39 protein-coding genes, 5 tRNA genes and 1 other RNA gene are annotated in these 43020 nt (G+C 72.9%); 26 read left to right on the forward strand and 19 right to left on the reverse strand.

Annotated elements, in window-relative coordinates; genetic code table 11:
- Positions 1–68: 68 nt before the first annotated feature.
- From AVL61_RS09715 to aceE, 6 genes are all read right to left on the reverse strand, one after another.
- Complete coding sequence (locus AVL61_RS09715; RefSeq protein ID WP_058874150.1) at positions 69–1328, reverse strand: beta-ketoacyl-[acyl-carrier-protein] synthase family protein; 1260 nt, start codon at positions 1326–1328, stop codon at positions 69–71.
- Between the two features lie 110 nt (positions 1329–1438).
- Positions 1439–1684 (reverse strand): acyl carrier protein, encoded by a 246-nt coding sequence (locus AVL61_RS09720; protein ID WP_017833742.1) that lies wholly within the window; start codon positions 1682–1684, stop codon positions 1439–1441.
- Between the two features lie 209 nt (positions 1685–1893).
- Positions 1894–2961, reverse strand: a complete 1068-nt coding sequence (locus AVL61_RS09725; protein WP_058874151.1) for a beta-ketoacyl-ACP synthase III — start codon at positions 2959–2961, stop codon at positions 1894–1896.
- Positions 2962–3072: 111 nt separating this feature from the next.
- Positions 3073–3987, reverse strand: coding sequence for an ACP S-malonyltransferase (locus tag AVL61_RS09730; protein ID WP_058874152.1), 915 nt, complete (start codon positions 3985–3987; stop codon positions 3073–3075).
- Between the two features lie 78 nt (positions 3988–4065).
- Positions 4066–5340, reverse strand: coding sequence for a PucR family transcriptional regulator (locus AVL61_RS09735; protein ID WP_058874153.1), 1275 nt, complete (start codon positions 5338–5340; stop codon positions 4066–4068).
- A gap of 110 nt (positions 5341–5450) precedes the next feature.
- A complete protein-coding gene (aceE, locus tag AVL61_RS09740; protein ID WP_058874181.1) occupies positions 5451–8189 on the reverse strand; it encodes a pyruvate dehydrogenase (acetyl-transferring), homodimeric type in 2739 nt (912 codons plus the stop codon).
- Between the two features lie 445 nt (positions 8190–8634).
- Between aceE and AVL61_RS09745 the strand changes: the two genes are divergently transcribed.
- The 4 genes from AVL61_RS09745 (at position 8635) to AVL61_RS09760 (ending at position 10686) form a co-directional block, all read left to right on the forward strand.
- Positions 8635–9051, forward strand: coding sequence for a DUF3052 domain-containing protein (locus tag AVL61_RS09745; protein ID WP_058874154.1), 417 nt, complete (start codon positions 8635–8637; stop codon positions 9049–9051).
- Between the two features lie 35 nt (positions 9052–9086).
- On the forward strand, positions 9087–9545 hold the full coding sequence (locus tag AVL61_RS09750; protein WP_058874155.1) for a peroxiredoxin: 459 nt from the start codon (positions 9087–9089) through the stop codon (positions 9543–9545).
- Positions 9546–9577: 32 nt separating this feature from the next.
- A complete protein-coding gene (locus AVL61_RS09755) occupies positions 9578–10480 on the forward strand; it encodes an NAD-dependent protein deacetylase (RefSeq protein WP_058874156.1) in 903 nt (300 codons plus the stop codon).
- Between the two features lie 130 nt (positions 10481–10610).
- A tRNA-Val gene (locus AVL61_RS09760) sits at positions 10611–10686 on the forward strand.
- A gap of 25 nt (positions 10687–10711) precedes the next feature.
- Here AVL61_RS09760 and AVL61_RS09765 read toward each other — a convergent pair.
- A complete protein-coding gene (locus tag AVL61_RS09765) occupies positions 10712–10993 on the reverse strand; it encodes a hypothetical protein (protein ID WP_058874157.1) in 282 nt (93 codons plus the stop codon).
- A gap of 185 nt (positions 10994–11178) precedes the next feature.
- Here AVL61_RS09765 and gndA point away from each other — a divergent pair, with 185 nt between their 5' ends.
- Positions 11179–12636, forward strand: coding sequence for an NADP-dependent phosphogluconate dehydrogenase (gene gndA, locus AVL61_RS09770; protein ID WP_058874158.1), 1458 nt, complete (start codon positions 11179–11181; stop codon positions 12634–12636).
- A 104-nt stretch (positions 12637–12740) separates the two neighbouring features.
- Here gndA and epsC read toward each other — a convergent pair whose 3' ends face one another.
- The 3 genes from epsC to msrA form a co-directional block, all read right to left on the reverse strand.
- Positions 12741–13325, reverse strand: coding sequence for a serine O-acetyltransferase EpsC (gene epsC / locus AVL61_RS09775; RefSeq protein WP_058874159.1), 585 nt, complete (start codon positions 13323–13325; stop codon positions 12741–12743).
- A gap of 152 nt (positions 13326–13477) precedes the next feature.
- Complete coding sequence (gene cysK, locus AVL61_RS09780; protein ID WP_058874160.1) at positions 13478–14413, reverse strand: cysteine synthase A; 936 nt, start codon at positions 14411–14413, stop codon at positions 13478–13480.
- Between the two features lie 150 nt (positions 14414–14563).
- Positions 14564–15154, reverse strand: a complete 591-nt coding sequence (gene msrA, locus AVL61_RS09785; RefSeq protein ID WP_231738364.1) for a peptide-methionine (S)-S-oxide reductase MsrA — start codon at positions 15152–15154, stop codon at positions 14564–14566.
- A gap of 80 nt (positions 15155–15234) precedes the next feature.
- Between msrA and AVL61_RS09790 the strand changes: the two genes are divergently transcribed.
- Entirely contained in the window at positions 15235–16203 is a 969-nt protein-coding gene (locus AVL61_RS09790) for a Nif3-like dinuclear metal center hexameric protein (protein WP_058874161.1), read from the forward strand.
- A complete protein-coding gene (locus tag AVL61_RS09795; RefSeq protein WP_058874162.1) occupies positions 16200–16934 on the forward strand; it encodes a zinc ribbon domain-containing protein in 735 nt (244 codons plus the stop codon). The genes AVL61_RS09790 and AVL61_RS09795 overlap by 4 nt, the downstream gene beginning before the upstream one ends.
- A gap of 46 nt (positions 16935–16980) precedes the next feature.
- Here AVL61_RS09795 and rnpB read toward each other — a convergent pair.
- Positions 16981–17373: RNase P RNA component class A (gene rnpB / locus AVL61_RS09930), an RNA gene on the reverse strand.
- Between the two features lie 106 nt (positions 17374–17479).
- Between rnpB and AVL61_RS09800 the strand changes: the two genes are divergently transcribed.
- On the forward strand, positions 17480–18253 hold the full coding sequence (locus AVL61_RS09800; protein WP_058874163.1) for a YaaA family protein: 774 nt from the start codon (positions 17480–17482) through the stop codon (positions 18251–18253).
- Between the two features lie 144 nt (positions 18254–18397).
- Here AVL61_RS09800 and AVL61_RS09805 read toward each other — a convergent pair whose 3' ends face one another.
- The 3 genes from AVL61_RS09805 to orn form a co-directional block, all read right to left on the reverse strand.
- The gene (locus AVL61_RS09805) at positions 18398–18970 is read right to left on the reverse strand and encodes a peptide deformylase (RefSeq protein ID WP_058874164.1); all 573 of its coding nucleotides are present in this window, start codon (positions 18968–18970) and stop codon (positions 18398–18400) included.
- A 98-nt stretch (positions 18971–19068) separates the two neighbouring features.
- Positions 19069–19142: transfer RNA gene (locus tag AVL61_RS09810), tRNA-His, on the reverse strand.
- Positions 19143–19272: 130 nt separating this feature from the next.
- Entirely contained in the window at positions 19273–19890 is a 618-nt protein-coding gene (orn, locus tag AVL61_RS09815) for an oligoribonuclease (RefSeq protein ID WP_197412677.1), read from the reverse strand.
- Positions 19891–20046: 156 nt separating this feature from the next.
- On the opposite strand from orn, the gene mptB reads away from it, so the two are divergent.
- The 6 genes from mptB (at position 20047) to ettA (ending at position 25672) form a co-directional block, all read left to right on the forward strand.
- Positions 20047–21618: a polyprenol phosphomannose-dependent alpha 1,6 mannosyltransferase MptB gene (gene mptB / locus AVL61_RS09820; protein ID WP_231738365.1), complete on the forward strand. Its 1572-nt coding sequence runs from the start codon at positions 20047–20049 to the stop codon at positions 21616–21618.
- A 167-nt stretch (positions 21619–21785) separates the two neighbouring features.
- Positions 21786–21858, forward strand: a tRNA-Arg gene (locus AVL61_RS09825).
- Between the two features lie 340 nt (positions 21859–22198).
- Positions 22199–22429, forward strand: coding sequence for a hypothetical protein (locus tag AVL61_RS09830; RefSeq protein WP_058874165.1), 231 nt, complete (start codon positions 22199–22201; stop codon positions 22427–22429).
- 332 nt (positions 22430–22761) lie between these two features.
- Entirely contained in the window at positions 22762–22980 is a 219-nt protein-coding gene (locus AVL61_RS18165; protein WP_197412678.1) for a hypothetical protein, read from the forward strand.
- Positions 22981–23253: 273 nt separating this feature from the next.
- Positions 23254–23847 (forward strand): single-stranded DNA-binding protein, encoded by a 594-nt coding sequence (locus AVL61_RS09835; RefSeq protein WP_058874166.1) that lies wholly within the window; start codon positions 23254–23256, stop codon positions 23845–23847.
- A gap of 142 nt (positions 23848–23989) precedes the next feature.
- Positions 23990–25672, forward strand: a complete 1683-nt coding sequence (gene ettA, locus AVL61_RS09840) for an energy-dependent translational throttle protein EttA (protein WP_058874167.1) — start codon at positions 23990–23992, stop codon at positions 25670–25672.
- 110 nt (positions 25673–25782) lie between these two features.
- Here ettA and AVL61_RS09845 read toward each other — a convergent pair whose 3' ends face one another.
- Entirely contained in the window at positions 25783–26673 is an 891-nt protein-coding gene (locus AVL61_RS09845) for an acyl-CoA thioesterase (RefSeq protein WP_058874168.1), read from the reverse strand.
- A 74-nt stretch (positions 26674–26747) separates the two neighbouring features.
- On the opposite strand from AVL61_RS09845, the gene AVL61_RS09850 reads away from it, so the two are divergent.
- Together AVL61_RS09850 and AVL61_RS09855 are read left to right on the forward strand one after the other, a co-directional pair.
- Complete coding sequence (locus AVL61_RS09850) at positions 26748–27233, forward strand: acyl-CoA thioesterase (RefSeq protein ID WP_058874185.1); 486 nt, start codon at positions 26748–26750, stop codon at positions 27231–27233.
- Positions 27234–27238: 5 nt separating this feature from the next.
- Positions 27239–27907: a DUF8185 domain-containing protein gene (locus AVL61_RS09855; protein WP_058874169.1), complete on the forward strand. Its 669-nt coding sequence runs from the start codon at positions 27239–27241 to the stop codon at positions 27905–27907.
- Positions 27908–27925: 18 nt separating this feature from the next.
- Here the strand turns inward: AVL61_RS09855 and AVL61_RS09860 are convergent, their stop codons facing one another.
- Together AVL61_RS09860 and pepN are read right to left on the reverse strand one after the other, a co-directional pair.
- Entirely contained in the window at positions 27926–28357 is a 432-nt protein-coding gene (locus AVL61_RS09860; protein WP_408669419.1) for a globin, read from the reverse strand.
- Positions 28358–28551: 194 nt separating this feature from the next.
- Positions 28552–31119, reverse strand: coding sequence for an aminopeptidase N (pepN, locus tag AVL61_RS09865; protein WP_058874170.1), 2568 nt, complete (start codon positions 31117–31119; stop codon positions 28552–28554).
- Between the two features lie 285 nt (positions 31120–31404).
- On the opposite strand from pepN, the gene AVL61_RS09870 reads away from it, so the two are divergent.
- From AVL61_RS09870 to AVL61_RS09880, 3 genes are read left to right on the forward strand one after another with little or no spacing between them, the layout of a single operon-like run.
- Positions 31405–31926, forward strand: coding sequence for a ribose-5-phosphate isomerase (locus AVL61_RS09870; RefSeq protein WP_058874171.1), 522 nt, complete (start codon positions 31405–31407; stop codon positions 31924–31926).
- Positions 31927–32832, forward strand: a complete 906-nt coding sequence (locus AVL61_RS09875; protein WP_058874172.1) for an Fpg/Nei family DNA glycosylase — start codon at positions 31927–31929, stop codon at positions 32830–32832.
- 31 nt (positions 32833–32863) lie between these two features.
- A complete protein-coding gene (locus tag AVL61_RS09880; RefSeq protein WP_058874173.1) occupies positions 32864–33505 on the forward strand; it encodes a methyltransferase domain-containing protein in 642 nt (213 codons plus the stop codon).
- A 192-nt stretch (positions 33506–33697) separates the two neighbouring features.
- Here AVL61_RS09880 and AVL61_RS09885 read toward each other — a convergent pair.
- Positions 33698–33768: transfer RNA gene (locus AVL61_RS09885), tRNA-Gly, on the reverse strand.
- 242 nt (positions 33769–34010) lie between these two features.
- Between AVL61_RS09885 and AVL61_RS09890 the strand changes: the two genes are divergently transcribed.
- The 6 genes from AVL61_RS09890 to AVL61_RS09915 all read left to right on the forward strand — a co-directional run bounded on the left by AVL61_RS09890 (position 34011) and on the right by AVL61_RS09915 (position 39327).
- Positions 34011–34083, forward strand: a tRNA-Pro gene (locus AVL61_RS09890).
- Between the two features lie 109 nt (positions 34084–34192).
- A complete protein-coding gene (tig, locus tag AVL61_RS09895; protein ID WP_058874174.1) occupies positions 34193–35644 on the forward strand; it encodes a trigger factor in 1452 nt (483 codons plus the stop codon).
- Between the two features lie 190 nt (positions 35645–35834).
- Positions 35835–36515, forward strand: coding sequence for an ATP-dependent Clp protease proteolytic subunit (locus tag AVL61_RS09900; RefSeq protein ID WP_058874175.1), 681 nt, complete (start codon positions 35835–35837; stop codon positions 36513–36515).
- Positions 36516–36576: 61 nt separating this feature from the next.
- Entirely contained in the window at positions 36577–37254 is a 678-nt protein-coding gene (locus AVL61_RS09905; protein WP_058874176.1) for an ATP-dependent Clp protease proteolytic subunit, read from the forward strand.
- Positions 37255–37361: 107 nt separating this feature from the next.
- Entirely contained in the window at positions 37362–38657 is a 1296-nt protein-coding gene (gene clpX / locus AVL61_RS09910; RefSeq protein ID WP_058874177.1) for an ATP-dependent Clp protease ATP-binding subunit ClpX, read from the forward strand.
- Between the two features lie 64 nt (positions 38658–38721).
- On the forward strand, positions 38722–39327 hold the full coding sequence (locus AVL61_RS09915) for a mycothiol-dependent nitroreductase Rv2466c family protein (protein WP_058874178.1): 606 nt from the start codon (positions 38722–38724) through the stop codon (positions 39325–39327).
- Between the two features lie 97 nt (positions 39328–39424).
- On the opposite strand, the gene valS is transcribed toward AVL61_RS09915, so the two are convergent.
- Positions 39425–42085, reverse strand: coding sequence for a valine--tRNA ligase (gene valS / locus AVL61_RS09920; protein ID WP_058874179.1), 2661 nt, complete (start codon positions 42083–42085; stop codon positions 39425–39427).
- An 85-nt stretch (positions 42086–42170) separates the two neighbouring features.
- Here valS and AVL61_RS09925 point away from each other — a divergent pair, with 85 nt between their 5' ends.
- Positions 42171–42950 (forward strand): SDR family oxidoreductase, encoded by a 780-nt coding sequence (locus AVL61_RS09925; protein ID WP_058874180.1) that lies wholly within the window; start codon positions 42171–42173, stop codon positions 42948–42950.
- The last annotated feature ends 70 nt before the right edge of the window (positions 42951–43020 follow it).

A 43020-nucleotide genomic window follows, 5' to 3' on the forward strand; every position in this document is an offset into this window, starting at 1 on the left:
GAAGGGCCGTCCCGCGAGCAGCGGGACGGCCCTTCGCGCGCGTTCCGGAGGTTCCGCGGGGCGGGCGCTCAGACGGTGCGGAACGCGGCGACCGCGTTGTGGCCGCCGAAGCCGAAGGAGTTGGACACGGCCACGAAGTCGCCGGAGGGGAGACCGCGGGCGTCGGTGACGACGTCGAGGTCGATCTCCGGGTCCTGGTTCTCCAGGTTGATGGTGCACGGCGCGGTGCGGTGGTGCACGGCGAGCACGGTGAGCACGGCCTCCACGGCGCCCGAACCGCCCAGGATGTGGCCGGTCATCGACTTGGTCGCCGAGACGCACATGTCGTCCACCGCCGAGCCGAACGCGCGGCGCAGCGCACCGGCCTCGGGGGCGTCGCCCTTCGGCGTCGAGGTCGCGTGGGCGTTGACGTGCCGGACGTCGGCCGGTCCGAACTCCCCGGTCTCCATGGCCTCCTCGAGGGCACGGGCCGCGCCGCGGCCCTCCTCGTCGGGCGCGGTGATGTGGTAGGCGTCCGAGGTGAGCCCGGCGCCGGCGAGCTCGGCGTAGATCCGTGCGCCGCGGGCGCGGGCGTGCTCCTCCGACTCGAGGACCACGGCGCCGGCACCCTCGCCCATCACGAAGCCGTCACGGGCGGTGTCGTAGGGGCGGGACGCGCGCTCGGGCTCGTCGTTGCGCTTGGACAGCGCCTGCATCGAGGAGAACGCCGCGATGGTGACGGGGTGGATGGCGGACTCGGCGCCGCCGACCACCACGAGGTCCGCCTTGCCGGAGCGGATGAGGTTCATGCCCTGGTAGAAGGCCTCCGTGCCGGAGGCGCACGCCGAGACGGGCGTGATGGACGCGGCGCGGGCCTTGAGGTCCATGCCGACGGCCGCCGCGTTGCCGTTGGGCATGAGCATCGGGACCGTGAGGGGCATGACGCGCCGGGCGCCGCGCTTCTGGAGGGTGTCGTAGGCGTCCAGCAGGGTCCAGACCCCGCCGATGCCGGTGCCGAAGGCCACGGCGAAGCGGTCCGGATCGACCTCGGCGGAGCTCTCGGCGTTGTGGCCGGAGAAGCCGGCGTCGGCCCACGCCTCCCGGGCGGCGATGACGGACAGCTGCCCGGAGGGGTCCAGGCGCTTGGCCTCGACCCGGGGGAGCACCTCGCTGGCGGGCGTCGAGACGGGCGCGGCGATCCGCACGCCCAGATCGTAGGTGTCCACCCAGTCGTGCTCGATGGCTCTGACACCGGAGACGCCCGTGGTGGCGCTGCGCCACAGCTCGGGGACGGTGCCACCGATCGGGGTGGTGGCACCGAGACCGGTGACGACTACTTTGCGGGTCATGACTGCACTTCCTCGTGTCCTGGGGTGAAGCGGGGGCGGCCCGCCCGGTCGCGGGTCGGTGCGGCGCGGCGGATCCTGCGGTCCGCCGCGCCGCGCACCGACCGGCCGGATCAGGCCTGGGCGTTGTCGATGAAGTTGACGGCGTCCTCGACGGTCTTCAGGTTCTTGACCTCTTCGTCGGGGATCGTGACGTCGAACTTCTCCTCGGCGTTGACCACGATGGTCATCATGGAGATGGAGTCGATGTCGAGGTCCTCGGTGAAGGACTTGTCCAGCTGGACGGCCTCGGTCTCGAGACCGGTCTCCTCGTTGACGATCTCGGCCAGGCCGGTCAGGATCTCTTCTTTGCTCGCCATGGTGGCTTCCTTTCTCTGCGGCTGCCGGAGCAGCCGGTGGTGACGGGCGCCCCCGGGCAGGTGCCGGGTGCATCTGTGCCGGTCAGGCCGTGAGGGCCCGGCCGGGGGACTACGGGTGTGCGGTTCAACCCTACGACGACTCGCAGGGCCCCGCGGCGGCACCGACACGTGGATCGGCCCCGGGAGGACGGCCCGCGTGCCGGCGGGGCTCAGGGGAGGACGACGACCTGGGCGCCGTAGACGAGGCCGGCGCCGAAGCCGATCTGCAGGGCCAGCTTCCCGGACAGCTCCGGGTGCTCGGCGAGCAGCCGGTGCGTCGCGAGCGGCACGGACGCGGCGGACGTGTTGCCGGCGTCGGCGATGTCGCGGGCGATGACCACGGACTCGGGGAGTTTGAGCGTCTTGGCCATCTGGTCGATGATCCGCATGTTCGCCTGGTGGGGGATGAAGGCGCTCAGGTCCTCGGGCTTCACCCCGGCCACGTCCATGGCCTCCTGCGCACGCTTGGCGACCTCCCACGAGGCCCAGCGGAAGACCGTCTGGCCGTCCTGGCGCAGGGTCGGCCAGAGGGTGGCGTCCTCGCCCATCTCGCCGGTCTCCGGGTCGACGAGGTCGGGCGACGGGGTGCGCTCCCGGCCCTGCTCCACCGCCCGGACGTCCGTGAGCGGGTGCGTCATCCGGATGGCGTCCCACTTGGAGCCGTCGGAACCCCACACCGAGGGACCGATCCCGGGGGTCTCGGACGGGCCGATCACCACGGCACCGGCGCCGTCGCCGAGCAGGAACGAGATGGAGCGCTCGCTGTTGTCGATGACGTCGGAGAGCTTCTCCACGCCGATGACCAGGACGTACTCGGCGGCTCCCGAGCGCACGAGGGCGTCGGCCTGGGCGATGCCGTAGCAGTAGCCCGCGCAGGCGGCCGAGATGTCGAAGGCCGGCGCCGGGGTGGCGCCCAGGCGGTCGGCGAGGGCCGCCGCGGCGGAGGGGGTGAGATAGGGGAAGGAGATCGTGGAGACGATCACGGCCCCGAGCTGCGAGGCCTCGATGCCGGCGGCCGCCAGCGCCTCCCGGGCGGCGTGCTCGGACATGTCGAGCACGCTCACGTCCTCGGCGGCCCGGTGCCGGGTCCTGATGCCGGTGCGCTGCTGGATCCACTCGTCCGAGGACTCGATCCACTGGCAGACGTCGTCGTTGGTCACGACCACGTCCGGTCGGTAGACGCCCAGGCCGAGGATCCGGGAGTGCGCGTTGGTCTGTTGCTGCTTCAGGGTCACCACAGGGGTCGTTGCTCCTTCGTGCGGCCGGGCGCGGCGGACGGGCCGGCTGGGCGGGGCGGAACGGCTGCTCCGGCCTCGGGACGGGCGGCGCACTCGGTGCGCGCGCGGACGTCAGTCAAGAATACTCCTGGCCTGCTCCAGCTCCGCCGCGGAGTTCACGGCGAGGGCCGGGACGCCCTTCAGGCCGCGCTTGGCCAGGCCCACGAGGGTGCCCGCCGGGGGCAGCTCGACCAGCTGCTCGACGCCGCGCTCCTGGAGCGTGCGGGTGCACAGGTCCCAGCGCACCGGCCGGCAGACCTGGGCCACGAGCGCCTCGAGGTTCGCGGCGCCGCCGGCCACGGGCTCGCCGTCGGCGTTGGAGAGCAGGGGGTGCACGGGGTCGGCCGGCGCGAGCCGGGGGACGAGCTCGCGCAGGGGCTCCAGGGCGGGGGCCATGTGCTCGGTGTGGAAGGCACCGGCCACCTTGAGCGCGATCACCCGGGCGCGGGCCGGAGGGTGCTCCGCGAGGGCGGCCAGCTGCTCGAGGGTGCCGGCGGCGACGGTCTGTCCGCCCCCGTTGGCGTTGGCGGCCGTCAGGCCCGCGGCCTCGATGGCGGCGAGGACCTCGTCCTCCTTGCCGCCGAGCACCGCGCTCATGCCGGTGGGCACGGCCGCGGCCGCCTCGGCCATGGCGTTGGCCCGGGTGCGGACGAAGGCCATGGCGTCGACCTCGGTGAGGGCGCCGGCCAGCGCGGAGGCGGTGATCTCACCGACCGAGTGCCCCGCGAAGAGGAGGTCGTCCCGGCCGGGACCGATCCGGTCGCCGAGCAGCCGGCCCGCCACGAGACCCGCGGCCACGATGAGGGGCTGGGCCACCGCGGTGTCCTTGATGGTGTCCTCGTCGGCCTCGGTGCCGAAGTGCACGAGGTCGAGCCCGGCGGCCTCGCCCAGCTCCTCGAGGTGGGCGCGCACGCCGTCGAGGGCGAGCCATTCGGTGAGGAAGCCGGGTTTCTGGGAGCCCTGTCCGGGGCAGACGATCGCGATCACCGCTCCAGCTTCGCAAGGATGCGCCCCCGCGCGGGGGCCCGGAGGGCACGAAGCCCGGCGGCGGTGTTTGTAGGGAAGCTACAAGACGGGTCCCACGGCGGGGGCGGACGTGTCGATGGGCGCGCACGAGTCCGCGAGCCGGCCCGCCACGAGGGCGCAGTGCAGCACGAACGCGTCGCGGGGGACGAGGGGGTCCCAGCCGGTGAGGTCGCTGATCCGGCGCAGCCGGTAGCGCACCGTGTTGGCGTGCACGAACAGCTCCCGGGCGGTGGCCTCCAGGGAGTGGCCCACCGAGACGTAGGCGGAGAGCGTCTCGACGAGCCCGGTCGCGGACCGGGTCAGCGGGCGGTACACGGACTCGACCATCGCCGTGCGCGCGTTCTCGTCCCCGGCCATGGCCCGCTCCGGCCACAGGTCCTCGGAGTGCACGGGACGGGGCGCCGCGGGCCAGGCCGGCGCCACGGACAGCGCGGCGTGGGCGAGCCGGGCGGACCGGCCGGCGGCGAAGACCGTGGGGGCCTCCGGGCCGTAGGCGACCGGTCCGGGCCCGAAGGCGGCCGTCAGCTTCTCGAGGGCGAGGTCCCGGTCGGACAGCCCCCCGAGGATGAGCACGAGGCGGTCGCCCTGGATGGAGACCAGGGAGTCCTGCGCGTAGCGCCCGGCCAGCCGCCGCAGCCGGGCCACGGTGGACGGACCGGCGGCCTCGGGCGCGGAGCCCGTGAGCACGGTGACCGGCCCGGACGAGACCCAGCCCAGGGCCGCCACGCGGGAGCGCAGGGAGTCGGAGTGCTCGCCCCGGAGGATCCCGTCGACCACGAGGGACTCCAGCCGGGCGTCCCACGAGCCGCGGTTCTCGGCGGCGCGGGCGTAGACGTCGGCGGCGGCGAAGGCGATCTCCCGCGAGTAGCGCAGCACGGCTTCCCGCAGCGCGGCCTCGTCGTGGTGCTTGGCGAGCTCCGGGACCTTCTCCTCCACGACGTCCACCACGATCCGCAGCAGCTGCAGGGCGTGCTGGAGGGAGATGGAGCGGGTCAGGTCCGTGGGCGCGCCCCGGAAGACCTGGGTGAGCACCCACAGGGGCTCCTCCGGGTCCTCGTACCAGCGCACGAACGAGGAGATGCCGCGCTGGGCCACGAGACCCAGCTCGGAGCGCTCGTCGGCGCGCAGCTCCTCGAACCAGCCGAGGTCCGTCTCGAGGCGGCGGGTCGCGACCGTGGAGATGGCGCCCAGGTTCGCCTTGAGGTTCTCGAGCGTGCGGGGGTGGGGCGGGGCGACGGGACGGGACCGGTCCGTGGCGCGCCTGCGCGAGGGGCGCAGCCAGCGCGTCGTGGAGTTCCCGTCCTGTCCAGCCATGCCTCCGAGCTTAGAGCACCGGTCCGCCGCGTCCGGACCCGGCCACGACGACGGCGCCCCGCCCACCCGGACGCGGGTGGGCGGGGCGCCGTGGTGCGCCGGGGGAGGGCTCAGGCGTCGCCGCCCGCGTTGCCGGAGGTGCCGGCGGTGACGTCGTTGAGGGCGTACTTCTCGATCGCCTCACCGGGGGCGCGCCAGTCGACCTCGCCGCGCTTGGCGAGCATCTCCAGGGCACGGACCACCATGGAGTGGGAGTCGATCTTGAAGTGCCGGCGGGCGCCGGCGCGGGTGTCCGAGAAGCCGAAGCTGTCGGCGCCCAGGGACGCGAAATCGTTCGGGACGAACTGGCGGATCTTGTCCGGCAGGTCCGCGCTGAAGTCCGAGACGGCCACGACCGGGCCCGTGGCCCCGGCCAGCTGCTGGGCCACGTACGGGGTCCGGGTGCCGTCGCCGGGGTTGAGGAACGCCTCCTTCTCGGCGGCCAGGCCGTCGCGGCGCAGCTCCACCCAGGAGGTCACGGACCACACGTCGGCGGAGACGCCCCAGTCCTCGGCGAGCAGCTTCTGCGCCTCGAGGGCCCACGGCACGGCCACGCCGGAGGCGAGCAGCTGCGCGCGGGGCCCCTCGTTCTCGGCGGGCTTGAGCAGGTAGATGCCCTTGACGATGCCCTCGACGTCCACGCCCTCCGGCTCGGCCGGCTGCTGGTACGGCTCGTTGTAGACCGTCAGGTAGTACATGACGTTGTGGTCCTCGTCGCCCGTGCCGTACATGTGCTCGAGGCCGCGCCGCACGATGTGGGCGATCTCGTAGCCGTAGGCCGGGTCGTAGGAGACCACCGCCGGGTTGGTCGCGGCCAGCAGCGGGGAGTGGCCGTCGGCGTGCTGGAGGCCCTCGCCGGTGAGCGTGGTGCGCCCGGCGGTGGCCCCGATGATGAACCCGCGGGTCATCTGGTCGGCGGCGGCCCAGAAGGAGTCGCCGGTGCGCTGGAAGCCGAACATCGAGTAGAAGATGTAGACCGGCACCATGGGCTCGCCGTGGGTGGCGTAGGCGGTGCCCGCGGCGGTGAATGCGGCCACGGAGCCGGCCTCGTTGATCCCGGCGTGCAGGATCTGCCCCTGCGGGGACTCCTTGTAGGCGAGCATGAGCTCGCGGTCCACGGAGAGGTAGTTCTGCCCGTTGGGGTTGTAGATCTTGGCCGTGGGGAAGAACGAGTCCATGCCGAAGGTGCGGGCCTCGTCGGGGACGATGGGCACGATCCGGTGGCCGAACTCCTTCTCCCGCAGGAGGTCCTTCAGGATCCGCACGAAGGCCATGGTGGTGGCCGCCATCTGCTTGCCGGAGCCCTTCTTCGCGGACCGGTACGCGTCGTCGGACGGCAGCGCGATCTCGGGCTGCTCGTGCGGGCGGTCCGGGACGAAGCCGCCGAGCTCCTTCCGGCGCTCGAGCAGGTACTTGATCTCCGGGGAGTCCTTGCCGGGGTGGTAGTACGGGGCGCCGTAGAGGTCGCTCTCCAGCTCCTCGTCCGAGACGGGGATGCGCAGGTGGTCCCGGAAGGCCTTGAGGTCCTCCAGGGTCAGCTTCTTCATCTGGTGGGTCGCGTTGCGCGCCTCGAAGTGGCTGCCCAGGCCGTAGCCCTTGACGCCCTGCGCCAGGACCACGGTCGGCTGGCCCTGGTGCTCGGTCGCGGCCTTGTAGGCGGCGTACACCTTGTGGTAGTCGTGCGCGCCGCGCTTGAGCTCCCAGATCTCGTCGTCGGACATGTCCGCGACGAGCTCCTTGGTGGCCGGGGACTTGCCGAAGAAGTGGTCGCGGATGAAGCCGCCGGACTCCGCCTTGTACGTCTGGTAGTCGCCGTCGAGCGTCTCGTTCATGATCCGCACGAGCTCGCCGTCCTCGTCCTTGGCGAGCAGCTCGTCCCACTCGCGGCCCCAGAGGACCTTGACGACGTTCCAGCCGGCGCCGCGGAAGAAGGCCTCCAGCTCCTGGATGATCTTGCCGTTGCCGCGCACCGGTCCGTCCAGGCGCTGCAGGTTGCAGTTGATCACGAAGGTGAGGTTGTCCAGCTTGTCGTTGGCGGCCAGCTGCAGCAGTCCGCGCGACTCGGGCTCGTCCATCTCGCCGTCGCCGAGGAACGCCCAGACGTGCTGCTCGGAGGTGTCCTTGATGCCGCGGTGGTGCAGGTACCGGTTGAACTGCGCCTGGTAGATCGCGTTCATCGGGCCGATGCCCATCGAGACCGTGGGGAACTGCCAGAAGTCCGGCATGGAGCGGGGGTGCGGATAGGAGGGCAGCCCGTTCGGGGCCTTGGTCTTCTCCTGCCGGAACCCGTCCAGCTGCTCCTCGGTGAGCCGGCCCTCGAGGTAGGCGCGCGCGTAGTTGCCGGGTGAGGAGTGGCCCTGCCAGAACACCTGGTCGCCGCCGCCGGGGTGCTCGGGGCCGCGGAAGAAGTGGTTGAGGCCCACCTCGTAGAGGGTGGCCACGCCGGCGTAGGAGGAGATGTGCCCGCCCACGCCGATCTCGGGGCGCTGGGCCCGGTGCACCATCACGGCGGCGTTCCAGCGCAGGAACGCGCGGTAGCGCCGCTCGATCTCCTCGTCGCCCGGGAACTCCGGCTCCTGGTCCACGGGGATCGAGTTCACGTAGTCGGTGGTGGTCACCATCGGCACGCCCACGCTCTTGGCGCCCGCGTGCTGGAGCAGGGCACGCATGATGTACTGCGCCCGCTCCGTGCCGTGCGTCTCGATCAGGCCCTCGAAGGACTCGATCCACTCCCGGGTCTCCTCGGCGTCGGAGTCCTTCAGGTTGTTGGTCAAGCCACTGAGGATGTGGTGGTTGCTGGATGAAGGCACGTTCAACCTCTCTTCGTCGAGTTGCCCGATCAGGTTCCCGGGCGGGTGCGCGCGAGAACGCGGCCGGGTCGTCCGACAGTCTCAAAATACCCGTTGCCCGTCCGGCTGTCCGGCTGTCCGGACGCCGCCCGGGGCGGGCGGCGTCCGGGAACCGGCCCGTCGTGCGGATTGCGCCGACAGGGCCACCCGGGCGCACGGGGTGTCTGTTGGGACCATGCTTCCACACCCGGGGCGGGCCGTCACACGACGTGTCGCCCCGCGATTCGGCGGTCCGCACCGTGCGGGAGCTTGAAAGAGTCCCTGATCCGGTGTTGTCTGGACGGTGAAGCCGGTATCCGGCCCGCCACCGTGCCCCCGCGGTCCGCCGACGGGCAGGCGGAGCCCAGCACCGGTACGCAGTGCGTGGTCGTCGTTCGTCGGCCCGATCCCAGAAGGAGCATGAACAGTGAGCGAGGCCAAGACCACCGCGGGTGACGCGGTAGTCCAGCTCGGTTTCAAGGATGGCGACTACATCCAGGAGTTCGGATACGACGAGGACGTCGACCTCGACCTGAGGGACGGCATCGAGGAAGTGATCGGCTCGGACCTGCTCGACGAGGAGGACCAGGAGGTCGTCGACGCCGTGCTCCTGTGGTTCCGCGAGGGCGACGGCGACCTGGTCGACACGCTGGTGGACGTCACCACCACCCTGGACGACGGGGGCGTGGTGTGGGTGCTGACCCCGAAGGCCGGGCGCGACGGCTACGTGCCGCCCGCGGAGGTCCAGGAGGCCGCCCCCACGGCGGGCCTGCACGTGACCACGACCGCGCGCGTCAGCGCGGACTGGGCCGCGACCCGGCTCATGCCCAAGCGCAACGTCTGACCGGGCGCCACGGAACCCACCGGAGGAGACCACGCATGCTCGAGATCGGCGCCCCCGCTCCGGACTTCACCCTCCAGAACCAGTTCGGCGAGCCGGTCGCCCTGAGCGGCCTGCGCGGCCGTCCGGTGGCGATCGTGTTCTTCCCGTTCGCGTTCTCCGGGACCTGCACCGGGGAGCTGTGCCGGCTCCAGGACAGCCTGCCCGTGTTCGACGACGCCGGGGTGCGGCTGCTCGCGGTGTCCGTGGACTCCAAGTACACGCTGCGGGCGTTCGCCCGGGAGGAGTCCTTCGACTTCGACCTGCTCTCCGACTTCTGGCCCCACGGGGCCGTGGCGCAGCGCTACGGGGTCTTCGACGCGGAGGCCGGCCTCGCGGAGCGGGCCACGTTCGTGCTGGACGCGGACGGCGTCGTCGTCGACGCCTTCCGGTCCGAGCGCGGAGTGCCCCGGGAGCTGGAGGCCTACCGCGCCGCCCTCACCCGGCTGCCCGGCTGAGCGCGGCCGGCCCGGTCCCCGAGCGAGCCACGATGCCCACCGTCCGCGCCGGCTACGGCGCCCCCGTGCACCCCGACCAGTTCCCCGATCCCGACGCCGCCGGGCTCGACGCCGGGCTGGCCCGGGCCGTCGAGTTGCTGGCGGGCCGCCGGACCGCCGTGCTGACGGGCGCCGGGATCAGCACGGACTCCGGGATCCCGGACTACCGCGGCCCCGGCTCCACCCCCCGCACCCCCATGACGTTCGACGAGTTCACGGGCAGCGCCGCGATGCGCAGCCACTACTGGGCGCGCAACCAGTACGGCTGGCGCCACCTGGCCCGGGCCCGGCCGAACCGCGGGCACGCGGCCCTGGCCCGCCTCGAGGAGTCGGGGGCCGTGACGGGCGTGGTCACTCAGAACATCGACCGGCTGCACCAGGCCGCCGGATCCCTCAATGTCGTGGACCTGCACGGGCGGTACACGCAGGTGGGGTGCCTGCGCTGCGCCAGCCGGATCCCGCGGTCCGTGCTCTCCGAGCTGTTCGACGAGCTCAACCCCGGCTTCTACGACTCGATCTCCTCCGCGGAGGACATCGAGTTCGCCCCGGACGCCGACGCCGTGGTGCCGCGCACGGCCGGGTTCCGGGTGCCGGACTGCCCCGTCTGCGGCGGGGTCCTGAAGCCCGACGTCGTGTTCTTCGGGGAGAACGCCCCCCGGCACCGGGTGCTGCGCGCGCTGCGCATGGTGGACGCCGCGGACGCCCTGCTGGTCGTCGGCTCCTCCCTGACGGTGAACTCGGGACGGCGCTTCGTCCGGCACGCCGTGCGCGCCGACGTGCCGGTGGTGATCGTCAACCACGGGCGCACCCGGGGGGACGCCGCGGCACGGCTCAAGGTCGACGCCTCCGCGACCGAGTTCCTGGTGGGCCTCGAGCAGCGACTCGCCCGCCCGTAGGCTCCCCGCGGAATATGGGCAACGTCACACCGGGGCGGGCCCCCGGCCGGTCGGCGCCGGTCCGCCGCGGCGGGTAGCCTGTTCGGGAACCGGGTGCCGGCGGTTGCGCAAACCTCCCACCCGGTTGTCAGGGTCTTTAGCTCAGCTGGTAGAGCGCCACGTTTACACCGTGGATGTCATCGGTTCGATCCCGGTAGGACCCACCACGACACGCCGGGAACCGGCGCGCGGTCAGCGGAAGTACACCTGCTTGTTCCCGGGGCGGGTGCAGAGGACCACGATGCTGCCCGTGCGGGCGGCCTTCCGGGCCCGCTTCACGTAGCCGGAGGGCGGGCCCCCGCACAGCCGGGCGGCCCCCTCGGTGGCCTGGCCGACCGTGGCCTCGTCGAGCACCACCCTGGTGCCCAGGACCAGGTCGACCCCGCCGGCGGCGGCGGCGGGCGCGAGCGCGGCGCCCGACCACAGGGCGGCACCGGCCACGGCCCCCGCCAGTGCCCTCGTCCACGCGTTCATCCCCGGCCCCCCGACTCGTCGTGCTGCAGGACCAATCTAGGAGCCCCTGCCGGGCGCGCGGCGATTGTGACGCCGGTGCTTCCCCGGACGTCACCGTCGGCCCGCCCGCGCGATCCGCCCCGGGAAGCGGCGGCAACAAGTGCGCACCGGACGTGGCCGGTCCCCGGGGTTTGTAGGCTGGGGGCATGCCAGCAGAACAGAAAGCCCAGATCGGCGTCACCGGCCTCGCGGTCATGGGCGCCAACCTCGCCCGCAACTTCGCCCGGCACGGTTACACCGTCGCCCTCCACAACCGCTCCGTCGGGAAGACGGACGCCCTGCTCGACGCCCACGGCGACGAGGGGGCGTTCATCCGCACGGAGAGCCTCCAGGAGCTCGTGGACGCCCTCGAGACCCCTCGCCGCATCCTGGTGATGGTCAAGGCCGGCGCCCCCGTGGACGCCGTCATCGAGCAGCTCGTGCCGCTGCTCGAGAAGGACGACATCATCATCGACGGCGGCAACTCCTACTTCCAGGACACCCGGCGCCGCGAGCGGGAGCTCGCCGAGAAGGGCCTGGACTTCGTGGGCGTGGGCGTCTCGGGCGGTGAGGAGGGCGCCCTGCTCGGGCCCTCCATCATGCCCGGCGGCCCGGCCAAGTCCTACGACTCCCTCGGCCCCCTCCTCGAGGACATCGCCGCCAAGGCCGAGGACGGCAGGCCGTGCTGCGCGTGGATCGACACGGACGGCGCCGGACACTTCGTGAAGATGGTGCACAACGGCATCGAGTACGCCGACATGCAGGTCATCGGCGAGGCGCACGAGCTGCTCCGCTCCGTCGCGGGGCTCGAGCCGGCCGAGCAGGCCGACGTCTTCGAGCAGTGGAACCGCACCGAGCTGGCCTCCTACCTCATCGAGATCACCGCCCACGTGCTGCGCCAGGTCGACGCCCGCACCGACCAGCCCCTCATCGACGTGATCGTGGACGCCGCGGGGCAGAAGGGCACTGGCCGCTGGACGGTCCAGGAGGCCCTCGAGCTGGGCTCCCCGGTCACCGCGATCGCCGAGTCCGTCTTCGCCCGGGCGCTGTCCTCCGCCGAGCCGGAGATGCGACTCGAGGCGCAGCGCGTGCTGCCCGCCGGCGTCGGGGGCACCACCGAGGACGTCGTGCACGACCCCGAGTTCGTGGAGGACGTGCGCAAGGCCCTGTACGCCTCGAAGCTCGTCAGCTACGCCCAGGGCCTCGACATGCTCACCATGGCCGGCCGGGAGTACGGCTGGGACCTGGACCTCGCCACGATCGCGAGCCTGTGGCGCGAGGGCTGCATCATCCGGGCCGAGCTGCTCGAGGTGATCATGGAGGCGTACAAGGGCGACAAGCAGCCGCTGAACCTGCTGTTCGCCCCCGAGTTCGTCACCGCGATCGAGGACGCCCTGCCGTCCTGGCGGCGGGTCGTGGCCCGTGCCGTGGAGCGCGGCATCCCGGCACCGGTGTTCGCCACCACGCTGAACTACTACGACTCGCTGCGCCGGCCCCGGCTCAACGCGGCCCTCACGCAGGGGCTGCGCGACTATTTCGGCGCGCACACCTACCGGCGCACCGACGACGCCGAGGGCGTCTACCACACCCTGTGGAGCGGGGACCGCTCCGAGGTCGTCGCCTGACCCGGCCCGACCCCCGCACGACGACGCCGGCCGGCCGTCCCCCCGATCGGGGAGCGGCCGGCCGGCGTCGTGCTGACCGGCGGGGCTCAGATCCGCAGGGCGGGTCAGATCCACATGGCGGGGTCGATGTAGCTGGAGGGGTCCACGAGCGGCTGCTGCTTCTCCGGGGTGCGCGGGCGGACCTTGCCGGGGATCCCGGTCACGATCGAGTCCTCCGGGACGTCCTTGACCACCACGGCGTTGGCGCCCACGGCGGAGTCGGCGCCGATCTCCACCGGGCCGAGGATCTTCGCGCCGGCGCCGATCACCACCCGGTCGCCCACGGTGGGGTGCCGCTTGACCTTCTCGAGGGAGCGCCCGCCCAGGGTCACCCCGTGGTAGATCATCACGTCCTCGCCGATCTCGGCGGTCTCCCCGATGACCACGCCCATGCCGTGGTCGATGAAGAAGCGGCGCCCGATGGTGGCGCCGGGGTGGATCTCCACACCGGTGAGGAAGCGGCCGAGCTGGGAGACCGTGCGGGCCAGCAGCCGCCGGTCGGGTCGCTGCCAGAGCCGGTGGGACAGCCGGTGGATCCAGATGGCGTGCAGACCCGAGTAGTTGAGGGCGATCTCCGCCCGGGAGCGCGCGGCCGGGTCGTGCGTCCGGGCCGTCTGCAGGTCCTCGGCGAGTCGGCTCCAGAAACTCACGGCTGTCCTCTGTTCTTCCGGGGTCGTGTCCTGCCGGGGCCGGCGGGACGTGCTGGGGCGCGGACGGGAACGACCCGCCCACCACCGGGGGAAACGTCACCGGCAGGCGGCGCTATTCCCGGCAGGGACGGGTCGTGCGGGCGTCGCTGGGCTCAGCCCCGGATGTCCTCGTAGAGCAGGGTGGAGATGTAGCGCTCGCCGAAGTCGCACACGATCGCGACGATCAGCTTGTCACGGTTCTCCTCCTTGGCGGCCTCCTGGAGGGCGGCCCAGACGATGGCGCCCGAGGAGATCCCGCCGAGGATGCCCTCCTTGGTGCCGAGCTCGCGGGCGACCCGCACGGAGTCCTCGACGGTCACGTCGTAGACGTCGTCGTAGATCTCGCGGTCGAGGATGTCCGGGACGAAGTTCGCCCCGAGGCCCTGGATCTTGTGCGGACCGGCCTTGCCCTCGGTGAGCAGCGGCGAGTCGGCCGGCTCGACGACGACGAGGCGCACGTCCGGCTTCTGCTCGCGCAGGTAGCGGCCCGCGCCCGTGATGGTGCCGCCGGTGCCCACGCCGGAGATGAACACGTCGACCTGGCCGTCGGTGTCCTCCCAGACCTCGGGGCCCGTGGTCGCGTAGTGGATCGCCGGGTTGGCCTCGTTGGCGAACTGGCTGGCGAGGACCGCGTTCTCGGTCGTCTCGACGATCTCCTGGGCCTTCTCCACGGCGCCGCGCATGCCCTCGGCGCCCGGGGTGAGCACGATCTGGGCGCCGTAGGCGCGGAGCATGACCCGCCGCTCCGTGGACATGGTCTCGGGCATGGTCAGGATGACCTTGTAGCCGCGGGCGGCGCCGACCATGGCCAGCGCGATGCCGGTGTTGCCGGAGGTGCCCTCGACGACCGTGCCGCCCGGCTTGAGCTGGCCGGACTTCTCGGCGGCGTCGATGATGGCCACGCCGATGCGGTCCTTCACGGAGCTGGCCGGGCTGTAGAACTCCAGCTTCACGGCGACGTTGCCGGGCAGGCCCTCGTCGAGCCGGTTCAGGTGGACGAGCGGGGTGCGGCCCACGATCTCGGTGACGTCGTTGTAGATCTTCGCCATGTGCGTACCTCGGTTTCTGCGTGGTCGGTTCTCTGTCGGACTTCTGTGTCGGATTCCGGTGGAGCTCGGGTGCTGCACTGGCCGCCGGTGCTCTGGGGGGCCCGCGGCGGCGCGGTCCTAGCTCAGCCTAGCCAGGCCCCGCAACCGCTACTACGCGGTAAGCCACGCGGAGTAACGTTGCCGGACCTTCGCCAGCTTGGGGTTGATGATCACCTGGCAGTAGCCGTTCCAGGGCTGGGCGGCGTAGAAGTCCTGGTGCTCGGGCTCCGCCTCCCAGAACGTGCCCAGCGGCTCGAGCGTGGTGACGATGGGCTGGTCCCACGCCGGCTGCGTCCGGGCGATCGAGCGCTCGAAGAGCTCCCGCTGGGACTCGTCGGCCCAGAACATGGCGGACCGGTACTGGGTGCCCACGTCGTAGCCCTGCCGGTTGAGCGTGGTGGGGTCGTGGCCGGTGAAGAAGAGGTCGAGGATCACGTCCGCCGGCACGACCGACGGGTCGAAGGTCACGGCGACGGCCTCCGCGTGGCCGGTCGTGCCCGAGCACACCTCGTAGTAGCTCGGGCGCCCGGGGCCGCCCCCGGTGTACCCGGAGACCACGGAGGTGACTCCCCGGGTGATGCGGTAGACGGCGTCGAGGCACCAGAAGCACCCGCCGGCGAGCACGAAGGTCACGGGGCCGGCGGGGCCGCCGGGAGCGGGAGCAGGGACGGGGCGTGCGTCGTCGTGCGCGGAGAAGGCCATGACCCGTACAACACCGCGCGGCCCGCATCATTCCCGGGACCCTCCGGGCCCGCGGCGGGGGCGGCTCCTAGACTGGCCCCATGAGCGAGCAGAGCACGTCCCCGCCCCGGCCCGCGCCCTCCCTGTCGGAGGTGCTCGAGACCGTCGAGCAGCTGTGGCCCCTTCGCCTGCAGGAGCCCTGGGACGCCAGCGGGCTCGTCACCGGGCGCCCGGACCAGCCGGTCCGCCGGATCCTCTTCGCGGTGGACCCCGTGGCCGACGTCGTGGCCGAGGCCGTCTCCACCGGCGCCGACCTGCTGATCACCCACCACCCCCTGCTCCTGCGCGGGGTCACCTCGGTGGCCGCCGACGGCTTCAAGGGCGCCGTGGTGCACGAGCTCATCGAGCACCGGTGCGCGCTGCTCGCCTGCCACACCAACGCGGACTCGGCCCCGGACGGCGTCTCGGACGCCGTGGCCCGGGCCGCGGGGCTCACGACGACGGCGCCGCTCGCGCCGCACCCCGACGACCCGGCCGTGGGCATCGGGCGCGTGGGGGAGCTCGCGCGTCCCGTCCGCCTGCGCGAGCTGGCCCGGCGCCTGGCCGACGCCGTGCCGCCCACCGCCCACGGCGTGCGCGTGGCCGGGGACCCCGACGCCCTCGTGCGGCGCGTCGCGGTGTGCGGAGGAGCGGGGGACTCGCTCCTCGACGCGGTGCGGGCCGCCGGGGCCGACGCCTACGTGACCGCGGACCTGCGCCACCACCCCGCGTCCGAGGCGCGCGAGGCCGCCGCGGGTCCCGGGGCCGACGGCACGCCGTACCTCGTGGACCTGTCCCACTTCGCGAGCGAGTGGCTGTGGCTGCCCGTGGGCGCCGCGGCGCTGCGGGCGGCGCTCGCCGCGCGCGGCCACGACGTCGAGGTCGAGGTCTCGCAGCGGCGCTCCGACCCGTGGGACTTCCGCCTCGACCACGCCGGCCACGACGGGTCCGACCCCATCCGGTCGGGCCGGGACCACCCCGGCCACGACCGTTCCGCCCCCGACGCCCCGACCGCAGGAGGACCCGCATGAGCACCGCCACGCCCGAGCAGCAACGAGCCCTGCTGGCGCTCGAGCAGGTCGACGCCCGGCTGCGCCGGATCACCGCCCGGATCGCTGAGCTGAAGGCCGACCCCGAGGTCGCCGCCGCGCTGCAGCTGCGGGCCCGGGCGATCGCCACCGCGAAGGAGCTCGAGTCCGGGGAGCAGGCGGTCCGCGACCGGCTGGCGGCCGCCGAGCAGAAGGCCGCCCGCGTCCAGGCCTCGATCGAGAAGGACCGCCGGCGCCTCGAGCAGGGCGGATCCGCCAAGGACCTCATGGGTCTGCAGCACGAGATCGAGACCCGCACCCGGCAGCTGGCCGAGGCCGAGGAGGCGGAGCTGGAGATCATGCAGGAGCTCGACGACGCCGTGGCGCACCGCGCCCGGATCACCCCGCGGCTCAAGGAGGCCGACGCGGAGGCGCGCCGTCTCGTTGCAGCCCGGGACGAGGAGGGCCGGACCCTGACGGCCGAGCGCGGCGACCTGGCCGGCACGCGCGCCGCCGCCGCGGAGGGCGTGGGCCATCCCGGCCTGCTGGCGCGGTACGAGAAGATCCGGACCGGGCGCGGCACCGAGCGGCCGGCGGCCGCGGAGCTGCGGGGCACCGTGTGCGGGTCCTGCGGATCGGCGCTCAGCCCCACGGACGCCGCGACGTTCCGGGGCGCGGCCGCGGACGAGGTGCTCACGTGCCCGGAGTGCGGGGTGATCCTCGTCCGCTCCTGAGGCCCCGGCGGGGCCGGGCGCGCCGGCGGCGCCGGGAGGGATGCGGGGGACAGGCCGGCCTGTAAGCCGGGTTCTGTGCACACGGCCGGTCGCCCGTGCCGTGCTGGTGACCATCCATCTAGGCCCACCGTTGCCGGTGGGCTCGAGCGGCCTACCCGGGTGCTCGGACGAGCAGCCCTCGGACGCACCCTGTCTGGCCTTGCTCCGGATGGGGTTTGCCGAGCCACGCCGGTCACCCGGCGCGCTGGTGGTCTCTTACACCACCTTTTCACCCTCACCCGCTGCCCGGACGGACCGGGGCGGGCGGTCTGTTTTCTGTGGCACTTTCCTGCGGGTCTCCCCGAGTGGGCGTTGCCCATCATCCTGCTCTGCGGAGCCCGGACTTTCCTCGCGCCGCGGCAGCCGGAGCTGCGCGGCCCGCGGTCACCCGGCCGACCTGTCCGCCACCCATCCTACCCGCCGGACCGGCGGGTCCGGACCGGCCCCGGGCTCCCTGTCCGCCCCCGCGGGCGCACCGGCCCCGCCGGGTCACTAGACTTCTGCGGGTGCTGATCCTCCTCCCGCCCTCCGAGACCAAGACCGCCCCCGACACCGGTGCGCCCGTCGACCCCGCGCTGCTGTCCTTCCCCGAGCTCACGGCCGCCCGCGAGCAGGTCCTGGCCGAGCTGTCCGCGACGAGCGCCCGCGACGACGCGCTCGAGCTGCTGGGCGTGGGGGAGCGGCTGCGGGGAGAGGTCGAGCGCAACACCCGCCTGGGCACGGAGCCCGCCGCACCCGCCCTGAGCGTCTACACCGGCGTCCTCTACGACGCCCTCGACCCGGCCGGGATGACCGGGGCGCAGCGGGCCGCCGCGGCGGAGTCCCTCGTCGTCGTCTCGGCCCTGTGGGGCGCGGTGCGCCCCGAGGACCGGATCCCCGCCTACCGCCTGTCCATGGGGGCGGAGCTGCCGGGGCTCGGCCGGCTCGCCGCCCACTGGAAGCAGCACCTGCCGGCCGTGCTGGGAGCCGCCGCCGGGGACGGGATCGTCGTGGACTGCCGGTCGGCGGCCTACGCGGCGGCGTGGCGCGGACCGCGCGAGCGGACGGTGGGCGTGAAGGTGGTCCGGGAGCGCCACGGGAAGCGGCAGGTCGTCTCGCACATGGCCAAGCACACCCGCGGGCTGCTCGCCCGGCACCTGGTCGAGCGCGCCGCCGAGGGCGAGCGCCCCGCGACGCCGCAGGAGCTGCTCGCGGCGGCGCGCGAGCGCTGGCACGCCGAGCTCACCGGGCCCACGGCCCGCTCGGCGGGCGAGCTCGTCGTGGTGCGCACCGAGGACTGAGCCCGGGGGCGGGCCGGTCGCACAGGTCGCGGGTCCTCGGTCCGGGCCCGGGGCCTGCGCCGGAGACCGTCGAGCCCGGGTCAGGGGCCCGCGCGGCCGCCTGCCGGGGTTCGGGCGCGGACCTGCGTCGGGGCCCGCCGGGGCTCAGTGGCCGAACGGGTCCTCGTCGACGCCGGGCGTCCAGGTGCGGCCGGCCCGGCCCCAGCCCTCGGCCTTGACGGCCTTGCGCGCCTTCCGGGCCCACCGGTCGTTGAGCCGGTCCACGTAGAGCTTGCCGTCCAGGTGGTCGTACTCGTGCTGCATGACCCGGGCGAACCATCCCGTGGCCTCGAAGTCCACCGGACGGCCGTCGGCGTCGAAGCCCGCGACCCGGGCCCAGTCCGCGCGCTTGAGCGGCCAGCTGTGGCCCGGCACGGACAGGCAGCCCTCGGTCTCCTCGTCCGGGTCCGGCGCGTCCTGGGAGATCTTCCCCGGGGTCAGGACGGGGTTGACGAGGACGCCGCGCGGCGGCACGCCGTCGTCGTTCTGGAAGGTGTAGGTGAAGATCCGCAGGCCCACGCCGATCTGCGGGGCGGCGAGGCCCACGCCGTGGGCGGCGTCCATGGTCTCGTACATGTCCTCGACGAGGGCGCGCAGCTCCTCGTCGAAGCGCGCCACCTTCGCGGCGGGACGGTGGAGGACGGGATCGCCGGTGATCACCACGGGGCGGACGGCCATGACGCACTTCCTTCGACTTGCCGGGGCTGGCGCCCCTTCGAACCGGACCGGGAACGACGAAAGGCCGTCCCGAGTCCTCGGGACGGCCTTTCACAGCGGGTGAGCGACGGGGGTTGAACCCGCGACCTCCTGGACCACAACCAGGCGCTCTGCCGAACTGAGCTACGCCCACCATGAACGCCCGCCGGAAGACCGTGCTTCCGCTGGGCAACGCATACGAGTGTACCGCATTCCCGGACCGCCCCGGACCACGCCGGAGCCCTTCCTCCGCCGCCCGCGGGCCGCGCAGGCGGAGGAAGGGCTCAGGCGCCGGTGCGGGAGGCGGAGATCTCCGCGGCGATGGTCTTCGCGGTCTCCGAGTCCGGTCCGGGCTCGGGGGCGAACACGGCGCGGCGGTAGTAGCGCAGCTCGTCGATCGAGTCGCGGATGTCGCCGAGGGCCCGGTGGTTGCCGGTCTTCGGCGGGGCCTGGAAGTAGGCCCGGGGGAACCAGCGGCGGGAGAGCTCCTTGATGGTGGAGACGTCGATCACGCGGTAGTGCAGGTGCGCCACGAGCTCCGGCATGTCGCGCACCAGGAACGTGCGGTCCGTGCCCACCGAGTTCCCGCCCAGGGGCGCCCGGCCCGGCTCGGGCACCCACTGCTTGACATAGGCGAGGACCTGGGCCTGCGCCTCCTCCATCGTCATGCCGGAGGGGAGCTCGTCGAGCAGCCGGGAGGAGGTGTGCATGTTCCGCACGAAGTCCCCCATCTGCGCCAGCGCCGCCTCGCTCGGGCGGATCACGACGTCGACGCCCTCGCCGAGGACGTTGAGCTCGTCGTCGGTGACGAGCGCCGCCACCTCGATGAGGGCGTCGTCCTCGAGGGACAGCCCCGTCATCTCGCAGTCGATCCACACTATGCGTCCGTTCGAAATAGCCACCCGGACAATCTACCGTGCCGCCCCGACGGCGCAGCTCCCCGCCCCGGCTCCTTCGGGGATCCCGCAGCGGCCGGGGATAGGATCGGGGCGACCACGGGTCCGTGCTGCGCCCAGCCGCGGCACCCGAAGCCACCGGACGGGCGCATCGGGAGAGCAGTGCAGACCACTTCGAGGGCGGCGGCCCCGGGCGAGGGCCCCGACGGCGTCCGGCCGCCGGCGGATCCCGGGAGCTCGCGGTACATCTCCGGATCGCCGCTGCGGACCGTGATCATGGGCACCGTCGGTTCCGTCATGCTGCTCGTCGGCTCCCTCGGCGTCGGCTGGCTCGCCTCCGTCTCCCCGCTGCGGCAGGCGCCGGTGATCATCGGCATGCGCTTCACCACCACCGGGGTGATCGTCTCCATCCTCCTGCTCGCCGTGGGCGGGATGCTCCTGATCCGCGAGTGGCTGCGGCTGGGACAGAAGCTCAACCGGTGGGGACCGGGCAGCGGCCGCTGGGTGCTCACCGCCATCGCGGCGTGGTCCGCCCCCATGCTCGTGACGATCCCGCTGTTCAGCCGCGACGTGTACTCCTACATCGGCCAGGGCAGGGTCATGGCCAACGGGCTCAACCCCTACGAGCACGGCGTCTCCACGATCGACAACTTCTTCCAGCTCGGGGCGGACCAGATGTGGTCGGAGTCCCCGCCGCCCTACGGGCCGCTCTTCCTGTGGATCGAGCAGTTCGTGGTGGCCGTCACCGGGGCGGACCCGGACGCCGCCGTGCTCTGGTTCCGGGGGCTGTGCGTGCTCGCCGTGATCGCGTGCATGTGGGTGATCCCGCGGCTCGCGCGGCTGCACGGCATCAACCCGGCACGGGCCCTGTGGCTGAGCGTGGCGAACCCCCTGTTCCTCACGAACTTCATCGTCTCCGTGCACAACGACGCCATCATGATCGCCCTGGCCCTGGGCGGCACCTACGCGGCCGCCGTGCACCGGAACTGGAAGGGCGGACTGCTCGGCACCACGCTCGTCACCCTGTCCGTGGCGATCAAGCCCATCACGCTCGTCTTCCTCCCGTTCATCGGCCTGCTCTGGGCGGGCCGGGGCGCCTCGTGGACGCGCCGCTTCGTGATCTGGTTCCTCGTGCTCGCCTACTCGATCGCCCTGCTCGGGCTCATGGGCCTGGTCAACGGCTTCGGCTTCGGCTGGGTCGCCGCCATGTCCACCCCGGGCTCGGTGTCCATCTGGTACGCCCCGGTGGGCTTCGTCGGCGGCCTCGCCGCGACCCTGGCCGCGGCCGTGGGCGGCGACTCGGGCCAGTGGCGGGAGGTCACCCACTCGGTGGGGCAGGCGCTCGCGGTGCCGGTGATCCTCTGGCTCATGTTCGTGGGCCGGGACGAGCGGATCATCCGCCGTCTGGCGTGGGCGTTCGCCGCGATCGTGCTCTTCTCCCCGATGATCCAGGCCTGGTACGTGGTGTGGCTCATCCCCCTGTTCGCCGTCACGGGGATCCGCAGCGACTGGCAGGTGGACATCCTGTTCTTCCTCACCGTCTTCTTCATGATCTACGCGGTGTCCGACCAGCTGGACGTCTTCCCGTACCTGGACCTGGACCTCAGCTCCGGCCGGCTGATCGCGGCGGTCGTCGCCCTCTCCTACGGCGTGTACCTGTGGTTCATCGACCCGGCGACCCGGCGGCTCTTCCGGGGCCGCTACCAGCCCCCGGTGCAGAGCGCCGTGATCTGAGCCGGGCCGGGCCGCCTCGGCGGCCGGGCAGTTCCGGCGACCGGGCGGGTCGTCGGGAGCCGCGGTCGGCCCCCGCAGCAGCGCGCCGCGCACCGAGGGCGGACCGGGCCACCGCGGCGAGTTGGTAAACTCGTGCGCGGCGCCCGGGACGGTCTCCCGGGCGGCCCGCCCCAGTAGCTCAGTGGATAGAGCAGGAGCCTTCTAATCTCTTGGTCGGGGGTTCGACTCCCTCCTGGGGCACCCGTGCGACCCCGTCCCGCCGGCCCTCCGCCGGCAGGGCGGGGTCGCCGTCACTCCGGGGCGAGGGCGCCGTGGCCGTCATCCCGCCTCCCGCCCACCGCTGCTATGTGCTTTCGCGAAAGTGTGGACAGCCACCACCCTGTGAATTCGCATACGTTAATAAGCACATCGCGGGGTGCGGTGCTCCGGCCACCCGACGTCCTCGCCGGGACGGGGAAGGGCAGGACCAGCACCTCGGCGACGTCCCCGGCGGCAGCCCGCCGGGACGGCCGCAGTTCCCGGACGGGGTGCCCGGGGCGGCCACGGACCGTGCGTCCGGATCCGATCCAGGGGAGGAACCATGAGCGTCACCATCATCAGGCAGTGGACGGGCCGGGGGGCCCGCTACTACCACTACGACACGGTGGAGGAGGCCGCGGAGGACACCAGGGACTTCATCGTCCGGCAGGTCGGCGAGGACATCGACCCGCAGCAGCTGGAGACCATCATCCGGGGCGTCGTCGACCTGCACTGCATGCACCTGGACTTCCGGGAGGACTGCGTCGTCGTCGAGCCGGGGAGCGCCGCGTAGCCGCAGGGGTCGCACGGTAAAGGACACCGGTGCGCGGTGCGGTGGCCGCACGCGGGGGAGAGCGCGCCCGGCGCGGAGCCGACTGTGCCGGGCCAGGGCGGCCGCACTGCACCGTCGGGTCCGCGCCGCGAGGGCGTGCCGGCCGACGACCACGGGAACGCCCTGCCGGCCGCAGCGCAGCGCTGCGGTCGGCAGGGCGCCCGGCGGCGATCCTGCGGGACACGACCCCCGTCCGGAGCAGCCGCCGCTGAGGCGGAGGGCGCGCGGGTGTCGCGGACCGCGGAAAAGCCGGTCCCGGTGCATCCACAGAGGCTCCCGCACCGGTAGTAGGGGTGAGGACACCCGCGCAGGATGTCGTCCGGCAGGCCACCACCTGCCAGGCCACTGCAACGAACATCGAGGTGAGTCCGATGGCCCGGATCCGGCTCTGCCAGTGCGGCGCCCCGCCCCTGTACGGCCCGTGGTGCTGGGCGTGCTCCCACGAGCAGGAGCGGCGCCGGGAACCCCTCGGCGTCATCGCCTGGAACGCCGCCGACATCGACGGGCAGTGAGGACGTCCGCAGTCCGACGGTGCCGGGCTGTGGGCGGCTGACCACGAGTGCGACCCTTCGCCCGACCGGCCGTGGACCTCGCGACGGGCGAACCCATAGAACGCCGGGCCCTCGACCGCACTGCACAGCGCACCGTTCGCCGGCGACGACGGACCTGCCGTCCACACCGCGGGCGTCCGCGCCGCGGCGGCCCCCGGTGCGGACGGACGCTGGGTGCACCCCGCCACCGGGGCCAGCACCGGCCGCACCGGCCGCCGTCCAGAGGAGTTCCCGATGACCGAGCAGATCACCGTCCGCGGCTACGTGGCCACGGATCCCGAGTCCCGCAGCCTGCCCGACGGCACCGTGGTGGTGACCTTCCGCCTGGCCTCCACCCCGCGCTGGTTCGACCAGCAGGCCGGCTCGTGGCGGGACGGGCACACCAACTGGTTCTCGATCCAGGCGTTCCGCGCCCTGGGGCTCAACGTCCTGGCCAGCATCAAGAAGGGCCAGCCCGTGGTGGTGGTCGGCAAGCTCAAGGTCCGGTTCTGGGAGGGCGAGCACGGCCGCAACACGGCGGTCGACGTGGACGCGGTGTCCGTCGGCCACGACCTCGCGCTCGGCACGGCCTGCTTCCAGCGCACCGTGAGCTCCTCGCCACCCGCCGACCAGACGGGGGAACGGCTCGCCGGACAGCCCGGGGACGCAGCGGCGACCGGTGCCTCGGACGCTCCGGAGGCCCCGGGCGAGGCTCCGGCGGACTCGGGTGGCGACCACGACGCAGGGGCCCCGGCCGTCCCGGAGGGCGTCGACCCGGAGACCGGCGAGCTCGTCGGGGCGGCGGCCGACCCCGGCCGGCGCTCCCGCCGGCAACCCGCGGCCGGCTGAGCCGCCCGGGCGGGGCCGCCCCGGTGTTCCGGGGACGGAACGGACCGCGGGGCCGCCCTGGTGTCCGAGGGACGGAGCGGGGCCGCCGTCCCCGCTCCGTCCCCGCCCGTGGGCCGCCGCGGAGCGGGGTAGCCTTGAGGGCATGGCGGAATTCATCTACACAATGTCCAAGGCCCGCAAGACCGTGGGCGACAAAGTCATCCTGGACGACGTCACCATGTCGTTCTACCCCGGCGCGAAGATCGGCGTCGTGGGGCCCAACGGGGCCGGCAAGTCCACCATCCTCAAGATCATGGCCGGCCTCGACCAGCCCTCCAACGGAGAGGCGAGGCTCAGCCCCGGCTACACCGTCGGCATCCTGCTGCAGGAGCCGCCGCTGAACGAGGAGAAGACCGTCCTCGGCAACGTCGAGGAGGGCGTGGGCGAGATCAAGGCCAAGGTCGACCGCTTCAACGCGATCTCCGAGGAGATGGCCCAGCCGGACGCCGACTTCGACTCCCTCATGGAGGAGATGGGCAAGCTCCAGGAGGACATCGACGCCGCCAACGCCTGGGACCTCGACTCCCAGCTGGAGCAGGCGATGGACGCCCTGCGCTGCCCGCCGCCGGACACCGACGTCAAGGTCCTCTCCGGTGGCGAGCGCCGCCGCGTGGCCCTGTGCAAGCTGCTGCTGCAGAAGCCGGACCTCCTGCTGCTGGACGAGCCCACCAACCACCTCGACGCCGAGTCCGTGCTGTGGCTCGAGCAGCACCTGAAGGACTACCACGGCGCCGTCATGGCCGTGACCCACGACCGGTACTTCCTCGACCACGTGGCCGAGTGGATCTGTGAGGTCGACCGCGGCCGGCTGTACGGCTACGAGGGCAACTACTCGGCCTACCTCGAGACCAAGCGCGCCCGCATGGAGGTGCAGGGCAAGAAGGACGCCAAGCAGGCCAGGCGCCTGGCCGACGAGCTCGAGTGGGTGCGCTCCAACGCCAAGGGCCGCCAGGCGAAGTCGAAGGCCCGCCTGGCCCGCTACGAGGAGATGGCCGCCGAGGCCGAGAAGACCCGCAAGCTGGACTTCGAGGAGATCCAGATCCCGCCGGGTCCCCGCCTGGGCAACCTCGTGATCGAGGCGAAGGACCTGCAGAAGGGCTTCGGGGACCGCAGCCTCATCAAGGGGCTGTCCTTCTCCCTGCCGCGCAACGGCATCGTGGGCGTCATCGGCCCCAACGGCGTCGGCAAGTCGACCCTGTTCAAGACCATCGTGGGCCTCGAGGAGCTGGACGGCGGGGAGCTGCGGATCGGCGACTCCGTCAAGATTTCCTACGTGGACCAGAACCGCGCGAACCTCGACGCCAACAAGTCGCTGTGGGAGGTCGTCTCGGACGGCCTCGACTACATCAACGTCGGCAACGTGGAGATGCCCTCGCGCGCGTACGTCTCCGCGTTCGGGTTCAAGGGCCCCGACCAGCAGAAGAAGGCGGGGGTGCTCTCCGGCGGTGAGCGCAACCGGCTGAACCTGGCCCTGACCCTCAAGCAGGGCGGCAACCTGCTGCTGCTCGACGAGCCCACCAACGACCTCGACGTCGAGACCCTCGGCTCGCTGGAGAACGCCCTGCTGGAGTTCCCGGGCTGCGCCGTGGTGGTCTCCCACGACCGGTGGTTCCTCGACCGGGTCGCCACCCACATCCTCGCGTGGGAGGGCACCGAGGAGGAGCCGGACCGGTGGTACTGGTTCGAGGGCAACTTCGAGTCCTACGAGGCCAACAAGGTGGAGCGCCTCGGCGCCGACGCCGCGCGGCCGCACCGCGTCACCCACCGCCGGCTCACCCGCGACTGACGCGGAGCCGGGCCGCGCCCGGACTCCTCGACGGCACCGAAGGGGCCCGTCCGGCGGGAGAGAACCGTTCTCTCCCGCCGGACGGGCCCCTTCGTCGTGCTCCGGTGCGGCTAGGCGAACTCGGGGAAGCGCATCATGCCCTCCTGGGCGGTGGTGGCCACGAGCCGCCCGTCCCGGGAGAACATCCGGCCCACCCCGAGGCCGCGGGCCGAGGACGCGTTGGGGGAGGACTGCACGTAGAGCAGCCACTCGTCGGCGCGGGCCTCCCGGTGCCACCACATGGCGTGGTCGAGCGAGGCGATGTTCATGCCCGGCTCGATCCACGTCTTGCCGTGCAGCCGGAGGATGGGCTCGAGCAGGGTGTAGTCGCTCGCGTAGGCGAGCGCGGCGCGGTGCACGTTCGGGTCGTCCGGCAGGGGCTTGAGGGTCTTGATCCACACCGCGTTGAACGGCTCGCCGCGGGAGTCCGGCTTGAAGTAGATCGGCTCGGTGATGTAGCGCATGTCGAAGGGCCGCTCGTGGGCGATCGCCTGCGCCTCGGGGGCGTCGACGTGGCCCAGCAGCTCCACGGCGCTCGGCAGGGACTCCGGGTCCGGCAGGTTCTGCGGGCACTCGTCCTGGTGGTCCAGGCCCCGGGCCGGTACCTGGAAGGACGCGATGGCCGAGAGGATGGCCCGCCCCTCCTGGTAGGCGTGCACGCGGCGGGCGGAGAAGGACCGGCCGTCCCGGATCCGCTCCACCCCGAAGGTGATCGGCCGGGACACGTCCCCGGCGCGCAGGAAGTACGCGTGCAGGGAGTGGATGATCCGCTCCGGCTCCACCGTGCGCATCGCGGCGGTCACCGCCTGCGCCAGGACCTGCCCGCCGTAGACCCGGCCGCGTGCGGGGGAGATGGAGTGGCCCACGTAGATGTCCTCGAGGGTGCGGGCGCCACCCCCGTCCGCGAGGTCGAGCATGTCGAGCAGGGCCTGCGTGGGGTCCGGGATGGGGCTGTAGGTCATGGGCCTCACTCTAGCCAGGACGCCGGTCGCGCCGCGGCGCGACCGGCGGGGCGCGGTGTGATGGGATGGGGGGCATGTCTTCGCTGCTGATCCCCATCCAGATGCGCTTCGGCGACATCGACAGCTACGGCCACGTCAACAACGTCACGATGCTCCAGTACCTGGAGGACGCCCGCGTCCGGCTCATGGCCCGCCCGCTGCCCGGGGACGCGGTGGCCGGTGCGCCCGCGGACGCCACGTTCCGCTCCCTGCTGGGCGACCGGATGACCGTGATCGGCCGGCAGGAGGTCGAGTACACGCAACAGCTGCTGTACCGCCCCGAGCCGGTGTTCGTGCGCGTGTGGGTCTCCTCCGTGGGCGGGTCGAGCTTCGTGCTGGACTACGCGGTCCAGGAGGAGGACGGCTCCCGGGTCTACGCCGTGGCCCAGACCGTGGTCGTGGTGATCGACCGGGCCACCGGACGTCCCGTGCGCCTCGACGAGACGCCGCGGAGCGCGCTCGGCCTGTGGTCGGACGCCCCGACCCGCTTCGCCCGCCGGCCCGTCCCCGCCGAGGCCTGAGCCCCGTGAGCCGCTCCCTTCCCCTGACGGACCCGCGGGACGTCGCCGACCTGCGGACCTACCTGTCCCGCGCCCGCGGCGTGGACCCCCAGGGCGCGGTGCGCTTCCAGGCGCGCGGGCGTGCCCTGGGCGTCTACGTGTGCGTCCTCGAACCGCACGGCCTGCTCGACAGCACGCCCACGGTGCTGGGCCTGCGCACCGCGGCGCTGGCCCGGGAGCAGTCCCTGGACGTCACCGTCCCGCTCGGCGGCGTCCTCGACCGGATGCCGCGCCAGGACCAGGACGCCACGGACGTGGGGCTGCCCCCGATGGACGCGACCGTCTCCTGGGCGGGGATCGCCCCGCCGCTGAGCGGGTGGGCGCCGGTGGGGGACGTCGCCGGGGACGAGCTGCGCGAGGCCGCCCGGGCCGGGATCGCCGAGGTCGCGCGGACGGTGCCCACGGACGCGGGGGCCGCCGTCGTCGACACCGTGCGCTCGCAGGTCTGGGGCCGCTCGTCCGGGTGGGCGGAGCCCCTCGCGGGACGCCTCACCGGGGCGCCGCCGCCGGACGGCGCGGCGTTCGCCGCGTACTCCCTCGGCTTCCTGCGCCCCGGCACGGCGGTCGCCGTGGCCGAGAACGGCCGCTGGGTGCGCCTGAGCACCCCCGGCGGGCACGTCCTCGCCAAGCGCTGAGGCCGGCGCGGGGCCGGCTCAGCCGGGCCGGTTGACCATCGCGTGGGCAGCGCGGTCGAAGTAGTCCCAGATGATCCCGTCGTGCAGCGGGGACAGCTCCAGGGTGTCCAGGGCCGCGCGCATGTGCGTCAGCCACGTCTCGCGCGCCCAGGTGTCCACGGGGAACGGCATGTGCCGCATCCGCAGCCGCGGGTGCCCGCGCCGCTCCGAGTAGGTGGTCGGCCCGCCCCAGTACTGCTCGAGGAACATCCGCAGCCGCTCCTCGGCGGGGCCGAGGTCGTCCTCCGGGTAGAGCGCCCGGAACCGTTCGTCCTGGGCCACCCGGGCGTAGAACTCGTGCACGAGCTTCACGAACGTCTCGTGCCCGCCCACCTGCTCGTAGAACGACGACGACGTGCCCGCCTCGGCCTGCTGCCGCTCGTCGCCGACCTGCGGCACCGGGCGGCGCAGCTGGGAGAGCGGGGCCCCCACGGCGAAGGACCGCGCCCCGGGCGGGGCCGCGGCGGCGGGGTCGGTCCGCGGGTCCGCACCGGCCGGGGGCGTCGGGCCGGGACCGCCGGGAGCGTGCCCACCGGGAGCGTGCCCACCGGGGCCGTGCCCGCCGGGACCGTCCTCGCCGGGACCGGGCCGTCGCTGCTCGCCGCTCACGCGCGCACCGCCTGGTAGGCGGCGTCCACGGCCTGCGCGCGGACCGCGCGCGCGGTCGCGTCGCGCTGCTCGAGCACGAGCCGGCGGAGCCCGTGCAGATCCCCGGGCAGGTCCGCGAGGAAGGCGTCCGTGGCGTCGACCGTCTCCTGGGTGGGGATGTTCGGGTACATGCCGGTCGCGATCTGCTGGGCGAGCTCGTGGGTGCGGGTGCGCCAGACCTCCGGGATCGCCGCGAAGTACTGCTCGACGTACGGGGCGAGCAGGGCCGTGTCGGCGGCCGTGCGGAACCCGTCGATCGCCGCGTCCTGGATCGAGTTGGGCAGCGACCCGTCCACCACGATCTGCTGCCAGGCCCGGGCCTTGGCCTCGGCCGTGGGGATCGACGCCCGGGCGCGGGCGGCCGCGATCGCGCCGTTCTCGGTGTTGTCCCGGGCGAGCATCGCGTCCACGTCCGCGTCGCCGAGGCGCCCGCCGGCGCACAGCGCGGTGAGCAGGCTCCAGCGCAGGTCGGTGTCCAGCGCCAGGCCCGGCAGGGAGCCCCGGCCGTCGAGGAGCTGCTCGAGGACGTCGAGCTGCTCCCCGGTGCGGGCGTGCCGGGCGAAGGCCTTCAGGAACTGCAGCTGCTGGTCGGACCCGGCGGCCGCCTCCTCGGTGAGCCGCCGGAGCCGGTCGGCGGCGGTGCGCACGGTGGTCCCGCGCACGGGCTCCGCCACGTAGCCGTCCAGCACGGTGTCGAGCTGGTGCAGCTGCACCTGGATGCCGGTCGAGGACGTCTCGTGGGCGATGTTGCCCAGCACGAGCTCCACGTAGCGGCGGGCGGGCGTCTCGCCGTCGTGCACGCCGTCCCACACGGAGGCCTGGACGAGGGCGCGCGGGAGCGGGTCCTCGAAGTTCTTCAGGTGGGTGAGGGCGGTGTCCAGGGAGCACTCGTCGAGCCGGATCTTCGCGTAGGCGAGGTCGTCGTCGTTGAGCAGCACGAGGTCCGGCAGCTCCCGGCCCACCAGCTCGGGCACCTCCGTGGACGCGCCGTCCACGTCGAGCTCCACCCGGTGGGTGCGCACGAGCTTGCCCTGCTCCGCGTCGTGGTCGTAGAAGCCCACGGCCAGGCGGTGCGGGCGCAGCGTGGGGTGCTCCGCGGGCGCCGTCTGCTCGATCCGGAAGGCGCGGATGATCCCGTCCTGGTCGGTCTCCAGGGCCGGGCTCAGCGTGTTCACGCCGGCGGTCCCCAGCCACTTCGCGGCCCACCCGTCGAGGTCCCGGCCGCTGGCCTCCTCGAGCTGGACCATGAGGTCGCGCAGCTCGGTGCTGCCCCAGGCGTGCTCGCGGAAGTACCGGTTCAGCCCGGCCATGAACTGCTCCTGGCCCACCCAGGCCACCAGCTGCTTGAGCACCGAGGCGCCCTTGGCGTAGGTGATCCCGTCGAAGTTCACCAGCACGTCCTCGAGGTCGCGGATCTCGGCCTCGATGGGGTGCGTGGTGGGCAGCTGGTCCTGCTCGTAGCCCCAGGACTTCTCCCCGGCGGCGAACGTGGTCCACGCGTCGGTCCAGCGGGTGTTCTCCGCCGCGGCGAGCGTGGACATGAACTCCGCGAAGGACTCGTTGAGCCACAGGTCGTTCCACCAGCGCATGGTCACGAAGTCGCCGAACCACATGTGGGCGAGCTCGTGCAGGATCGTGACGGCCCGCCGCTCCACCCGGGCCTGCGTGGGCCGGGAGCGGAAGACGTAGAGCTCCACGAAGGTCACCGCGCCGGCGTTCTCCATGGCCCCGGCGTTGAACTGGGGGACGAACAGCTGGTCGTACTTCTCGAACGGATAGGGCACGCCGAACTGCGCCTCGTAGAACTCGAAGCCCTGCTTGGTGACGCCGAACATCTCCTCCGCCTCGACGTGCTCCATGAGCGAGCGCCGGGCGTACAGGCCCAGGGGGATCGTGCGGCCGTCGGCGCTGGTGAGCTCGTCGTGCACCGACGCGTACGGGCCGGCGATCAGCGCCGTGACGTAGCAGGGGACCACGGGGGTGGGGGTGAAGGACCACGTGGCGGCGCCCTCGCCGGCGGGGACGGGCTCCGGGGTGGGCTGGGTCGAGACCACCGTCCAGTGCGCGGGGGCCGTGACCGTGAACGCGAAGCGCGCCTTGAGGTCCGGCTGCTCGAACACGGCGAACATCCGCCGGGTGTCCGCCACCTCGAACTGGGTGTAGAGGTACACCTCGTCGTCGACCGGGTCCACGAAGCGGTGCAGGCCCTCGCCGGTGTTCATGTACCGGCAGTCCGACTCGACCGTCAGCACGTTCTCCCCGGCGAGCCCGGGCAGCTGGATCCGCACGCCGTCCGAGACCTCGGCGGGCTCGAGCCGCGTGCCGTTGAGCACCACGGAGTGCACGGCGTCGGTGATCGCGTCGATGAACGTCGTGGCGCCCGGGGTCGCCCGGAAGCGCACGGTGGTCGTGGAGCGGAAGACGCGCTCGCCGCGGGTCAGGTCGAGGACCACGTCGTAGGCGTCCACCGCCACGGTCTCGGCCCGCGCGGCCGCCTCCTGGCGGGTCAGGTTGGTTCCGGGCACTTCAGTGCCGTCCTCTCGTCGGGGTCGGGGTCGGGGTCGGGGTCGGGGTCGGGGTCGGGGTCGGGGTCGGGGTCGTGATCGGGGTCGTGATCGGGCGTCCGCGGCCGGTGGGCCGCGGCGGATCGTCCCATTATGTCAGCCGGGTCCGGGCCGTCCCGGGAGGCCCTGCGGTGTCCGCCCCGGCCGCCGCGGCACCCACTACGCTGGAGGGCGGCCGGTCCGCCTCCGCGGGCCCTGCGCCACGACCCCGCCCCGTTCCCGCGACATCCCAGGAGCACGCCGCCCATGCGCGTCCACATCGCCACCGACCACGCCGGACTGGACCTCTCCCGCTTCCTCGTGGAGGAGCTCGTCGCCGCCGGCTACGACCTCGTCGACCACGGCCCCGCCGAGTACGACGCCCTCGACGACTACCCCGCGTTCTGCATCAGCGCCGCGCGCGCGGTCCGGGCGGACCGGGACGCCGGTCTCGACTCCCTCGGCATCGTGCTGGGCGGATCGGGCAACGGCGAGCAGATCGCCGCGAACAAGGTCGCGGGCATCCGGGCGGCCCTGGCCTGGAACCTCGACACCGCCCGGCTCGCGCGCCAGCACAACGACGCCCAGGTCGTGGCGGTCGGAGGCCGCCAGCACCCCCGGGAGGAGGCGCTGGAGATCGTGCAGGCGTTCCTCGCGGAGCCCTTCTCCGGGGAGGAGCGCCACGAGCGGCGCATCGCGCAGATCGCCGAGTACGAGACCACCGGCACCGTCGCCGGCAGGCTGGAGGAGCTGCGCCCGCGCGATTTCCCGGCCGCCCGGGAGGCCTGAGTGCCGGAGGGCCACTCGGTCCACCGGCTCGCCCGCCAGTTCGCCGACTGCTTCGTGGGGCAGGCCCTGTCCGTGAGCTCCCCGCAGGGGCGCTTCGCCGACGGCGCGGCCGCCCTGGACGGCGCCGTGCTCGAGGCGGCGCGGGCCCACGGCAAGCAGCTGTTCCTCGACTTCGCCGGGGACCGCGTGCTGCGCTCGCACCTCGGCCTCTACGGCGCATGGAGCTTCGGCGGCACCGACCGCTTCCGGGGCGCCTCCTCGATCGGGGCCCCCCGCCGGATCGGCGAGCGGGAGGCCCTCGACGACGGCGCCCCCGACGACGGCGCCCCCTCCGCCGGCCCGCCGGTCCCGCCCCCGCCGGTGGGGGCGGTGCGCGTGCGGCTGGTCGGGGACGAGGGCTGGGCCGACCTGCGCGGACCCGCGCTGTGCGTGCTCGAGACCCGTGCCGAGGCCGAGGCGGCCCGGGCGCGCCTGGGACCGGACCCGCTCGACCCGCACGCGGACCCAGCCCCCTTCGTGGCGGCGGCGCGGCGCAGCCGCCGCCCGGTGGGCGCGCTGCTGATGGACCAGGCGGTCGTGGCCGGGGTCGGCAACATCTTCCGGGCGGAGTCGCTGTTCCGGCGCGGACTGGACCCGATGACGCCGGGGCGCGCGCTCGGCGAGCCCGTGCTGCTCGCGCTGTGGGCGGAGAACGCGGCCCTCATGCGCACGGGCGTGCGGCTCGGCCGGATCGTGACGACCGACCCCGGGGACCGCCCGGGCACGCCGGCGGAACGGGCCTGGCCGGAGCACGCTCACCTGGTCTACAAGCGCCAGGGCCTGCCGTGCCGCCGGTGCGGCACGCCCGTGGCGGCCGGGGAGCTGGAGGGGCGCGCGCTCTACTGGTGCCCCTCCTGCCAGCGCTGACCCGGGGCCCGGGCGGGGATATCCTGCTCCCATGAGCAGCTGCTGCGGCCCCGGGGCCTACGAGGGCGTCTTCGGGCCCCGGCTCGCCCGCCACCTCGCCGCCCGGTACCGGCGCACCGGCCCGGACCGGACCACGCGGCGGCTCCTCGGCTTCCTGGCCGCCCACGGGATCGAGGGGGCCCGCGTGCTGGAGATCGGCGGCGGGGTCGGGGAGGTCCAGCTCGAGCTGCTGCGCCGCGGCGCGGCCCGCACCACGAACCTCGAGCTCGTCGACTCCTACGAGGCGGAGGCCTCGGCCCTCGCCGCGGCGGCCGGGACGGCCGGCCGCACGACCCGGCGCCGGCTCGACATCGCGGCCGACCCCGGTGCGGTGGAGCCCCACGACGTCGTGGTCCTGCACCGCGTGGTGTGCTGCTATCCCGACCACGAGCGGCTCCTCACGGCCGCCGCGGACCACGCCGGGCGGCTGCTGGTCCTCAGCTTCCCGCCCCGCACCCCGGCGGTCCGGGCGTCCCTGGCCCTGCTCAACGCGTTCTACCGGGCCACGGGGCGGAGCTTCCGCAACTACGCCCATTCCCCCGAGGCCATGCTCGCGGTGCTGCGCGGCCGGGGCCTGCGGCCCGTGTACGCCCACCGGGGCCGGTTCTGGCGGGTCGTCGGCCTCGTCCGCTGAGGCCCCGCGCCGGCGGCCCGCGGTGCGGACCGGGCGTTCGCGGCGCCCACCGGACAGCAGCAGGCTCCGTCCTCCCTCCGTCGGCCGGGGCCTGCGCACGGCCGGGGACCCGGCGGCCGGGCCGCACGCCGGGCGGGATGGTCCGGGAACGACGAACGCCCCGGTCCGGGGACCGGGGCGTTCGGGGCGACGAGGGGATGACGGGAATCGAACCCGCGTAATCAGTTTGGAAGACTGAGGCTCTACCATTGAGCTACATCCCCACAGGGCGCTCTGTCGAGGCCAATCCCATTAACCGGCCCGGCGCGCGCAGTGTCAAATCCCCCAGGGCCGGACGGCCCCGCGGGCAGCGTCCGGCGGATCGCGCCGGGGCCGTCCGGGCGGCTCCCGGCGGGCCGAGGTGCGGCCCCGTCCGCCCAGCCGGTAGACTCGCCGGTGGTTTCTGGTGAGTGCACCGTTTTCCACCTGCCAGGACCGCAGTCGTTGCAGCCGAGGCTGCAGGTACCGGGGCGTAGCGTAGTGGCTAGCGCGCCTGCTTTGGGAGCAGGAGATCGCAGGTTCGAGTCCTGTCGCCCCGACGTTGGAGCGGTTGTCCGGCCCCGCCGGGCAGCCGCCTTCCCGACTGTCCCGGGCCGGGCAACGGCACCGGAAGACCCAACCGACCTACCACTCAGGAGTGCAGCGGAAGTGAAGAGCGCCGTCGAGAAACTCAATCCCACCCAGGTCAAGATCGTGGTGGACGTCCCGTTCGCGGAACTGAAGCCGTTCATCGACCAGACCTACACCTCGCTCGCCAACCAGATCCAGGTCCCCGGCTTCCGCCGCGGCAAGGTTCCGGCCCGGCTGATCGAGCAGCGCGTGGGCTTCGACTTCGTCGTCGAGAACGCGCTCAACGAGGGCCTGAACACCTTCTTCCAGCAGGCCCTGGCCGAGAACGAGATCACCCCGCTGACCCAGCCCCAGGTCGAGGTCGTCGCGAAGCCCGACGAGACCGACCGCGAGGCGGACACCAAGGTCGAGATCGACGTGGCGGTGCGCCCCGAGATCGAGCTGCCCGACTACAAGGGCCTCGAGGTCCAGGTCGAGGCCCGCGAGGCCTCCGCCGAGGACGAGCAGAAGGCCCTCGACGAGCTGCGCGGGCGCTTCGGCACCCTCAAGACCGTGGACCGCCCCGCCGCCGAGGGCGACTTCGTCACCCTCGACCTTCACGCCCTGGTCGACGGCGAGGAGGTCGACGCCGCCAACGACCTGTCCTACCAGGTGGGCGCCGGCACGATGCTCGACGGCATGGACGAGGCCATCACCGGCCTCTCCGCCGACGAGGACGCGACGTTCGAGACCAAGCTCGCCGGCGGCGAGCACAGCGGCGAGGACGCGACCGTCAAGGTCAAGGTCACCGCCGTCAAGGAGCGCGAGCTGCCCGAGGCCGACGACGAGTTCGCCCAGCTGGCCTCCGAGTTCGACACCATCGAGGAGCTCAAGGAGGACCTGAAGAAGCAGGCCGCCGAGGGCACCGTGGTGGAGCAGGGCGTCGAGGCCCGCGACAAGGTCCTGGAGAAGCTGCTGGCCCTCGTGGAGATCCCCGTGCCGCAGGCCGTGATCGACGAGCAGATCGCCCAGCACTTCGACAACCCGCAGGCCGAGGCGGACCACGACACCCCGGACCACCGGGCCGAGGTCCAGAAGAACGCCGAGGACGCCTTCCGCAACGAGATCGTGCTGGACGCGGTCGCCGAGGCCGAGGAGATCGGCGTCGAGCAGTCCGAGCTGATCGACTACATCATCAACATGTCCCAGCAGTACGGCATGGACCCGAACCAGTTCGCCCAGCTGCTGGACTCCTCGGGCCAGGCCGGCCTGATGGTGGGCGAGGTGCGGCGCCGCAAGGCCCTCGCCAAGGTCCTGGAGTACGCGACGGTCACCGACACCGAGGGCAACACGGTGGACCTCTCCGAGTTCGTGCGCCCCCAGGGCGAGGAGCAGGCCGGGGAGCCCGCCGAGGAGGTCGAGCCCGAGGAGACCACCGCGGCCCCGACCCCCGGCACCGAGGAGGAGTCCGCGGACTCGCCCGAGTCCCCGGAGTCCGGCGACTCCCCGGAGTCCGCCGAGTCGGCCGACTCCCCGGACTCCGCCAAGTGAGTTCCTGAGCACGCCCCGAAGGCGCCGCCGTCCCGCCCGGGACGGCGGCGCCTTCGTCCGTCGCGGGGCCCCGGCGCCGACCATGCGCCATCAGCGAACAACCCGGACGCGGACCGGCCCGGGCCCGGGGCGGGCACTAGTGTTCTGTTCAGAGATCACCGGACCACACGGACGAAAGAGGCACTGTTACATGACCTCCGCTCACGAGTCGCCGTTCGGCTCGACCCACGCAACCTCCACCGGACCGCGCCTGCAGGGCGGCGGCCCGATGGGCGGCCAGGACGACTACGTCTACAACCGGCTGCTCAAGGAGCGCATCATCTGGCTGGGCTCCGAGGTGCGCGACGACAACGCGAACCTCATCTGCTCGCAGATGCTGCTGCTCTCGGCCGAGGACCCGCAGGCGGACATCTTCCTGTACATCAACTCCCCGGGCGGGTCCGTCACCGCCGGCATGGCGATCTACGACACCATGCAGCTCATCCCGAACGACGTGGTGACCGTGGCCACGGGCCTGGCCGCTTCGATGGGCCAGTTCCTGCTCTCCTCGGGCACCAAGGGCAAGCGCTACTCCACCCCGAACGCCCGCATCCTCATGCACCAGCCCTCCGGCGGCATGGGCGGCACGGCCTCGGACATCCGGGTGCAGGCCGAGCTCATCCTGTCGATGAAGCAGCGCCTCGCGGAGCTCACCGCCGAGCAGACCGGCCAGACCCTGGAGACGATCCTGCGGGACAACGACCGCGACAACTGGTTCGACGCCCAGCGCGGCCTCGAGTACGGCTTCTTCGACCACATCGCCAGCTCGGCCGGGTCCATGACCGGTGGCGGCGGGACCATGAAGGACCAGGACACGAAGGACCAGGCGTAGGACCTCGGCGGTCCCACCCATCCACCCGGCACGCTCTTCCAGACCTCCGAGGAACTCAACCATGACCTTCACCCACGGACCCTCGTCCACGGCCGGTTCCGCGGCCGCCCTGCCCACCAGCCGCTACGTGCTCCCCGACTTCGAGGAGCGCACCCCCTACGGGTACCGCCGGCAGAACCCCTACACCAAGCTGTTCGAGGACCGGATCATCTTCCTGGGCGTCCAGGTCGACGACGCCTCGGCCGACGACGTCATGGCCCAGCTGCTCGTGCTCGAGGCGCAGGACGCCGACCGCGACATCACGATGTACATCAACTCCCCGGGCGGGTCGTTCACCGCGATGACCGCCATCTACGACACGATGCAGTTCATCCGGCCCGAGATCCAGACGGTCTGCCTCGGGCAGGCCGCGTCGGCGGCCGCGGTGCTGCTCGCCGGCGGCACCCCGGGCAAGCGACTGGCCCTGCCGAACGCCCGCGTGCTCATCCACCAGCCGGCCATGTCCGGCCAGGGCGGGGGACAGGCCTCGGACATCGAGATCCAGGCCAACGAGATCATGCGCATGCGCGAGTGGCTCGAGGACACCCTGGCCCTGCACTCCGGCAAGACCTCCGAGGAGGTCAACCGGGACATCGAGCGCGACAAGATCCTCACCGCGGCCGCGGCCAAGGAGTACGGGATCGTGGACCACGTCCTGGAGTCCCGGAAGATCCACAAGCCCGCGACCGTCACCTCCTGACCCGGGCAGCCCGTCCGACCGCACCCCGGTGTCCCGGTGTTGGGGCGGGGCCCGGTCCTCGCCTATCCTGGACGAGGATTTCCCGTACCCGACCGGAGGACTGTTTCATGGCGCGCATCGGCGAGACCGCGGACCTGCTCAAGTGCTCCTTCTGCGGCAAGAGCCAGAAGCAGGTCCGCAAGCTCATCGCGGGCCCGCGCGTCTACATCTGCGACGAGTGCATCGAGCTGTGCAACGAGATCATCGAGGAGGAGCTGAGCGAGGTCAAGGACCTCGAGCAGCAGGAGCTCCCCACGCCCCACGAGATCTACCAGCACCTCCACCAGTACGTGATCGGCCAGGAGACCGCCAAGCGCGCGCTGGCCGTGGCCGTCTACAACCACTACAAGCGGGTCCGGGCCGGGGAGAACGGCAAGCCCCTGTCCCTGGCCACGGCGGCCGGTGACGAGGACGTCGAGATCGCGAAGTCCAACATCCTGCTGGTCGGGCCCACCGGCTCCGGCAAGACGTACCTGGCGCAGTCGCTGGCGCGCCGGCTGGACGTGCCCTTCGCCGTCGCGGACGCCACGTCCCTCACGGAGGCCGGCTACGTCGGCGAGGACGTCGAGAACATCCTGCTCAAGCTCATCCAGGCCGCCGACTACGACGTCAAGCGGGCCGAGACGGGCATCATCTACATCGACGAGATCGACAAGATCTCGCGCAAGTCCGAGAACCCCTCGATCACCCGCGACGTCTCCGGGGAGGGCGTGCAGCAGGCGCTGCTGAAGATCCTCGAGGGCACCGTGGCGTCGGTGCCGCCGCAGGGCGGGCGCAAGCATCCGCAGCAGGAGTTCATCCAGATCGACACCACCAACGTCCTGTTCGTCGTGGCCGGGGCGTTCGCCGGCCTCGAGGACATCGTGGAGTCCCGGGCCGGGCGCACGAGCATCGGCTTCGGCGCGGAGCTCAAGCAGGCGGGGACCCGGGACGAGGTGATGGCCGACGTCATGCCGGAGGACCTGCTGAAGTTCGGCCTGATCCCCGAGCTCATCGGCCGCCTGCCCGTGGTGACCACGCTGCGCGAGCTGTCGGTGGCCGACCTCGCCCGCATCCTCACCGAGCCGCGCAACGCGCTCGTGAAGCAGTACAAGAAGATGTTCCAGCTGGACGGGGTCGAGCTCACGTTCGACCCCGAGGCGCTGACCGCCGTCGCCGAGCTCGCGATCAAGCGGGGCACGGGCGCCCGCGGGCTGCGCGCCATCCTGGAGGACGTGCTCCAGCCCGTCATGTTCGAGCTCCCCAGCCGGGACGACATCGCCGCCGTGCTGGTGACCGCGGAGGCCGTGGCGAAGCAGGCCGAGCCGGAGGTCATCACCCACGAGATGATCCGCGAGGAGCAGAACCGGAACAAAACCGCCTGATCCGTGGCTTCTACCCGGTGACGCGTCCGCCACCCCCGGCGGACGCCCGTACGAGAGGAAGCTGATGACGGACAAGGTGGAGTTCTGGTTCGACCCCGCGTGCCCCTGGGCGTGGATGACCTCCCGCTGGATGCTCGAGGTGGAGAAGGTCCGCGACGTCGAGGTGGACTGGCGGATCATGTCGCTGGCCGTCCTCAACGAGGGGCGCGACGAGCTGCCGGAGGACTACAGGACGTTCCTGCAGAAGGCGTGGGGACCCGTCCGCGTGGTCGTCGCCGCCCGTGAGGAGCACGGCCCCGAGCACGTCAAGGCGCTCTACGACGCCATGGGCACCCGGCTCCACCCGGGCGGGCAGAAGGACTTCGGCGTCGTGATCGCCGAGTCCCTGGCCGAGGTCGGCCTCCCGGCCGGGCTGGCCGCCGCCGCGGACACCGACCGCTGGGACGACCTGGTCCGGGCCTCGCAGAAGGAGGCGCAGGACCGGGTGGGCGACGACGTCGGCACCCCCGTGATCGCCGTGAACGGCACGGCCTTCTTCGGGCCCGTCATGTCCCCGGCGCCCACGGGCGAGGAGGCCGGCCGGATCTTCGACGGCGCCGTGCTGCTGGCCGGCTACCCGGGGTTCTTCGAGCTCAAGCGCTCCCGCACCGCGGAGCCGGTCTTCGACTGAGTCCTGTCCCCGGGGACCGCACGCGCGGACCCGCCGGGGACGCACGAGGGCCCGGCCGCCGCGGCGGCCGGGCCCTCGTGCTGCGCTCCGCGCGGCCCTACCGGGCCGGCTCCTCCGCCGGGACCAGCTCGACGTCGCGCACGGCCAGGCCCTCCGGCCCGGCGACGAGCACGAGCTCGGCGGCGTTGCCCGCGGCCCTGAGGTCGCCCAGGCCCGCCTCGAGGCGGGCCACGTCCTCGGGGGAGGCCGTGATGGTCGCCGAGCGCACCGCGGTGCGCTGCTTGACCTTGGCCTCGGACTTCGCCTTGCGCAGTCCGGAGAGGGCCTCGCCCACGGTCGTGAGCACCTCCGGGTCGGCGTCGGCCACGGCCTCCGCGAAGCCCTCGGCGCTCGGCCACGCCGCCCGGTGCACGGAGCCGGAGCGCCACCAGGACCAGACCTCGTCCGTGGCGAACGGCAGGACGGGGGCGAACAGCCGCAGCAGCGCGTCGAGGGTCGTGGCGAGCGCCGCGTGCACGGACGCCTGCGCGGCCTCCCCGCGGGCGCCGTAGGCGCGGTCCTTGACGAGCTCGACGTAGTCGTCGGTGAAGGTCCAGAAGAACTGCTCGGTGAGCTGCAGGGCGCGGGCGTACTCGTAGTCCCGGAACGCCTGGGTGGCGCGCTCCACGACCGTGCCCAGCTGGGCGAGCAGCGCCCGGTCGACGGGGTCGGTCACGACGTCCGTGGACGCCCCGGCGCCGAGCACGGAGGCCTCGGTGACGCCCTGGGCGAGGACGAACTTCGAGGCGTTGAGCAGCTTGATGGCCAGCCGGCGGCCGATCTTCATCTGCCCCTCGTCGTAGGCGGTGTCCGCGCCCAGGCGGGCGGACGCGGCCCAGTAGCGCACCGCGTCGGCCCCGTAGTTCTCGAGCACCTCCGTGGGGACCACCACGTTGCCCTTGGACTTGGACATCTTCTTGCGGTCCGGGTCGAGGATCCAGCCGGAGAGCGCGGTGTTGGTCCAGGGCACCGTGCCGGCCAGCGACTCGGAGCGCACCACCGTGGAGAACAGCCAGGTCCGGATGATGTCGTGGCCCTGGGGCCGGAGGTCCATCGGGAAGGTGTTGGCGTGCAGCCGCTCGTCGAACGCCCAGCCCGTGGCGATCTGGGGGGTCAGCGAGGACGTGGCCCAGGTGTCGAGCACGTCCGGGTCGCCCGTGAAGCCGTGCGGCCGGTCCCGCTGGGACTCGTCGAAGCCGGGGGCGGGGTCGGCGGCCGGGTCCACGGGCAGCTGGTCGAGGGCGGGCAGGACGGGGGCGTCGTAGTCCGGGTTGCCGTCGCCGTCGAGCCGGTACCAGACCGGGAACGGCACCCCGAAGAAGCGCTGGCGGGAGATCAGCCAGTCGCCGTGCAGGCCCTCGATCCAGTTCTCGTACCGGGAGCGCATGAACGCCGGGTGCCAGTCCATCTCGCGGCCGCGCGCCAGCAGCGCCTCGCGCCGATCGGCGTCGCGGCCGCCGTTGCGGATGTACCACTGGCGGGAGGTCACGACCTCGAGGGGCTTGTCGCCCTTCTCGTAGAAGTTCACCGGGTGCATGACCTTCCGGGGCTCGCCCGCCAGGTCCCCGGACGCGCGGAGCATCTCCACGACGGCCTGCTGGGCGGAGAACACGGTCTTGCCGGCCACCTCGGCGTAGTGCTCGGCCGGGGCGCCGGCGGCGATCCACTCGGGGGTCTCGCCCGCGAAGCGGCCGTCGCGGCCGATCAGCGCGCGGGTGGGCAGGTCCAGCTCCCGCCACCAGGTGACGTCGGTGAGGTCGCCGAAGGTGCAGATCATGGCGATCCCGGAGCCCTTGTCCGGCTTGGCCAAAGGGTGCGCCCGGACCTCGACCTCGACGTCGAACAGCGGGGAGCGCACCGTGGTGCCGAACAGCGGCTGGTACCGCTCGTCGTCGGGGTGAGCCACGAGGGCCACGCACGCCGGCAGCAGCTCGGGGCGGGTGGTCTCGATGTGCACCGGCTCGCCGTCGGGACGGTGGAAGGCCACGCGGTGGTAGGTCCCCTCGCGCTCCCGGTCCTCGAGCTCGGCCTGGGCGACCGCCGTGCGGAAGGTGACGTCCCACAGGGTGGGGGCCTCGGCCATGTAGGCGTTGCCGGCCTCGAGGTCCTGGAGGAAGGCGCGCTGGGAGACCGCCCGCGAGCGGGCGTCGATGGTGCGGTAGGTGCGGGTCCAGTCCACGGACAGGCCCAGCGTGGAGAACAGGTGCTCGAAGACCTTCTCGTCCTCGACCGCCAGCTCCTCGCACAGCTCGATGAAGTTCCTGCGGGAGACCACGTCCCAGTCGCGCTGGTTCTTCGCAGGCTTCTCCGGCGGGCGGTAGCCCTCCACATAGGGCCGGGTGGGGTCGCAGCGCACGCCGTAGTAGTTCTGCACGCGGCGCTCGGTGGGCAGCCCGTTGTCGTCCCAGCCCAGCGGATAGAACACGTTCTTGCCGCTCATCCGCTGGAACCGGGCGATCACGTCGGTCTGCGTGTAGGAGAACATGTGGCCGACGTGCAGGGAGCCGGAGGCGGTCGGCGGGGGAGTATCGATCGAGTAGACCTGCTCGCGGGTCGTGTCCTCGTCGAACGCGTAGGTGCCCTCCTCGCGCCACGTGCGCGAGTACTTCTGCTCCAGACCCTCCAGCGCGGGCTTCTCGGGAACGGTCACGGGCGTGGTGGCGGGCGTGGTCTCCGGTGCGGTTCCGGGCGTGTCTGTGCCCTGCGTGTTGTCAGCCATGCGGACCAGTCTCTCACGAGCCCCGGGGCGGGCCCCGACGCCCCGGTCCTTGGGCGGTGCCCGGTGCCCGGCTAGCGTGGGGCCCATGACCGATCAGCAGAGTCCGCACACGCACACCGGCCGGGTCGCCGTCGTCACCGGCGCCTCGACCGGCATCGGGGAGGCCACCGCGCGCGAGCTGCGCCGCAGCGGCTGGACCGTCTACGCGGTGGCCCGCCGCGCCGAGCGCCTGGAGGCGCTGGCCCGGGAGACGGGAGCCATCCCCGCCCCGTGCGACGTCACCTCGGACGCCGACGTGGACGCCCTCCGGGACCAGGTGCTGGAGGAGCAGGGCCGCGTGGACGCGCTGCTCAACATCTCCGGCGGCGCCCGCGGCACCGACCGGGTGGCCGAGGCCGGCACCGAGGACTGGGAGTGGATGTACCAGGTCAACGTGCTCGGCACGATGCGCCTGACCCGGGCCTTCCTCCCCGCCCTGCGCGAGAACGGCGAGGGCACCGTCCTGAACCTCACGTCCCTCGCGGCGCACCGGGCCTACGAGGGCGGCGGCGGCTACAACGCCGCGAAGTACGCCCAGCGGGCCATGACGGAGGCGCTGCGGCTCGAGGAGGCCGAGCACAACGTGCGCGTGGTCGAGATCGCCCCGGGCCTCGTGCACACCCCCGAGTTCTCGCTCAACCGCCTCGGCGGGGACCAGCAGGCCGCGGAGCAGGTCTACGCGGGCGTGGACAAGCCCCTCACCGCCGAGGACGTCGCCCAGGTGTGCGCCTTCGCGGTGAACCTGCCGCACCACGTGGACCTCGACACCGTGACCGTCAAGCCGGTCGCCCAGGCGGCCCCGCACAAGATGATCCGCCGCTCGTAGCCCCCTGCTCGTAGCCCCCGCCGAGGTCGCGGCTGTCGGCGACCCGGCGAGCCCGGGTCGCCGACAGCCG

The sequence above is a fragment of the Kocuria rosea subsp. polaris genome (assembly GCF_001483755.1).
GTDB lineage: Bacteria > Actinomycetota > Actinomycetes > Actinomycetales > Micrococcaceae > Kocuria > Kocuria cellulosilytica.

Bases quoted from the DNA above. Each gene is read 5' to 3' on its own strand.
- valS (WP_058874179.1), bottom strand. From the start codon at position 42,085: ATGGCTGACAACACGCAGGGCACAGACACGCCCGGAACCGCACCGGAG.
- msrA (WP_231738364.1), bottom strand. From the start codon at position 15,154: ATGGCCTTCTCCGCGCACGACGACGCACGCCCCGTCCCTGCTCCCGCT.
- AVL61_RS09795 (WP_058874162.1), top strand. From the start codon at position 16,200: ATGAGCACCGCCACGCCCGAGCAGCAACGAGCCCTGCTGGCGCTCGAG.
- AVL61_RS09790 (WP_058874161.1), top strand. From the start codon at position 15,235: ATGAGCGAGCAGAGCACGTCCCCGCCCCGGCCCGCGCCCTCCCTGTCG.
- gndA (WP_058874158.1), top strand. From the start codon at position 11,179: ATGCCAGCAGAACAGAAAGCCCAGATCGGCGTCACCGGCCTCGCGGTC.
- clpX (WP_058874177.1), top strand. From the start codon at position 37,362: ATGGCGCGCATCGGCGAGACCGCGGACCTGCTCAAGTGCTCCTTCTGC.
- cysK (WP_058874160.1), bottom strand. From the start codon at position 14,413: ATGGCGAAGATCTACAACGACGTCACCGAGATCGTGGGCCGCACCCCG.
- AVL61_RS09750 (WP_058874155.1), top strand. From the start codon at position 9,087: ATGCTCGAGATCGGCGCCCCCGCTCCGGACTTCACCCTCCAGAACCAG.
- AVL61_RS09845 (WP_058874168.1), bottom strand. From the start codon at position 26,673: ATGACCTACAGCCCCATCCCGGACCCCACGCAGGCCCTGCTCGACATG.
- AVL61_RS09805 (WP_058874164.1), bottom strand. From the start codon at position 18,970: ATGGCCGTCCGCCCCGTGGTGATCACCGGCGATCCCGTCCTCCACCGT.
- AVL61_RS09880 (WP_058874173.1), top strand. From the start codon at position 32,864: ATGAGCAGCTGCTGCGGCCCCGGGGCCTACGAGGGCGTCTTCGGGCCC.
- AVL61_RS09870 (WP_058874171.1), top strand. From the start codon at position 31,405: ATGCGCGTCCACATCGCCACCGACCACGCCGGACTGGACCTCTCCCGC.
- AVL61_RS09915 (WP_058874178.1), top strand. From the start codon at position 38,722: ATGACGGACAAGGTGGAGTTCTGGTTCGACCCCGCGTGCCCCTGGGCG.
- AVL61_RS09900 (WP_058874175.1), top strand. From the start codon at position 35,835: ATGACCTCCGCTCACGAGTCGCCGTTCGGCTCGACCCACGCAACCTCC.
- ettA (WP_058874167.1), top strand. From the start codon at position 23,990: ATGGCGGAATTCATCTACACAATGTCCAAGGCCCGCAAGACCGTGGGC.
- AVL61_RS09720 (WP_017833742.1), bottom strand. From the start codon at position 1,684: ATGGCGAGCAAAGAAGAGATCCTGACCGGCCTGGCCGAGATCGTCAAC.
- AVL61_RS09925 (WP_058874180.1), top strand. From the start codon at position 42,171: ATGACCGATCAGCAGAGTCCGCACACGCACACCGGCCGGGTCGCCGTC.
- AVL61_RS09765 (WP_058874157.1), bottom strand. From the start codon at position 10,993: ATGAACGCGTGGACGAGGGCACTGGCGGGGGCCGTGGCCGGTGCCGCC.
- AVL61_RS09755 (WP_058874156.1), top strand. From the start codon at position 9,578: ATGCCCACCGTCCGCGCCGGCTACGGCGCCCCCGTGCACCCCGACCAG.
- AVL61_RS09850 (WP_058874185.1), top strand. From the start codon at position 26,748: ATGTCTTCGCTGCTGATCCCCATCCAGATGCGCTTCGGCGACATCGAC.
- AVL61_RS09905 (WP_058874176.1), top strand. From the start codon at position 36,577: ATGACCTTCACCCACGGACCCTCGTCCACGGCCGGTTCCGCGGCCGCC.
- AVL61_RS09830 (WP_058874165.1), top strand. From the start codon at position 22,199: ATGAGCGTCACCATCATCAGGCAGTGGACGGGCCGGGGGGCCCGCTAC.
- AVL61_RS09715 (WP_058874150.1), bottom strand. From the start codon at position 1,328: ATGACCCGCAAAGTAGTCGTCACCGGTCTCGGTGCCACCACCCCGATC.
- AVL61_RS09835 (WP_058874166.1), top strand. From the start codon at position 23,254: ATGACCGAGCAGATCACCGTCCGCGGCTACGTGGCCACGGATCCCGAG.
- AVL61_RS09735 (WP_058874153.1), bottom strand. From the start codon at position 5,340: ATGGCTGGACAGGACGGGAACTCCACGACGCGCTGGCTGCGCCCCTCG.